Origin of the sequence: Dolichospermum compactum NIES-806 (genome assembly GCF_002368115.1) — a bacterium.
In the GTDB taxonomy this organism is placed as follows: Bacteria; Cyanobacteriota; Cyanobacteriia; order Cyanobacteriales; family Nostocaceae; genus Dolichospermum; species Dolichospermum compactum.
In genome coordinates this window covers 2,011,365-2,069,035 of record NZ_AP018316.1, presented here as the reverse complement: position 1 = coordinate 2,069,035, position 57,671 = coordinate 2,011,365, and the positions used below count along the sequence as shown (strand labels likewise).

Here is a 57,671-nt window from a genome sequence, read left to right as displayed (position 1 = left end):
CCATGCTAGAAATAGAAACTGGTTTTCAAGAATGGCAACAACCTATTTTAGTCCAATGGGGCATGATTGATCCTTGGTTATCTGTAGATATGGCAGAAAGTTTTGTCAAATCTGTACCTAATCGGGAAATAATCAAACTTAATAATGTGGGACATTATCCCCAAGAACATTATCATGAAGTGATTTTACAAGATTTACTCCCATTTGTCCGGCGTTCCCAATCGAATTAAATATCAACCAGTATTTCTTGTTCTCTGCTATCCTTCTTTTGTTTAAGTATTTTTAAGAAGAAGGATAGTAAAGTCAATACATTAGAGGATGTTTTAAAAGTGGTATCCCGTAATTTTCATCACATTTTACCCCCCTTAATCCCCCCAATGCTTTGGGGGGAAACAAGAAAATCCAGTTCCCTCCCCTTGTGAAGGGGAGGGTTAGGGAGGGGTAAAACATTTGATACAGCAATCATGAGTTTTCAAACAACCTCTTATTGTCTGAGTTTTTAATCTGCAAAATCAAAATTTTGCTTACTTATTTAAAATGATGATTGAACAACATAAAAATCAACAACATACCATTTTTCACGGTGATGCGGTCAACATTTTATTAAATCATATTCCTGCCGAATCAGTAGATTTAATTTTTATTGATCCTCCTTATAATATAGGTAAGAAATTTGGTAACTTCCATGATAAATGGGAATCAGAAACAGAATATATAAATTGGTCATATCAATGGCTTGATGAGTCTATTCGCATTCTTAAACCAAATGGTACAATTTATGTAATGACAAGTACCCAAGCAATGCCTTATTTTGATATTTATTTGAGACAAAAATTAACTATTCTCAGTCGGATAATGTGGCATTATGATAGTTCTGGAGTTCAAGCTACAAAATACTTCGGTTCAATGTATGAACCTATTCTTCATTGTGTCAAAGATAAAAACAATTATATTTTTAATGCAGATGATATTAAAGTTGAAGCAAAAACAGGCGCACAACGGAAATTAATTGATTACAGAAAATCAGTTCCTACCCCCTATAATACAGAAAAAGTACCTGGTAATGCTTGGTATTTTCCCCGTGTGAGATATCGCATGGAAGAATACGAAAATCATCCTTCACAAAAACCAGAGTCATTACTAGAAAGAATCATTTTAGCAAGTAGTCATAAAGGAAGTTTAATCCTTGATCCCTTTGCTGGGACTTTTACAACTGCTGCTGTAGCTAAACGTTTAGGTAGGAAATCTATTAGTATTGAACTGCAAGAAGAATATCTAAAAGTTGGATTGAGAAGGGTTTTAGAAATGGAAGAATATCAAGGAGAAAAACTCTTACCACCACAGAAAAACCATAATATCAAAAATAAAAATGGAAAAAAAGTAGATTTAGATTTTATCCAAGGGAGTATCTTTGATGAAAATACTACAGCATGATTTTACGCAAACAATAATTAATATTCTTAATAAATACTTTCCTAGATATGGAGATATTATTTTAAGGAATAGTCAATTATTACAGTATATTAATATTAAAACTAAAGCTGCAAATCGTGGTTCAAAATCAAGATCCAGCTTTGCTAATCATTATGCTATATATGTTTTGATTGAAGATTATTTACAAAAGGAATTTCATTTTAAGAATGGCTATGAAGATTATGAAGGCGCACAATATATAAATTTATTAATGCGACAAAGAGAGTTACCTTTTGGAAATAAACTTCAAAATCATGCTCTGAATCATCGTTTAAATGAAGAATTTAAAAAATATTTTCACACCTCAGATTATTTACCAATAATAAGAGATTCAACAACAAATAGATATTGGATTAATGAAAATCTTTTAAAAATTGAAATTGGTGAGCAAGTAATTAATATTTCTGAATCCATCAAAGATATTATTGATGCTTATATTCAAGCAAGAATGAATTCATTCAATGAATTTATGATTTATTGTCAAAAAATGATAGAAATTCAAAATCATTCATCTGAAGCAGCAATTGAATTCATTAGAAGTTTATTAAAACCAAATATAGATGCTAGAGTATTTGAGATTGTTAGTTATGCGATTTTAAAACATTATTATGCAGAACAAAAAATATATTGGGGTTGGTCGCAAGATGAATTAAATATTGATCATTTAATTTTGTATAAAACTGGACGCACAAATGCAAATGATGGTGGGATAGATTTTGTCATGAAGCCTCTGGGAAGGTTTTTTCAAGTTACAGAAACCTTAGATACTGGAAAATATTTTTTAGATATTGATAAGGTACAAAAATATCCAGTTACTTTTGTAATCAAAACTGAGGAAGAAGTCGAATATTTACTCAATAAGATTGAGGAACAAGCAAAGACAAGATATCAAATCAAAGCTATTATTAAAAAGTATATGGAATGTATAGAGGAAGTGATAAATATTCCAGAACTAATACTTCGTTTTAATAAAGTTTTAGAATTTCAAAGGGGTATTCAAGTAATTGAAGAAATAGTTTTACAAAGTCGAGTTGAGTTTAATATGGAAGAAGAAGCTGTTGAGGATGAAGTATGATGATGCCAAATATACGGTTCACACTTCTTAACCTATCCACATCCTTGCTGCGAAATCATCTTAACCTGATAATGGGAGTAGATGCAATCATCTGTAAATTAATAAAGGTAGGTTACAATTCATGGCGTATTCTTGGTTTAAAGCATTTCATATTATTGGCTTTGTGGTTTGGTTTGCGGGGTTATTCTACCTAGTGCGGTTGTTTATCTACCATGTTGAAGCTAACCTTGAACCAGAACCAGCAAGAACGATACTGAAGAACCAGTATCAAATCATGGAAAAGCGTCTTTACAATATTATTACTACTCCGGGACTGTTTGTGACAGTAGCAATGGCTATTGGTATTTTATCTACCAACATGGAACTGTTAAAAGAACCCTGGCTACATTACAAGTTAGGATTTGTAGGGATTTTAATTGCCTATCATTATTACTGTGGTAGACTAATGAAGCAGTTAGCAGCAGATGAATGTAGTTGGAGTGGTCAGAAACTACGCGCCTTAAACGAAGCACCGACGCTTTTATTAGTCGTAATTGTGATGTTGGCTATATTCAAGAATAACTTACCCACAGACCTCACCGCTTGGTTAGTTTTTGGTTTGGTGATTTTCATGGCTGTAAGTATTCAACTTTACGCCAAAATCCGTAGACGCAATCAGGAAAAGCTCACAGGACAATTAGAAGAGGAGTCAGGAGTAAAAGCTTTTTAACTATCGGTAGGGGTAAAGCAAAATCTCATTGGTGTCAACTTAACGTAAAACCTGTAGCCCGCCTGGGAATGATAGCGTAGCGTGGCGTTAGCCATATTCCCAGTCTAATAGCAGAAGTCATCTGAAGATGACTAAATAACCCGGAAATTTTTGAGTAAACTTTAGTTTACTTTCGCTATTAGCCCGGAAATTCATTTCTGGGTGGGAAGGGGGGTTTCAAAGCCTCTCTCCGCTTCGGGGAGAGGTTTGGAGAGGGGTTTGTTTATACATTAAAAACTTTTCAAACATCCTCTTAAACTGTAACTGGTTGACGAACTTCTACTGCTTCTCCTGTTAAACTAAAAGCACGAACTTCGGTAATTTTAACCTTGACTATTTGCCCTTTGAGGCGATTAATATCGCCAGTAAAGAATGTGAGACGATTTCCCCCAGTTCTTCCCATAACCTGGTTTGTGTCTTTGGTATTTTGAGCTTCTACTAATACTTCTTCAATCCGACCAAAGTAACGTTGCGATCGCTCTGCTGCTTTGATATTAACTAAATGGTTCAATCTTTGCAAGCGATCGCTTTTAACTTCCTCACTCAGTTGATTATCCCACAAAGCCGCAGGTGTACCAGGACGAGGTGAATAAGCCGCAGTATTCACTAAATCAAACCCAATATCTGCCACCAATTGCAAAGTATTTTCAAACTGTGCTTCTGTCTCACCAGGAAAACCCACAATCGCATCAGCACTAATTGACGCATCCGGCATATACCCTCTAATAGTATCAATAATCCGGCGATATTTTTCCTGAGTATAGCCGCGTGACATAGCTTTTAAAAGCTCATTATCCCCAGATTGAAAAGGAATGTGAAAATGTTCGCAGACTTTGGGCAAATCTGCACAGGCTTTAATTAATCTTTCCGTAAAATAACGCGGATGACTAGTAGCAAATCTTATGCGTTCAATACCCGGTACATCATGGACATAATAAAGTAAATCTGTCAATGTGTGCAGGTGACGACCTTCGGCGGTAGAACCAGGTAAATCCCGTCCGTAAGCATCAATATTTTGACCCAGGAGAGTAATTTCTTTATATCCTTGTTTTGCTAACTGTTCGATTTCCGCCCGAACCGCTTGTGGTGTCCGAGACTGTTCCACACCGCGCACATTAGGGACAACGCAATAAGTACAACGTTCGTTACAACCATAAATAATATTTACCCAAGCAGTTACCTGACTATCCCGACGCGGCTGGGTGATATCTTCAAAAATATGAACTTCTTCAGTAGCAACAACTTGATTACCAGCAAAAACCGACTCTAGCAAATCCTTCAGACGGTTAGCGTGTTGGGGTCCCATCACCAAATCCAATTCTGGCACACGCCGCAGCAAAGCTTCACCTTCCTGTTGGGCAACACAACCAGCAACAATCAAAGTTAAATCAGGTTGTTCCTGCTTCCGTTTGGCTTGTCTACCTAAATAAGAATATACTTTTTGTTCCGCATTATCCCGAATGGTACAGGTATTGTAAAGAATTACATCTGCTTGGTTTGGGTCATCTGACCATTCAAAGCCCATGTCTTCTAAGATACCAGCCATGCGTTCAGAGTCTGCCTTATTCATTTGGCAACCGAAGGTGATAATGTGGTAATGGCGGTTAGTGGTCATGGGAAATTACGCTTAGTTAGTAATGTATATCAAGTCTGTTTTCTATTCTATATAGGAATTTTATCTTATTTGGGTGACATTTTCAGGAGTGTGCGGTTGTTAATCCACTTAGACATCTTCAGAAATTAAATATGCGTTTTCCAGAACTCTTGTAGAGACGTTCCATGGAACGTCTCTACATTCTTTTTCATCAGATGTCTAATGTATGCGGTTTGTAGTGGATAATGGAAATCTGTCGCTCAATACTTGGGGGAAAGACATCGCTAAAAGTGCTGGGTATTTAGTATAGTATATTTTCTAGTTGCGATCGCTCTCTAATTGATCAATGACTCTTTGTAAATACCAATCATCGGACATTCCCGGATAATGATATTCTTGTTGTTGAATCAAGCCTTTGGCGATTTCCCATTGTCCCCCCACTAACCGCAACAATCGCTGACGTAAAACTTCATATTTCTGATTATTAATTACGGGTTGGGATGTTTGAATTTTTTGTAACTTATTTAATACCTGTTGATAATTTTCCCAGTCTTCTTGTTCACAATAAATACTCGCTGCTTTTTGATAATCGGCTACAGCAGTTTGTATTTCTTCTAACAATGTATAGGCAAGACCACGATTATAGTAAGCTGGAGCGTAATCATGATTTATGTGCAGTGCTTGATTATAATCTTGAATTGCATTCAAACAATTACCCATTTCCCGATAAATATTACCTCTAGAAACATAAACTAAAGGATCTTCAGGCTGCATTTTTAAAGCTTGGTTTAAATCCGATAATGCACCCTGATAATCACCAATTTGGCAACGGGCTTTTCCTCGGTTACGATAAACAATGGCATCTTGAAAATCCAGTTTTAGTGCTTGATTAAAGTCAGTAATTGCTTCTCGATAATTACCAAGTTTACACTGAATTACGCCGCGACAGCAATAGGCTTGAGCATCTTGGGGATCAGCTTTTAATACCCAGTTTAAATCAGCAATCGCTTCTCTAGTTTCTCCCTGTTCTGCCTTTGTTAATAATTGCTGAAAATATTGATTAGTGGAGGTAATAGATACAGCTACAGACTTATTTATTTGTTGTTCTGGTTTTTGAGGTGGTTGTAATTGTTTAATTTTTTGCAAACAACTTTGACATTTTTCCTTATCTTTTTGTTCTAGATATAATTCGGCTGCTTTCTTGAAATTAAAAATAGCATCTTGAATATGTCCCTGTTTGCGTCGGACAATCCCCCGTAAATCATAAGCAGCAGCATCATCAGAATCCAGCCGAATTGCCCTTTCTACATCCTCCAAAGCACCAGGAAGATTTTTTAATGCCAATCTAGCTAAAGCTCGAAAATAGAAAGCTTCTCGACTATATTCATCCAGCTTTATAGCTTCAGTATAATCATAAACAGCTTGCAGAATTGCCCCTGAATCATAATATGCTAAACCCCGTTGAATATATGCTTTACTAAACCCAGGATTTTGTTGGATAGCAGCGGTAAATTCTCCTATCGCACCAGCATAATCTTGTTGTTTAGCCTTTTCTAATCCCCGGTTATAAAATTCTTCATTCATATTATTTATAGCAATTCCTAATTATATCAAGTATATCATAGCCCCCTCCTCGCTTGCGGGGAGGGGGTTGGGGGTGGGGTTCTTGTACCTCACTGAATTAAAAAACGCTATATTATTGATTGGTAACAAAATGTCATTTCATCTTTCTTAGTCTGATGAAGTACAAAATTATCTGCGTTTATCTGCGTCCATCTGCGTTTAATTATTTCTTATTATACCTCATTTGAGGGTTATTAGTTGGATGCGATACAATTTAGGGCGCAGACCCTGCGCCCCTACGGGTTTTGTGATTAAAAGTCAGACGTTATACTAGGATAATTGATCACAAATACATCTCTACTTCCCAAACCTGGATTTTGGGGTTTTATCGGCGTAGTAAAATGAAAAAATTGATCTTCATTCACTAAAATTATTTCTCCAGGTTGCAAAATCTTGTTAAAAATTGGCTTTTCTTTTTTAGCAGCATATAAATTGGTTTCTCCACCTTGAACATTGTCTCTTCCTGCGGAAAAAATGCCAATAAAATCACCACCATCTTTGTGAATACCTTCAGGTGCAGGATTTCCTAAATTAGTTGGTGAACAGGTAGTTCTAATTTGATGAACATCAACTTCTGCTGACGAATAAAGTTTACAAGAATCACAAAATGCCAAAACCAGTTTCTTGAAAATATCCAATTCTATCAGGTCATCATCTAATTCTGCAAACTCTCTTTTAATTCCTCCCAACAAAGGATTATATTCTTTAGCTTGTAATAGATATCCGTGAGAGAGTTTCACCAATTTATCTCCAGAAACTTTAAATCTGGATAACCTGCGGGAACGATATTCACCCTTAACGTAAGGGTCAATTGGTAAATTCTCAAAAAATGGTCGAAAACCTGCTGTATTAATCGAGTTTACTTTTCTCAGAGTGAACAGAAAAGCATATTCTAATTCTGTATAGAGTGAGACTTTTTGCATAGGATATTTTTCCTTGCATTGGTAAATGCTACCATATTTAGGGTTTGCTGATAGCGAAGCGTGGCGTAAGCCATAAAAGTTATCTGTGAGGGCTAGGAGTCAGGAGTCAGGAGTCAGGAGGAAGAATTAGAAAAATAGTCTTGAATCTGGTCAAGTGATAGGTTTTTGCTAATTTCAACCCTTATTCCTTGCACCTAATTCACCTTTTCCACATTCAAACTCTTGATATATCTAAGTTGTAGCTTTATCTGGCTTACGCCACGCTACGCTATCAGCAAGCCCTATTTATTTAAATGGTAAGCTGTGATATTTATTATATTTAATTTCCCGAAAAATATCGTAAATTTGACTACAAAAGTTACTAATTTATGATCTAAATTAGACTTTTTCGGCAAGAATTTAGGTAAAGTGATCATAAGATCCCCGACTTCTGAGATCAATTTATGGTTTGTGGACATAATAAACACAAGAAGTCGGGGATCTGTTCATGGTATTTTCATTGAGTTACTATGAATCAATGCTCTACCTATTTATGACTAATGACTGATTGCCTCTATAACTACCCCACACTCTATCCTGGCATTTTACTCAAACGCTATAAGCGGTTTTTTGCTGATGTTCAACTGGACTCTGGAGAGGTAGTAATAGCACATTGTCCGAATACCGGACCAATGACGGGAGTTTCTACCATTGGTAGTGCTGTACAAGTTTCTAAAAGCGATAATCCTCACCGCAAGTTAGGTTATACATTAGAGTTGATTCAAGTTAATGATAATCAAAAAGCTTGGGTGGGTGTAAATACGGCTTTGCCTAATCGAGTGATTAAATTAGCTTTAGAAAAACATTTATTCCCAGAGTTGGGTGAATATGAACAGGTGAAAGGTGAAGTTGTTTATGGAAAAGATCGCAAAAGTCGGATAGATTTTTATTTGACGGGTAGTGCTGAACAACGCCCAATTTATTTGGAAGTAAAAAATACAACTTGGTGTCAGGGAACTTTAGCCTTATTTCCCGATACAGAAACCACCAGAGGACAAAAGCATTTACGGGAATTAATGGAAGTTTTACCCGCAAGTCGGTCGGTAATGCTGTATTTTATTAATCGAGGTGATTGTGTAGAGTTTGCACCTGGAGATACAACAGATCCCGTATATGGTCAGTTGTTGCGGGAAGCGATTAATCTGGGTTTAGAAGTTTTACCATGTCGCTTTGATATATCTCCTGAAGGTATTCGTTATCTAGGTTTAGCAAAACTGAAAATTTAATCCACATTTTGTTAAAAAAAATGACTAAATTTACTAAATCTGAAAGACAAGTCCGGTATGAAGGACTGAGAAGTGCGCTTATCCAATCCGGTTTAGGTAAAAGCCTGTTTCCACTTAATCTTGAAGGAAAAGATATTAAGAGTGTGGATGTGAAGATTAGGGAAATAAAAAACTCTAATCCCGACTTAAAAATAATGCTGGGTGATATTAATTTCTATGCAGAAAAAATATTGCTTTGCACGACAAAAAAATCCTTAGCTGAAACTCATAGAATTTTTGCAACTAATACCAGAAGGTATTGGTGTCAATATTTAGGCATTGAGCCGCGAGTGGAATCAAACCAGGGACAAAATGCTGGCAAGGAAAAAGGCGATGATAATAAATCTTATGGTATAAATTGCCTTCTAAACGTAGAGCAATCCATTCAAATGTTTTGCTATCTTCTTAGATTTAGGATAAGTGTGGGAAATGAAGAGAGGATTCCTCTGGAAAAATTTACAGATTTGGCTACGCTAATTTTTTTAGATTTTTTAGAAAAGGGAAAAAAAGAATGCGTGTGGGCATTGGACGACACGGGGCTGGGAAAGGTTGACATTACCTCTTCCCCGCAAGGGGATGGAAACTAAAAGCGTGATTTTCAATGATTATTCTTTTAATGGGCGTTTCTGGCGCTGGTAAAACTACCATTGGTAAACTTTTAGCAGAAACACTAAACTGGGAACTTAGGGACGCTGACAACTTCCACACAGCAACAAACATCGAAAAAATGCGGCTGGGTATCCCCCTCAATGATGCTGATAGAAAGCTTTGGTTAGAAGATTTACAAGCAGCCATTAAAAATTGGCTACAAGAAAATAAAAATGTAGTTTTGGCTTGTTCAGCACTCAAAACTAGTTATCGTCAAATGCTGATGATTGATAGCTGCATTCAGCTAGTTTACCTGAAAGGGTCTTTTGATGTGATTGAAAACAGGCTAAAAGCCCGACAAAATCACTTTATGACCGAAAAGCTCCTCAAAAGTCAGTTTCATGACCTTGAAGAGCCAGATAATTGTATTTGTGTTGATGTTTCTGAACCACCTGAAGTTATTGTCAAGAAGATTAGAACTGGTTTGGGGGTTGAGGCGAGTTGATGGGATGATTACCATAGTCTCTGTACAGGACAAAAAATAGAGAAAAAGCTTGCAAAGGAAACAGAGAAAGGGTTTCATAGAAAGTTACCACACAATCAAAGAAACCCCTATGAACCAGATTAACCTATTACGAGACACACTAAAACCACATTTGGAATGGCATGGAGCGCGTCTAAGCTTTTTAGCGTTATTTTTAATATCTTTATTAAGAGTAAAGACAGTGAACTTGGTAGAATTAGCAACTGGTTTTCGCAACTGTGCTAAAAACGAATCCAATTACAAACGGTTGCAAAGATTTTTCCGAGATTTTGATATAGATTATGCAGTCATAGCGAAAATGATTGTAAAAATCATGAACATTCCCCAGCCTTGGGTGTTAAGTATTGACCGGACTGAATGGCGTTTTGGTCAAATATGGTTAAATATCCTCATGTTGGGAGTAGTACATAATGGTGTCGCTTACCCCCTAGTTTGGCAGATATTGGAGAAGAAAGGTAACTCCAACACGGATGAACGAATGGATTTACTTGACCGATTTGGACAACTGTTCCCAGATGCACAAGTTGACTATATCAGTGCTGACAGAGAATTCGTGGGGGCAGAATGGTTAAGTTATTTACTGCTTGAACCAAATATTCCATTCCGAATCAGGATTCGTCACACTGATTTAATTAGTGATACAGAAAAGACTCTTCCAGGTAGCGTCATTTTTGCTCATCTGGCTGCGGGTGAATCTCAGGTTTTATCTACTCGTCGTTGGGTCTGGGGTCGTTCAGTTTATGTAGCTGGTTTACGTCTTGATGATGGCAAGTTATTAATCGTGATTTCTGATACTTCTCCCCAAACCATAATTGCTGACTATGGCCGTCGTTGGGGGATTGAAACTTTGTTCGGTATGTTTAAAACTCGTGGTTTTTGCTTGGAATCTACACATTTTATTGATTCTAACCGATTGAGTAAGCTCTTAGCTTTACTGTCATTAGCTATGTGTTGGGCTGTCAAGACTGGAGAATGGTTGCATCAACACCAACCTATCAAAATCAAGAAACATGGACGTTTTGCTAAAAGTGTTTTTCGTTACGGTTTAGATTATCTGCGTTCTCTTGTTACTGATTTAGATTTGAAATATGACGACTTTCTTCTCTCTCTCAATTTTTTGTCCTGTACTTAGTACCATAGTATATGTTTTCCGTTTTGATAAGTCATGTCAGATCCGTTTCCCATCATTGAAGTTCCCCTAGATGCCTCTCAGGATATTGAGGATTTGGGTACAAAAGAAAAATTTTGGTTTCGTCATCCATATTTAGGTTGTTGTCTATTCAAGAAAGCTAGACTAAATACTGGAGAAGATTGGGCTGAGAAAATTGCTGCCCAATTGTGTAAATTACTTGGATTGCCCCATGCTGAACAGGAATTAGCTATATATAAGGGAGAAAAAGGTACTGTTTCACCCTCATTTTTACAAGGACAATGGAAAAACGGTACTCTCATTACTGGTAGGGAAATTCTCACTCAAAGATTACCTGACTATCCACAACATCCAAAAGATCATTCCCAACACACAATTGATAATGTCTTCAGTGCCATTGAGGCTACTTTGCTTAATTTGCCCATAGAATGGATACCACCAGAAGGCATTCATACAGCCATTGATACTTTTATTGGATACTTGCTTTTAGATACATGGATAGGTAATAGTGATCGACACCATGACAACTGGGCATTTATAAGTGTTAAACATCAAATTTACTTATCACCAACTTATGATCATGGTTCTAGCCTTGGCAGAAATGAGTCTGACTTCAAACGAAAACAAAGATTAACCACAAAAGATCAGGGTTTTAGTGTTGAAGCCTATGCCAAAAAATGCTATTCTGTATTTTATTCTCCAGTTGATAATACACAACGCCTCAGAAACTTTGATGTTTTTTGTGAAGTGAAAAGTCGTTATCCAAATACTACAAAAATTTGGCTTGATAGATTGGCAAAGATTAGCAGTAATGATATTTTAAAAATTATGATGTGTATTCCAGATAATCGAATATCACCGACAGCCATCGAATTTGTACAAAAAATCCTGGAATTAAATCAAAATGAATTGCTAAATTTACAGTGAATTTGTTATCTATGAAAACTCTTTTTTTGGCTTGGCAAGATCCAACAAGTCGCAGTTGGTCTCCTGTAGGAAGATTAACATTTGATGGAAAAATGTATACTTTTGGATATACCCAAGGAGCTAAAGAAGCTCAAGATAAATATGATTTTAATTTAGTATATTCGTTTCCAGATTTGAACAAAGTTTACACATCAACTGAGTTATTTCCATTGTTTTATAACCGAGTGATGCAAAGTTCTCGACCAGATTACAAAGATTATATTAAATGGCTCAACATTCCTGAAAATGAAGATGATCCAATTGCTATTCTTTCTCGTTCTGGAGGACGTAAGGTAACAGATCATTATGAAGTTTTTCCCTGTCCAGAACCAGATGAAAATGGTTTATACTATATCCATTTTTTTGCTCATGGTTTGCGACATCTTCCCCCATCTGCCACCGAAAGAATTAATCAATTACAAAATCAAGAAATTTTGTATTTAGCAAATGAATTTCAAAATCCCTATGATGATCGTGCATTACTTTTATGTACAGAAGATCATTATATTGTTGGTTATTGTCCTCGGTATATTGTAGATGATGTTTTTAAACTAAATAATCATAAAAAACCGATAAAAGTACGAGTTGAGCGTGTTAACCCAGTTTCAGCACCACGTCAGTTACGATTACTGTGCAATATAACAGCGGAATGGGATGATGATTTTCATCCATTTTCTAGTCAGGAATATCAGCTAATTATCACTGATATTCCCGTTAAAGTTGCTATTGCTTAAAGTTGATGGGAAGCGAGAAAAGCATCAACTTCAGCCGCAGTGGGTTGGGAAGCGATCGCACCTGGTTTAATAGTAGTTAATGCTCCCACAGCACTGGCATAGGTGATAATCCTTTTGGCTGTATCTGCATCTTTGAGGCTGTGAATCCCCAATTGTTGCAATTGATGGATAAACCCAGCCAAGAAACTATCTCCAGCACCGGTTGTATCTACCACAGACATGGAAAACGCCGGCATTTTACCTTCATTTTCCCCTAAACAATAGGCACAACCATGTTCACCGTCTGTCACCAAAACCCCTTCCAAAGAATTGAGCCTATAAGTAATTGCTCCGGGATCTGTAGTGTCAAATAACCATTGCGCTTCTTCTTTGGTTAATTTGAGAAAGTCGCATCGCTTTACCAATGAGAGGATTTTGGTCTTAGCTGTTTTTTCATCTTGCCAAAATACTGGTCGCCAATTGACATCAAGAATGATTTTCAGGTCATATTGTTCTGCTAACTCCAAAGCTCGCAAAACAGCTTTTTCACTTTCAGGATAGGCTAGTTCTAAAGTTCCCACCACCAAAAAGTCAGCTTCATTAAAGAGCGCAGTTGGTAACTTTGCAGCTTCGAGGCGGGTATCAGCAAATTCTGAGGTATCATATTTACCAAAACCAGCAAAAGTGCGATCGCCTGCCAAATCCCTAACCACATATACTTGTCTCGTTGGCGCTGTAGAATGACCTTGGACACCAGTTGTATCTACACCAAGGTCTTCCAATAATTTTATCAGTGCATTCCCTGGTTCATCCTCACCCACAGCCCCTATAAAACCGGCTGAAGTTCCCAATTTTACCAAAGCACAAGCCACATTCGCCGGCGCACCTCCGGGATAGGGAGTCCATGATTGCACTTCTTCTAGCTTAAGTCCCAATTGATCAGCTAAACAGTCAAATAAGACTTCACCAAGACATAAAATAGAGGGATTACTCATTTCATTTTTGATTTTCGATGGGGCATAATCTAAATCTAGTTTGACACTATCGCAGTATGCACTTGAATAAAGCTTTTTTATTCATCCTAGTTAAAATCAATACCTATTATCTGTAACAAGTCGGACTACAAACCTAAAATCAAAAGAAAATCTTGATATTAGTATTATTAGCAACATTTAAAACTATCTACCTCGGAAAGAATCTTCTAGAATGAGGAATAAGACTTGAGTACATATACCAAGGGAGGAATAATAAGTCATGGCTACTAGTGAGTCTGGGACCCGTGTTAGTCTGTCAGACAGAGAACTGCAAATTATAGACTTAGTGGCTACCGGCTTAACTAACCAAGAAATTGCAGTCAAACTGGAAATTAGTAAACGTACAGTTGATAACCACATTAGCAACATTCTCACCAAGACGAAAACTGATAACCGTGTGGCTTTGGTACGTTGGGCTTTACAGTGGGGTAAAGTTTGTTTGAATGATGTTAATTGCTGTCCTCTTTCTCCCCGGAATGATGAAAGTATCTCTTAGTCAAGAAGCTGATTAATCTAGCTTTTTTGCTATTTTATAGATTGCTGATTGAGAGTGGAGGTAGTTGATTTACGCTGTTGTGTACTACTTTGCATATTAAAAAAGTAAGGTCAAAGCACAGGTATCTAGAGGCGTAAATCAATTATCCCGCGAATATACTTTTAATTATCGTTTCAGGTAATATCACATTATGTACAAACAATTGATCAAACCAATTATCTTTGTCATTACCAGCATGGTGACAATATTGCCACAGGTCAGTATTGCTGCACCAAAGGGTTTTCAATCCCCTAGTGGTAATATGTTTTGTGAGCTAATGCCAGGAGAAATAAACAGTTTAAGATGTGAAATCAATTCTTCACTGAAACCCAAACCGCCTCAACCTTATTCTGGATATTGCGGGTTTGATTGGGGAAGGGGTTTTTTGTTACCTGCTGATGCTAGACCAGAAATTTTGTGTATTAGTGATACTGTCGCTGATAAGAATAAAACTGTTTTAGCTTATGGACAGACTTGGAACAATGGCGGTTTTAAGTGTGTTTCCCAAAAAACTGGTTTAACTTGTACTAATCAAAATGGCATTGGCTTTTTTCTCAGTCGGGAAAAATGGCGTGTTTTCGGACTTTCTCAACCTTAGTTAAGTTTTGTATGGCTGACTATTTTTTACCTAGACAGAAAAAAGCAATTATTATATGATGAACACATTAGCCCGATTTTTGGCAAACCTAAAGCGGGGTCAAAAACCCTGGGGGTCCGCCAAATCGCAAGAACCTTGATAATTAAATACTTTCAGCACTTCATCAGTTTGATTTGGCTGTTGACCCGAAGCCTGAAATGAGGTTTTAAATGAGGTCCGCCAAAATCCCGTCTATAGTCTGTTCTCAGACTATGTTTCAGAGGGCGGGGTTTCAACTTACATAATCCCCGCAAGGGGACTGAAACACGCTATTAGACTGTTGTAGCTGTTTTCAGAAAGAAGTGTTTCAACTTACATAATCCCCGCAAGGGGACTGAAACATATCCATTTGAATATTTACCTTGATTTCATAGTTCATGTTTCAACTTACATAATCCCCGCAAGGGGACTGAAACCGATCGCAAATCGCTCTTGTTCTTCTGCGGGCATATTGTTTCAACTTACATAATCCCCGCAAGGGGACTGAAACATCACCAATTTCTCCCTAAGAGCGATCGCCAAAGTTTCAACTTACATAATCCCCGCAAGGGGACTGAAACTCCTACGTTTTTTGCACTCTATTTTTATCATTACAATGTTTCAACTTACATAATCCCCGCAAGGGGACTGAAACTCATTCTCAGATTTAACTAATCTCTGATTTTGAAGTTTCAACTTACATAATCCCCGCAAGGGGACTGAAACAATATCATTGATATCTACGTAAATATCATTGATATCGTTTCAACTTACATAATCCCCGCAAGGGGACTGAAACAGGCAATCAGTCAAGTATCGCTCACGGATAACTATGTTTCAACTTACATAATCCCCGCAAGGGGACTGAAACACCAACTACTTCCCTAACTTCATGAATCAGTTCATGTTTCAACTTACATAATCCCCGCAAGGGGACTGAAACAGCATATCTGCTAACAAGTTAGGATATCTGCTCTTAGTTTCAACTTACATAATCCCCGCAAGGGGACTGAAACCCTTCCAGATAATTCCTTAATTTTATCTGGGTTATGTTTCAACTTACATAATCCCCGCAAGGGGACTGAAACCTTTTGCAATTTGTCCGTTTACAAGACAATGCTTTAGGTTTCAACTTACATAATCCCCGCAAGGGGACTGAAACGTCAAAAGATTAGCAATAAGAAGCGCAGTAAGTTGTGTTTCAACTTACATAATCCCCGCAAGGGGACTGAAACCTAACGAAACTATAGCTTTATAATCTAAGAAAAAAGTTTCAACTTACATAATCCCCGCAAGGGGACTGAAACTCCGACGTTTCCGACATTCAACTTTCAAAAATGCAATGTTTCAACTTACATAATCCCCGCAAGGGGACTGAAACATTCCCAAAATCCTTATGTATATTAGATAAGCTTTGGGTTTCAACTTACATAATCCCCGCAAGGGAACTGAAACGTATTTTTGGCTTTTAAATACTAAATGATTTACTACAAGGTTTCAACTTACATAATCCCCGCAAGGGGACTGAAACTGTCCTTTGCCGATGTTCGCAAAGGTCAAATCGAGTTTCAACTTACATAATCCCCGCAAGGGGACTGAAACAAAATATCTCTTCCCATAGGTTAATAAATCAGGGTTTCAACTTACATAATCCCCGCAAGGGGACTGAAACCTATAATTGCTAATTTTGGGGATGCTCTTAGTCTGCGTTTCAACTTACATAATCCCCGCAAGGGGACTGAAACAAAATCACAAGACATATTCTGTTTGTGGGGGATATCAGCGTTTCAACTTACATAATCCCCGCAAGGGGACTGAAACTCTCGATCCGCCTCTTCTAGCGATGACAGCCAAGCGATGTTTCAACTTACATAATCCCCGCAAGGGGACTGAAACAAGCCAAAGGATAGCGCAATTAAAACAGTTAGCAAGAGTTTCAACTTACATAATCCCCGCAAGGGGACTGAAACAGTTTTCCGTCAAGCGCTCGCCAAGTTAACTAAGTTTCAACTTACATAATCCCCGCAAGGGGACTGAAACACCTCGATCACTTTATCGCTTGGCTAGGGTCACTAGAAGGTTTCAACTTACATAATCCCCGCAAGGGGACTGAAACAATATTTTGGTAACTATTCCCACTACTTCCTATAGAGTTTCAACTTACATAATCCCCGCAAGGGGACTGAAACCGGCGATGACGAATCGGATTTGATAATTTTCGATTCGTTTCAACTTACATAATCCCCGCAAGGGGACTGAAACAAATAATACCCTTCTGATGGTTCTGATTTATTAGGTTTCAACTTACATAATCCCCGCAAGGGGACTGAAACTATATAGTGGTTAAGTAAATTTTTAATAGCTATGGTTTCAACTTACATAATCCCCGCAAGGGGACTGAAACCGGTTAGGAACTGAAATTCTGCCACTATCAATAGTGCGTTTCAATCTACATAATCCCCGCAAGGGGACTAAAACTTGAAACAGCGATTAAAACCCGTCAGCCAGGGAATAAATTCCCTGTCTAAAAGCTAAAGTCGGTTAAAACCGACTATTTCAGCATACAAAGGATAATTTTTTATCTCGAATTAACTAGAGTGCGTTTTAACGCACTTTAGCTTTGAGACCGGAACTTAAGTTCCGGGCAGATTTGTTCAGCCAAACCAATGAAATATCGCCTACAATCACCTTTTATATAGGACTGACTACTTATTCAAATCCCATCGCCGCCGCCACAGCCTTAATATCAGCATCAATGCCCTGTTTGAATTGAGCATGACTGTGTTTAATAGCCGTATCTGGATCTTTCAAACCATTACCAGTTAAGACACAAACAACCGTTGCACCAGTGGGAACTTCGTCCTTTACCTGTAACAAACCAGCCACAGAAGCCGCACTAGCCGGTTCACAGAAAATCCCTTCTGATGATGCTAAAAGTCGGTAAGCATCGAGAATTTCCTCATCAGTCACAGACCGGAATCTTCCCTGACTGGCTGTTTGCGCCGCAATGGCTTTATCCCAACTAGCGGGATTCCCAATTCTAATGGCTGTAGCTATGGTTTCAGGATGTGCTACCGGTTGACCATTCACCAAAGGTGCAGCGCCAGCGGCTTGAAAACCCATCATTTTCGGTAAGCGATCGCATTTACCATCTTGATGATATTGACAAAAACCCATCCAATATGCTGTGATATTACCCGCATTCCCCACCGGAATACATAACCAATCGGGAGCATCACCCAAAGCATCAACAACCTCAAAAGCTCCGGTTTTTTGTCCTTCTAAGCGGTAGGGGTTGACAGAATTTACCAAAGTAATAGGATAACTATCTGCCACTTCCCGGACAATTTCCAGAGCGCGGTCAAAATTGCCTTTAATAGCTAACACCTCTGCGCCATAAAGTAGCGCCTGTGCCAACTTACCTAAGGCCACATAGCCATCGGGAATCAGCACAAAGGGTTTCATTCCTCCCCGTCTAGCATAGGCAGCGGCAGCGGCAGAAGTATTACCAGTGCTGGCACAAATCACAGCCTTAGCACCTGCTTCTGCTGCTTTAGAAATTGCCATTGTCATCCCCCGGTCTTTGAAGCTACCAGTAGGGTTAAGTCCATCATATTTAACATACACCTTCACCTGTCTGCCAATACGTTCGGCGATCGCTGGCACGGGAATCAAAGGTGTGTTACCCTCGAGCAAAGTCACCACAGGGGTTTTTTCACTAACAGGCAAGTATTGACGATAGGCTTCTATCAGCCCTGGCCACGGTTGGCAATGAGATTTAGCAGCAGACAGGCTCAAAGTCACAGGATTAAAAATTTCTTAATTAAGGATTTACAATTGGGAATGCTTTTGAATAAGTATCCCACTTTTCAAGTCTATATGTTAGTTGCGGAACACCGTAATAATGAAAAAATATTCAAGGCGGTTTTAACCGCCCGTGTCGCTTCCCTCTCAGGGCTAAAGCCACGCTTGTTTCCCACTTACCCGATATCCCTATGATAAAAACTATATAATGTCTTAACAAAGATTAAGATAAGTATATTATACTATCTCTAAATGGTGTGAGTTAAATTTCTAATGCCAACAACTATGTCTACTATGTCATCCAGTGTTTCCGAATGTGAATCCCACGCTAACTTAGTTAAGAAGTTAACGAAGGCGTACTATCGAGACGATCAGCAGGTCAAATTTATGAACTTGCAAGCGGAGGTAGATTCCCTTTTAGAGCAATTGCAAAATCTCAAAAGCGAACAAGTGGAAGCTCCTAGCGACGAAGAATAAATTACCAGTTGTGGTAACTATTCAAATCGCTGATTAGTTTGTGACCAACGTTCCAAACTATATCCCTGCCTATTTTCTACCAGTAACGCTAGAGATTGATCATCAGTAAGTTGAGCGATCGCAATTAGCGTTTGCTGGTTTGCACGGGCAAAATCACTATAAATGATATTACTATCCGCCGAAAAGATCAGAGTCCGGGGACGTTTTTGATTATCTGCTAATTTGGAATTGTTACCATACTGATTTAAAGATGCTATAGCAGAATCAGAAATAGTCACGACAATCTCCTGCTGTTGATCATTCGTCAAATCAGCTAATTGAACAGGCCAATCAGCCATTTTTTCCCACATTTCCTGAAAATCAGGAATCACACCAGAAGTTAGATCACCCGACTGTTGTAATTTTTTCCATAAAACTGGCAGCATGGACTCTACCAACTGAGGTTTTTGTTGATATAAATCCTTCACAGTTACCGGAGACGTTTCTACCCATGTTAACGCATCCACAGTCAGAGCTAAAGGTCGGGGTTGAAAAGAATTAACCTGACTTTCGGGCAACGCAGAACCCAACATTAACAACCGTAAACCCTGCCCCCTCACTTGTACAGCCTTAATATTAGTTCTAGTAACCTCCTGTTCTCCATTAGGTTTCCAGACAATAACCTGCATACTGGGGTCAGAACTAATCCCCAGAAATTTGCGCCAAAATTTTCGAGGTTGATTTTGCAATTGGTCAAAATTAGCAAACGGATAACTTAACCAACTTGTACCATCATGAAAGGCACTAACTTCCACCTGATACCAAACTTGATTATTAGTAATTTGTAAATCAGTTTGCAGAGATATTGGCAACCAATCCTCCTCATTAATGCGACTAACTTGTGTCACAGTGCCGATAATTCGACTTTTATGGGAATTGATTTTATCATCATCAAGTTGAGTTAAAATATCTTGAATATAGTTAAGTGTTTCCGCATTAATATTCGGTTGTGCTTGCAACCAAGCATTAGCTCGTTCTTCCCCCCGTTGCACCTTGAAAATTAACGCTACCCAAGCCAAAACAGCGCGACGATTAGGATTAAGTCGCAACGCTACCGCAGACCGATTCCAAATCCTCCCCTTATCAGTTTGTAATAAATTAGTAATTTCTTGACCATTATCAGATGATTTTTCCAATACCTGTAAAGCCTTTTCCCAACGACCATCAATAATATCTGCTGTCACTTGTTGATGAGGACTCGCCCAATTTTTTTCAGCCTGCGTTCTTGTAAATTCCGAATGTAACCGGATGACATCTATTTGCGCCCGTGCTGCCTCTGAAAAAGGCTGTTTACGCTGTTTTTCTAAAGATTTCAACCATGTAAAAGCAGGAGTCCAAAGTCCATTTCTGGCTAATAACAGAGACTGTTGAAAAGCAAATTCATTAACGGCAGGTTTTTGGAAATTAATTGCTTCCAAATAAATAGAATTAGCCACTAACTGACTCGGTTTAACTTGATAAACTTGCAAATTTGGTTCTACATTTACCGTTTGATCAATAATTAAACACTAGCGCTGCTTAACAACAGACTCAGCGCCAACGTAGACCATAACCAACTACGCCGTTGAGAACGTTTGGGTGATTTTTTAACATTCTTCTTCGTTACACCTGGAGGAGGCTGATTCAGCCTAGTAGCTTTTGGTATGCGTTTGCGGGGTTTATTGATCATCTGACGATTACTAGCACTGGTAATTTGATGTTGTTCAAAATTAGGACTTACGCAAGTGTCACACTAAACATCTGTTGTAGAGTGCGTCAGATATCAACAATTTGTTTGTAGCATTTATGCAGTTTGACGCACCCTACCAATGTGCCAGTTGCGTAAGTCCTGAAAATCATCCATGATAAATTCTGACAAACTTAGTGCAATTTTGCCAGTATACTAGTACAGGTCGGCGGAAATAAATAGACCATTCCAAACTACTGGAAAGTTCATTGTATATTCGTTTTGACTTTTGACTTTTGACGAACGCCTTGCGGTACTAGGGTAAAACTTAAAACTTCGCTAAAATCCCCTACTTCTTGGAGAAGTAGGGGATCTTGTTTATTGTTGATTAATATAATTGAGAATGGGTATATTTTTTATTACATATTCGACTGGGAGAAAAGGGGCAATAAAAAAGGTTTGGTTGACAACCAAACCTTGACTTAAATCCAGTGCATAACAACATCCCGAATTAATTTAACCTATATGATCTATTTTCAGCATCTTCCTATAGTATGTATGCAAATTTCATAAAACCTGATAGGAAATCATTTATCATGCCAAAATGCCAAAATGGCGAAGGGTCATTGATGATTGGTCATTGGTCATTGGTCATTGGTTGTTGGTAAAAGGAAAATTATTATTACTCCTATTCCCTATTCTCCATTCCCTATTTCTGAGATAGATCTAATAAATTTGCTATCTTGTAAACTGTTCGCGCACCGACATTACCATCCCATTCAGCATCACCAACTTCACAAACATCAAAACCAATAATTTTTCTACCACTATTTACCAGTTCGCGGAATAGACAATAAACTTGTTCTAATTCCAGTCCTCCAGGGACAGGAGTACCTGTGTTGGGGCAAAGTTTAGGGTCTAAACCATCAATGTCGTAGCTAATATAAACTTTTTCTGGTAAATGACTGATTATTTCTCGACATAAATCCAACCAAGTCTTACCAGCATATAGTTGTTGTTTAATTGCTGAATCATAATAACCAATAATGCGATTATTTGATTGATTAATTATTTGTACTTCATCATGACAAATATCTCGTACACCTACTTGGACTAATTTAGAAATTTGCGGTATTTTTATGGCATTAAACATAATAGACGCATGAGAAAATTCAAATCCCTCATAGGCATTACGTAGGTCTGCATGGGCATCAATATGTAAAATTCCCCAGTCATCATATTGATTAGCTAAAGCTTGAAAGTAGCCTAATGGTGAACTGTGATCACCACCAATGACAGCAACTCGTTTACCTTGATTTAGTGCTGCTTGTGATTGGGTAAACAACCAATGATTTACCTGTTCCCCAGCTTGGTTAATTGCTTCTAGAACAGGAGTTAAATCTGGTGAGTCTGTGAGGGATTTACCTTCGGCTTGACGTTCAATAATTCTGGCTGCTTGTTGACGATAATAGTTATTTTTTTCGATCATTTCCTGGGGAATTTCTACCATAAATATTCCCTGTTTCCAACCGTCAGGATGATCAAAATCAAATAAATCTATTTGCAGTGAGGCATCTAAAATCCGCTGTGGTCCGTTCGCCGTTCCTGCACGATAAGAAACTGTGACTTCCCAAGGTATGGGGAAGATAATTAAATTGGCTGAATCGTAATTAAATGGTAATCCCATGAAGTTGCCATTTTTTTCGGCTACGCTGTTGGGATTGTAGTTTTCAATGAAGTCGTTCATATTGAAAATTAGTGCTGGTTAGGGATTGATATTTAGAGGATGTTTGAAAAGTTTTTAATGTATAAATAAACCCCTCTCCAAACCTCTCCCCGCATCGGGGAGAGGCTTTGAAACCCCCATTCCCAGCCTTCGGCACGCTGCGCTAACCTAGGGAAGGGGGGAAGGGGGGTTAGGTTTCTGGAGATTATCGGTTTCATCTAATACTGTTCAAACGCCCTCTTAGATTTTATCAATATTTGTTAATCTCAGCTGATTTTAATTACCATTACTTTTGGTGATATCCAATAGGAGAAAATCCATAAATTATAATTAAGAACGACGGACATTTAAACAACACCATTCTTTTCTTTTCCAGAGGGTAGCTACAATCCAACCATTTTGTTCTAAAGCATCAGCAACGGCTTTAGATTGTTCTAGTAAAATACCACTGAATATACCCCAAGTGCTAGGTTTGGTAATGGCGGTCATTTCTGGGAGTAATTCGATGATTACATCTGCTAAAATATTGCAAACAATCCCGTCTACAGGTTGATCAATTATTTTTCGGACTATGTCTACACTACCCTCAAGAGGGATTAAAGAATCTGGACGGATCTGATTAAGAGTGCGATTACTAAAAGTAGATTTTACGGCTAAAGGATCGTTATCAACGGCATAGACTTTACCAGCACCTAATAATATTGCCCCAACGCCTAGAATACCTGAACCACAACCAATATCGGCGATAATTAAAGGTTTTCTTGGTTCTTCAGTGTCTAGGAAGGATTGGGGAATTTCACCGAAGCGCATTTCTAGGGATTCTAAACATAGTTGAGTGGTGGCGTGATTACCTGTACCAAAGGCTACGCCTGGATCAAGGCGAATTACTAATCGGTCTAGGGATTCGGGTAGAGGTAGCCAAGCGGGGTTAATGAGAAAGCGATCGCCTATTTCTTCCGGTTGCCAATGTTGTTTCCAGCTACTAGACCAGTCTTCTTCGTCAATTAAGCCCCAATGCAGCACGGGTGCTGTGAGTCCTACACACAGGGCATCTTGACGCAGCCATAGCGATAAAGCAGCCAAATCTAGCAGTTGTACTTTAAAGGTGGGTAAATAAGCCTTAACAAATGAGACATTGCCCTTAATTTCTACTGCTGTACCACGACAGCCAAAGTTTTCTAACCGCCAAAATATAGTTTCTTCTAAATCTGGTTCAGATAAAATATTTAATTCCCACCAGGTATTTGCCATAGAATTTTAGATTTTAGATTGGTAATGGAGAAAAATAAACTATGATTTTGAAGATTTTGATGATGGGGATGATTTGGATAAATATCAAATTAAACTATCATTGTTATTTATGATGATCAAAGACAATCCAATGATTGAATCATCTTTATCAAATCAATCACAAAAATCACAGTTCAGACATCATCCCCATCAAATCAATCACAAAAACCCTAGTCCAGAATTAAAGTGTGACTGTATAAGCGTCCCGAATACCTTCCACTTTTTTAATTTCCGCTAAAATGCCATCAGGTAAAGGATCATCAATACTGAGAGCCATAACAGCATCACCACGAACGATTTTCCGACCTACCTGCATACTGGCAATATTGACATTAAAGCTACCCAGTAGAGAACCCAGTTTACCAATAATACCGGGCATATCACGGTGTCGAGTAAACAGCATATATTTGCTGGGGGGAACGTTAATGGGGAAACCGTCAACATCTGTTAAGTGAATTTCCTTATCACCTAATAAAGCCCCTGTAACAGAATGTGTGCCTAGAGTCCCTGTGGCTTGGAGATGCAACGAACCAGCATAATTCCGTGCTGAAGCGTCCCTTGTTTCAATGACTCGAATCCCCCGTTCTTTGGCTTCTATGGTAGCGTTGACATAATTTACCCGCTCCCGCAGGGCTTGGTAAAGTAGTCCTTTGAGGGCAGCTATTACCAAAGGTTGACTTTTATTAGTTGCCAGTTCTCCTTGTAGTGTAACATTAAGTGTTTCAACTCTGCCGCCGGTGAGTTGACCAACTAAGTTACCCAGGGTTTCCGCTAATTCCATGTAAGGCTTGAGTTCTTCCAGAATATCGGGTCCTAGTCCCGGAATATTCACAGCGGAACGGGCGGGTAGTCCTAATAACACATCCCGAATTTGTTCAGCCACATCTATGGCGACATTAACTTGGGCTTCAGCCGTAGAAGCACCGAGGTGAGGAGTAAGGACAACTTCTTTACCCAAGCCTAGTAAGTCAGATGCACCTAATGGTTCGGAATCGAACACATCTAATGCAGCCCCAGCAATTACACCATCTCTGATTGCCACTGCTAAAGCCGCTTCATCAATAATGCCACCACGAGCGCAGTTAATAATCCGGGTAGTGGGTTTCATTAACGCCAAAGTTTTCGCGTTGATTAAGTTGGCAGTTTCTGTGGTTTTGGGAATGTGTAAGGTGATATAGTCGGCTTGCTGGAATAGTAAATTTAAGTCTACCAGTTGACAACCCAGTTGTTCGGCTCGTTCTGTGGAGATAAATGGATCATAGGCGAGGAGTTTCATCCCCATAGCCTTAGCGACATTAGCAACATGAGAACCAATTTTTCCTAACCCGACAACGCCGAGGGTTTTTTTGTATACTTCCGAACCAACATAACTTTTCCTGTCCCATTCACCACGTTTGACTGAGGCATTAGCATCAGGAATATGACGAGATAAGGACAAAATCATGGCTAAAGCGTGTTCAGCTGCGGCAATGGTATTACCTTCTGGCGAATTGACGACGACAATCCCTTTGCGAGTAGCTGCGGGAACATCAACGTTATCCACTCCCACACCGGCACGGCCAATAATTTTTAATTTTGTACCGGCTTCTATAATTTCTTGAGTAACGCGAGTTCCTGAACGGATCATCAGCGCGTCATACTCGCCAATAATGGCTTTGAGTTCATCTGGTTTGAGGCTGGTTTTGACATCAACTGTAGCTACTTGGGAAAGAATATCAATACCAACTTGATCAATGGGGTCGGAAACAAGAACCTTGGACATAATTACTTGATTTTGGTTGACAGGTTTTACTGTACAAGACTTTTTAGTTTAATCTTTATCTGTGGCACTTGGGGAAAAATTATGGAAAACAGGCAAGAGGCAAGAGGCAAGGGGAGTAATAATAATTTCTCTTTACCAATTACCAATTACCAAATTTTGTTAAATTTTCTTTTCTCCACATCACATCTCTTTTCCTATTTGTTTTGACTTCTAAAACTCTAATTCCTGTCTTTGGTAAATACTTTAATCTATTTGCTAATTCTTCCCAAGAATTAATTAATTTATGTTGTACATTGTAAGTCGCGCATAACTTAGAGAAATCAATATTTTGGGGTGTGGCAAAAAACTCTTCAAAAGGTGGATTAAATTTAGCAATGGGTAACATTTCAAATATTCCTCCACCGTTGTTATTAATTAGGATAATTGTTAAATGTCCAATAAATTTATTGCTAATCAAAAAACCGTTGGTATCATGTAATAAAGATAAATCTCCTGTTAACATCACGCTACTTTGCTGATGATGTGCTATTCCTAAAGCAGTGGAAAGTGTACCATCAATCCCATTCGCGCCTCGGTTAAAATAGGGTTTAATTCTTAAATTATTGGGTTTCCAGAAAAATTCTACATCTCGCACTGGCATACTATTCGCAATAAATAGGGGTGTTTGTGGTGGCAAAATTTGGGAAATTAACCAAGCAACTTTACTCTCGATTAATTCATCTACATTTTCTAAATCATCATCAATATTTTTTCTCACTTGCTTTTCTGCTGTAGACCATTTTTGTAAATATTCATTTTCTGCTAAGTTTCCAATTTCCAACTTACCAATTTCTGTGACTGAAATTCTTAAATGGGTGGTTTTTCCATGTAAAGGATCTAAATTTTGATCACAATTATCAATGACAAAACGTTGTGGGTTAGCATTGGTTAACCAATTACGTAATTCTTTGCTTGTGGGCATTTCGCCAATTTGGATAACTACTTCTGGGGTTAATTCTTGGGCAAGGTTTTGATTCCTGAGAATAATATCGTAGGTGGAAATTATATAAGGATTTAAGTCTGCGTAATTTCTAACGGGGGAAACTCCTTCCGCTAAAACAGGCCATTGGAGAGTTTGACTTAGATGTGCGATCGCTCTACAATAGTCTTCCGGGGCTTGTGGTTGGGCTACACCAGCGATAATAATCCCTTTTTGGTAATTAGTAATTGGTAATTGGTAACTGGTAATTGGTAATGGGGTGGAAACTATTCCCGCAAAGAAATCTTCCACATCTAAGGTAAACTCTGTACCGTCGGGAATGGGCGCGAGAGGGTCACGGAAAGGTATATTTAAATGGACTGCGCCAGAATTGGGAAATTGACAACGTTCCCAAGCATAAATTACCGTTTGTCGGAGATAATCTAACATTCCTACATCTAGAGAAGGTGTAGCTAATTCCCCTTGCCAATTGGGATAATTACCGTATAATTTCACTTGGTCAATAGTTTGTCCAGAATGACAATTTCGTAATTCTGCTGGTCTATCGGTGGTTAATATTAACAAAGGGACGCGACTTTCCCTAGCTTCAATTACCGCTGGATAAAAATTTGCTCCCGCAGTTCCCGATGTACAAACTAATACTACAGGTTTTCCCGTTACTTTGGCTTGTCCCAGGGCAAAAAAAGCCGCTGAACGTTCATCTAAAATGGGAATAGCTTCAATATCTGGTATTTGTTGGACAAAAGCGATCGTTAATGGTGTAGAACGAGAACCAGGACAGATAACAGCGCAATTTAAACCCAAGCGTTTGAGGGTTTCTGTTAATACATAAGACCAAAGAAGATTAAGATTATTAAAAGTAAGTTGCATTGATTAGAGATTATGGACTGTATTCATTTAACAGGAATTCGTGGCTATGGTTATACCGGATTTTTACCAGAAGAACAAGCATTAGGACAATGGTTTGAGGTAGATGTTAAATTATGGTTGGATCTTTCTAAACCTGCCAAAACAGATAATATTGAAGATACTATAGATTATCGGCACATAATTAGCTTAGTGCAAAATTTGCTAAAAACCTCAAAGTTTGCATTGGTGGAAAGACTAGCTGGTGCGATCGCTGATGGTATTTTAGAGGACAGGGATAGCATTAATCAAGTACAAGTTATTCTCAGTAAACCCGCTGCACCTATTCCTGATTTTAGCGGCAAAATTAGTATTGAATTGACTAGAAGTAAACTCCAGTAGCCGGAGTCACGCAGAAAGATTTGGTTTATTACAACTGTATCAATTATGGAGTGTTTGACGTTAATGCAGGATGAGTTGAAGTGTCGTCATGGTAAATTAGTGAGCGTGCGTAAGTCCTATTATCTTTTCTTGAATTTCGCAAATCTATAGTCGAACAACTGACAACTAACTAATTTGCATCTTACTTAAAATCACGCAAATATTTTTTGGTTCGTTGGTGGGTTATATGATGGTACAGGAAATGCTGTATGGGAAGGAAATGATGCCTTTATCACAAGAGCGGATTTTAGATAGTTTGATGAATTTGATACTTACTCACACCAAATAGTAAACTACATGAAGGTTTAAATGATTCATTTATCACAAACTGTAATATTTGTGTAACTTATCATATTCATTTTAAATCTAATAATCCTGTTTCTTTTAATTTTGGATTAAAGCGGATTTGAGTATTGACTCCCCGGGCTTTGAGAACTTCTAAAATTTCTTGTTCAACCCGCCGCGCCACATTTTTTAAAACCTTGCTTTTTCCGAATTCATCAATAGCGATATTTTGATAATTATTTTGTTCTTCTGGTGTCATTAATTCTTTCACATCTATAGGATTATTCCATTTTTGTTTATTTTCGATGTTCGCAATATCAGGATTAGCATTTTCCGTAATCCAAGCATTTTCAATAGCTGCCAAAATTGTTCGATTAGGACGTTCTATAGTTTGTACCTTTACCCAATAACAATTTTCAGGTTGACGGACTAAATGCTGTTTTAAACTTAGATAAATATCACGAGAATAGCCAACAAATTGCAGAATTTTATCCTGATTAAAAATCGCGTAAACTCCAATTTTTTCTTGAAAGGTGACTATGACTTCACCATCATTATCAATGTAGGCATTATATTCCAAACTAGCTAAGGTTGGTAAGTTTATTTCTGTTGTCATAAATGAATTAAAAATTTGAAAAAGAGTGATGATTAATGAGCCGTCAAGCTGGGTGATTTTTAATAATGGATAATGGATAATTATTCATTACCAATTATCCATTATTTAACTAGTACAGGTCGGCGGAAATAAATAGACCATTCCAAACTACTGGAAAGCTGATTGTATATTCGTTTTGACTTTTGACTTTTGACGAACGCCCTGCGGTACTAGAGTTTATTCATCATCAAAATCATCATCATCCTCTTCTTCCTCGAAATCATCGTCCTCTTCTATAACCAGGTCGTTAATTTCATCAGCAATTAAATCATCCTCATCGAGGAGTAGCCGTTCTCCTATCTTGCTGCCAAAGCCGCCATCTCCCATACCCGGTGCATCCAGGTTGTAGAGTTTCGCTGTGCGGTCATCTAGCACCATGTCCAATGGATCATCCACTTCGTCTAAGATGCCACTGCCCATGTCTACTACGTAATCGTCAATTACCCCCGCTTCTTCGTAGGTATTGTAGCCAGTTCCCGCCGGAATCAAGCGCCCAATGATCACGTTTTCCTTCAGTCCCCGCAGCCAGTCGGATTTGCCCTCTATGGCGGCTTCTGTTAAGACTCTGGTAGTTTCTTGGAAGGAAGCAGCAGAAATGAAACTGTCGGTGTTCAACGATGCCTTGGTAATCCCCAACAGCATGGGAGTGTATTCTGCCCTAGCCCCACCAGTAATGGCCATGGCTTCGTTCACCTGTTCCACCTGCCGTAGTTCCACCAGTTCCCCTGGTAGCATGGTGGTGTCCCCACCGTCATCAATCCGCACTTTGTTGGTCATTTGCCGGACAATTACCTCAATGTGTTTGTCAGAAATGTCAATCCCTTGAGATTGGTACACCATCTGCACTTCGTTCACCAAAAAGGTTTGTACCTTCTGCAAAGCGTGGGAAGCACAGGCATAGACCCCATCCTCCGACCCCAAACTGAAGAATATTTCCAGAATCTCGTGGGGGTTGGAGGGTCCATCGGTCATTGGTTGTCCGGCTACTATGTGCGCCCCGTCGGGAACAATCAGGTTTTGTCCAGGTCCGAGGGGATAGTCTGTCACTGTGCCATTGGCTTCGACAATCTTAATGGCGTAGGCTTCTCTGGTGATGGATGTCACCTCATCCCCATCGCCATAGACAATCTTCACTTCCCCTGGACGACGGGCTAAAATACAAGCTTCCTTGGGTTTACGGGCTTCTAGCAGTTCCTCAATCCGGGGCAAACCTTGAATAATGTCCCCAGTTTTGGCGCGTTCAAATACCAACAACACCAAGTTGTCACCCCGTTGCACCAAATCCCCATCTTCTACCTGTAACACCGCCCCCGGGCTGACTCGGTAAGGACGACCAACGCGGAGAGTAATGGTGTAAGCAGCAGCCGACAACGCAGTGCCTTCTCCCTTGCTCCCTGCCCCCTGCCCCTCTGCCTTGACTTCCACCACCTGTCCCGACTCAGCAGCCACGACACCAGGAGCGATCGCACTTCCTTCTACTACCAAATCACCTTTACCGACAGTTGGCAACACATTTGTATTCACCGTCACCAAATCATTGGCACGCAATACCAAACAACGGCGCACTGTTTCCGCCCCCTGTTGCACACCCCGGACTATGCCCCCTTCCTTACACAAGATCTTCGTCCGGGCTACTACAGACCCAGGCTCAATAGTGTCACCATCCACCACTTCCAAATTAGTTTGGGTACTGCCTTGGGTGGCATCTGCAGTAATGTCGCGCCGTACTACCAAAGACTCTAAAATCACCAACTGTAATCTTTGAATCTCTGGATCTTCTGGGTCTGTAATTAGTTCAATGTCCGCCGCCAAAGGTGAACTGCCATGTTCTCCCTCCGTGTCCTGCTCAATTTCTAAGACAATCTGTGTCCGTAGCAGTTCCACACCTTCCACCGACTTCACCCGTTCGGAATCCTTGTAGGGAATCCGTTGTACTGCCCGGAGTTGAATCGAGCGCCCGGTGTGTTGACTAACGGAAGTTGTCGCTGGCACATCAGGGTTGGTGGGGACAGCAAATTCCACCACTGGACGACTCAGCAGCCCTGGACCTTCGGGAGTTTCGACATACTGGACATAGCGCAATTCTGTGGCTACAGTCCCTTGCAGTTCTTCACCGGGTTGCAAGAAAGTATTGTCATGGGCGATCGCTGCTTCTGGATCATCCACCATCAACAGTTCACCGGGCTTAATCACGACCTCTCGCAAAATGTCGTTCTTTTGGGTAACTTCCACTACCCCACCGGTTTGACAGAAGATGTCCTGGACTACTTCTGTCCCCGCTTCCACATACTGTCCATCTTCCACCCGTAACAAGGAAATATCCTTATTTACTTCATGGGTTTCTTCCGGTATCCACAGCAGCGTTCCCCCCTGGACTACCTCATAGCCCAATTTGGCTTTACCTTTTTTCTGTACCTCCACTTCGGCAAACTTCAGTAAGCCCCCGGTGGTTGTCCGGTACTGGTCATCAATCAATTCTGCTACTACCTGACCATTTTGCACCTTCGCCCCTGGAGTCGCCCGCAAATTAAACTCCGATATCGCGCCATTACTGGGATTAGTAGTGGTAATCAGGTAATTATTACGTCCTTGGGAACTCTGGATTGTCACTGCTGCCTGATCCAACACTACGGAAGCGGTAATAATCTCAATTTCTCTGGTGGCTTTCCCCGGAATCGCTTCTGGCAACCGCACCACACCCCCATGAACTGTGGTTAATTTGGTTTCCGCTAAGACTCCATTGGTAGCGATCGCATCACCATTTTTTACCACCAATTCTGCCCCAGGCAGTAAATTATATACATCCCCCGACAGAATCCAAATCAACCCCCCTCTGGAGGCTGTGACAGTGGTGTTGCCCTGGCGGTCGGTTTTTTGTTCGGCCACCACATCGGCAAACTTCACCTCACCTGCCAAGTCAGAAGCCACATCCTTAACTGCTTTTTCTGTATTGGTTCTGGTAGTTCTGCCCCCCAGTGCCACCTCAGCTACCAAGTGATCCGCTAGTACCTGTTGACCATTGTGGATATACAGAGTTGAACCTTGGGTGACGGCAATTTCTTGGCTTTCCCCCGTTCCCGATTTTTTATCCCCCTCAATCGTCAAAGTCCCATTGGCTTCCACATACAAAGCATCTTCACCATGCCGAGTCCGATAGGGACGGGTTTGTAACTTGCGGGGAATTTTTACTGTTCCTGACACCTGCGATCTCACCTGTTGGGCTACTTCCCCTGTGAATACACCTCCAGTGTGGAATGTCCGCATGGTTAACTGTGTCCCCGGTTCGCCAATACTTTGGGCGGCAATAATCCCCACAGCTTCCCCGAGATCCACCATCTTGGCATGAGCCAAACTCCAGCCATAGCAGTGCTGACACACGGACCGCGCCGCCTCACAGGTCAAAGGACTGCGGACAGTCACCTTTTTGACTCCGGCTTTTTGGATTGCGATCGCCAAGTCATCATCAATGGGGGTATTCCGAGGGGCAATTATTTCCCCCGTTTCTGGATGCACCACATCCTCACCCACCACTCGACCCATTAGCCGTGTCGCCAGTTTAATCAGGGTTTTGTTACCCTCCACCATTGCCCCAATCGTCAAACCGCGATTAGTCCCACAGTCAAACTCCCGCACAATCACATCCTGGGACACATCTACCAACCGCCGGGTTAAGTACCCTGAGTCAGCAGTCCGCAGCGCCGTATCCACCAGCCCCTTCCGCGCCCCATAACTAGAAATAATATATTCAGTAACCGTCAACCCCTCACGGAAATTGGTCTTAATTGGTAAATCTATAATTTCCCCCTGGGGATCTGCCATCAAACCCCGCATCCCCACCAACTGCCGCACCTGGGAAATATTCCCCCGCGCCCCGGAAAAAGCCATCATATACACAGAATTGAGGGGATTGGTTTTTTTGAAATGCACCACCACCTCATCCTTGAGCGCTTCTGAGGTACTATTCCAAGTATCAATTACCTTTTGGAAACGTTCAACTTCGGTAATTTCCCCCCGTTGATAGCGTTCCTCCGTCGCCAAAATTTCCGTCTCCGCCGCCTCCAGCAGTTCCTTCTTAGAAGGAGGAATCATCAAATCATCCACACTAATAGACACACCAGCTTTCGTCGCGTAGCGAAAACCCAACTCCTTGAGTTTATCCGCCATCACCGCCGTCCGCGCCGTTCCATAATGGGTAAAAGACCAGGAAATCAAGTCTCTTAATTTACCCTTGTTCACCACCAGATTGCGAAAAACTGCTTTAGTCATACGATTTTAGATTTTAGATTTTGGATTTAACAAATTTAGATTTTGGATTTTAGATTTAACAAATTTAGATTTTGGATTTAACAAATTTAGATTTAACAACTTTAGATTTTAGATTGCAAAATTCAAACAACCCAAAATCCCAAAATCAAATAATCCAAACAATCCAAAATCGAAAATTGTTAAGCGTCTATCGCTTCCTGAATCGCCTTGTTATAAATCGCCCTGCCAGGAGTCGTATAAATGTACTGAGAAATCAAATTTCCTTGACCATCTTCCCGCACCCGGCGGAACTTATAAATCAGGGTTCGACTGTTGAGTTTGCCCTTAGCATCCTTGTCCTCAATGATTTCCAAAGGTTCATTATCCGGTTCACCCGAATCAATTTCCCCATCAAACCGCACGTAAATATAGGCATGAAGCTCCACCTGCTGCGCCTCATAAGCCATAATTACATCATCCAAAGACGAGAAATACTTACCAGCCCCCTTCGTCGCATTGGGGTTTTCCGCCGTCAGATAATACGCCCCCAAGACCATATCTTGGCTAGGAGTGACAATCGGTTTACCTGTTGCCGGTGACAAAATATTATTAGAAGCCAACATCAACAACCGCGCCTCAGCTTGACTTTCCAACGACAACGGCACATGAACCGCCATTTGGTCACCGTCAAAGTCAGCATTAAAGGCCGGACATACCAAAGGATGCAATTGAATCGCTCTCCCCTCCACCAAAATCGGTTCAAAAGCCTGAATCCCCAAACGGTGCAGCGTCGGCGCTCGGTTTAACATCACCGGATGTCCCTCAATCACCTCTTCCAACACATCCCACACACTGGGATCATTACGAGAAATCAGCTTCTTCGCCGCCTTGATATTATTCACCATCCCCGACCGAATCAAACGATTGATCACAAAGGGCTGGAACAACTCAATCGCCATTTCTCGCGGCAGTCCACACTGGTGAATCTTCAGCTTAGGACCGACCACAATTACTGATCGCCCTGAATAGTCCACCCGTTTCCCCAACAGGTTTTGTCGGAACCGTCCTTGTTTGCCCTCAATAATGTCCGACAACGACTTCAGCGGGCGGTTATTAGCCCCCACCACCGTCCGTCCCCGGCGACCATTATCAATCAAAGCGTCCACAGCCTCTTGCAGCATCCGTTTCTCGTTACGGACAATAATCTCCGGGGCGAGAATTTCCTGAAGCCTAGCCAAACGGTTGTTGCGATTAATTACCCGGCGATACAAATCATTCAAATCGCTTGTCGCAAACCGCCCCCCATCCAACTGCACCATCGGGCGCAAATCTGGGGGAATCACGGGGATAATTTCCATTACCATCCATTCTGGGTGAGAACCGGTGGCGATGAAATTATCAATTACCCGCAGCCGTTTAATTAACTTCGCCCGTTTCTGTCCCTTGGCTTTCTCAATTTCTTCCCGCAGGGTTTCCGCCTCCTGCTCCAAATTAATATCCGCCAACAGCCGCAACAGAGCCTCAGCCCCAATGCCCACTTCCACACCCTCTAACTGGGAATCTTCACTGTAGATAGCATCCTCAATTTCTAGCCACTGGTCTTCACTTAACAGTTGCTTGTAACTGAGAGTATCCGCGTTACCAGGTGCTAAAACACAGTAAGAGTTGAAATAAACAATCTGCTCCACATCCCGCAGCGGCATATCCAGGAGAATCGCAATATAGCTAGGAATCCCCTTGAGATACCAAACATGAGCCACCGGGGCAGCCAACTTAATAAAACCCATCCTGTGACGACGGACGCGGGATTCTGTCACTTCTACACCACAGCGCTCGCACACAATCCCTCTATGGCGCACCCGCTTGTACTTACCGCAATGGCACTCCCAATCCTTAGCCGGTCCAAAAATTCTTTCACAAAACAAACCATCCATCTCTGGTTTGAGAGTGCGGTAATTGATGGTTTCTGGCTTGGTAACTTCACCTACGAGTTGTCCATTAGGCAAGGTACGCTCACCCCACTGGCGGATGCGCTCTGGCGATGCTATACCAATTTTTACGTAGTCAAATTGATTATTTTGGGGGGATCTCATATTAAAAAAGTCAAAAGTCAAAAGTCAAAAGTCAAAAGTCAAAAGTCAGGAGAAGGAAGAAGAAAGAAAGAAATAAAGAAGGAAGAAGAAAGAAGGAAGAAGTAAATTAATTTATACCCCTGCCCCCTGCTCCCTGCTCCCTGCTCCCTGCTCCCTGCCCCTGCTCCCTGTTCCCTGCTCCCTGTTCCCTGTTCCCTGTTCCCTGTCACCTGTCACCTGTCACCTGCCTCCCTAATCGTCCCCTTCCAAAGACTCACGGGAAAGCGACTCATAGGTGGGTCTAGGTGGTGTCCGTCGAGCGGCTTGGTCGGCCATCAGGTCTACCTCCACATCCAAAGAACTACCATCGGCTTGGGTTTCTACCTTATGTACCGCAATATCCAAGCCCAAAGACTGTAACTCGCGCATCAATACCTTGAAAGATTCAGGAGTACCCGGACGGGGAATAGCCTTACCTTTAACGATCGCATTCAGTGCCTCATTCCGTCCCTGCATATCATCGGACTTGACTGTTAACAACTCCTGCAAGGTATAAGCAGCGCCGAAAGCCTCCAATGCCCATACTTCCATTTCTCCAAATCTTTGCCCACCCTGTTGAGCCTTACCACCCAACGGTTGCTGAGTCACCAAAGAGTAGGGACCTGTGGAACGAGCGTGAATCTTGTCATCAACTAAATGCACGAGTTTGAGCATATAGGCAACACCGACAGTAATCGCCCGGTCAAAGGGTTCGCCGGTGCGACCATCATAGACCATGATTTTCCCCGCATTATCGGGGTTATAGACCCAATCCTTCGCAGTTTCGTCTCTGGCTTCTTGGAGTTTGCCATGAACTAAGCGCCGGGAAGTTTCTTCCCCATACATTTCGTCAAAAGGAGTAATTTTGAACCTAACTCCCAAATTATGACCAGCCCAACCCAGCAAACATTCAAACACCTGTCCGACGTTCATCCGGCTAGGTACACCCAAGGGATTGAGAACAATATCTACTGGTGAACCATCGGCTAAATAGGGCATATCTTCAGCAGGCAAAATCCGGGAAATAATCCCTTTGTTACCATGTCTCCCTGCCATTTTGTCGCCAACTTGGATTTTGCGCTTTTGAGCCACATAAACCCGGACTACCATATTTGCCCCAGGTGGCAGTTCATCACCTTGTTCACGGGTGAATAACCGGACATCAACTACCCGACCTTTTTCACCATTGGGAACTCGCAGAGAGTTGTCGCGGACATCGCGGGCTTTTTCACCAAAGATGGCGCGGAGTAGTTTTTCTTCTGGGGGTTGGTCTGATTCACCTTTGGGGGTGACTTTACCCACGAGAATATCTCCAGCATCTACCCATGCCCCAATGCGAATAATCCCTTGTTCATCTAATTGTCTGAGGGCATCTTCTCCGACGTTGGGAATTTCTCTGGTGATTTCCTCCGGCCCGAGTTTGGTTTGTCGTGCCTCGATTTCGTATTTTTCAATGTGAATAGAGGTATAGATATCTTCTTGCACCAAGCGCTCGGAAATGAGAATGGCATCCTCGTAGTTGTAACCTTCCCAAGGCATATAGGCGACAACGATATTTTGTCCTAATGCCAGTTCTCCCCCTTCTGTGGAAGAACCATCTGCCAATACCTGACCAGCAACGACTTTTTCACCAATTCTCACCAATGGTTTTTGGTTTAAACAGGTATCTTGGTTAGAACGTTGGTATTTAGAAAGTTTGTATTTAAGTTCTTGGCCTTTTTCAATAACTTGGCTACCACTAGCTGCGGATAGTTGACCGCTGGCACGGACACGAATTTCTGTGGCATCAACATACACCACATCGCCATCTGTGCGGGACACTATGACCATCCCGGAGTCTCTCGCGGCTTGGGCTTCTAAACCTGTTCCCACTAAGGGGCGTTCTGGTTTTAACAGGGGTACAGCTTGGCGTTGCATATTAGAACCCATCAGTGCCCGGTTAGCGTCATCATGTTCCAAGAAGGGAATCATGCTAGTAGCTACTGAGACTATCTGCACTGGGGAAACTGCTACGTAATCCACTTGTTCAGGTCCGGTGGTTGTCCAGTCTTGGCGATAGCGAACTGGGACTTGGGGTCCTTTGATGTAACCGTTTTCATCTAGGGGAACGTCACCGGTGGCTGTGCGGAGGTCGTCTTCTTCGTCTGCTGTCATGTAGACGGGCGGAACGTCAAATAAGACTTTGCCGTTTTCTACTGGTCTAAAGGGTGTTTCTAGAAAACCGTAGAGGTTAACACGGGCATGGGTGGCTAATGAACCAATGAGTCCGGCGTTTGGTCCTTCTGGTGTTTCGATGGGACAAATCCGTCCGTAGTGGCTGGGGTGAATATCTCGAACTGCAAACCCGGCTCTTTCTCTGGTGAGACCACCTGGACCCAAGGCACTGAGGCGGCGTTTATGGGTCAATTCCGCTAGGGGGTTGGTTTGATCCATGAACTGACTTAGTTGGCTCGAACCAAAGAATTCTTTGATAGCTGCGACTAAGGGTTTGGGGTTAACTAGGGATGCGGGGGTGAGAACTTCGGCATCGGATACTGTCATCCGTTCTCGAATAATTCTTTCTAAGCGGTTTAACCCTACTCTGACTTGGTTTTGCAGTAATTCACCAACGCTTCTGACTCGGCGATTTCCGAGATGATCAATGTCATCAATACTACCGATGTCGTATTCTAGGTTAATCAGGTAGTCAATGGCGGCGAGAATGTCCCCAGGGGTGAGGACGCGCATGGTGTCGGGGGCAGAAAGACGCAGTTTTTTGTTAAGTTTATAACGACCGACTTTTCCCAGGTCATAGCGTTTAGGATCAAAGAAGCGGGAGTCTAAAAGCTGTTGTCCACCTAAAACTGTAGGTGGTTCACCGGGACGAAGTTTTCGATATAATTCCATTAGGGCTTCTTCTTCGGAAAATTGCCCTTCTTTTTCGATGGTTTTTTGGAAGTATTCTGGATGGCGCAGGGCATCAAAAATTTCGTTGTCGGATAATCCCAGTGCTTTCAGAAGTACTTGGGCTGATAGTTTCCGGGTTTTATCTATCCGTACCCAAACTAAGTCATTACGATCTGTTTCAAATTTGAGCCATGCGCCCCGGTTAGGAATTAAGCTGGCGGAATAGGTACGTCTTCCGTTTTTATCAATTTCTGATTTATAGTAAACTCCAGGCGATCGCACAATCTGATTCACAATGACGCGCTCGGCTCCATTAATGATAAATGTGCCTCTATCTGTCATCAAGGGCAGATCACCAATAAATACTTCTTGTTCTTTAATGTCTCCTGTTTCTTTGTTCAGTAGACGGGTAGGAACATACATTTGCACTGCATAGGTGCTGTCTCTCCGCTTGGATTCTTCAACGCTGTATTTAGGTTCTTTGAGTTTATAGTTATTACCTAAAAAGTGCAGTTCTAATTTGCCAGTGTAGTCTGTGATTGGACTAAAAGAATTCAGTTCTTCTATTAGCCCTTCTTCTAGAAACCAACGAAAGCTAGAACGCTGAATTTCGATCAAGTCTGGTAACAGAAAGGCGGATTCCATGTATTTGTCGTCGTTAGTCATGCCTTTACCTTTATCAACCTGGTTAAACTTTAAAGGAAGCCGATAGCTTGCGTGGCGCAGCCATAGCTGAGAGTCTGCCATGAAGGCTTTGTGCTAAAATATGAATTCAAAGGTATGAAGTCCATAAGCTTGAGAATAATCTGCTGCTATATTTTTGACTGATAGCTCCTCTTGGTCGCGTCAGCCCTAACATTTCTTTCTACTTCACACTTGTTCATCTTTTACACCTCACACTTGATCCTGGCTGTGAATTCCCAAAACTGGGGACTGACACCGGAGTAGGATTCGATAGCACAACGTTGTGTTTAAGGCTGCACTATGGATTTGATATTGCTATGATTGTCTGGAGTGGACAATTACTTTTAACGATTTTCTTTATTGTTTGATATACCAAAGGATTGCCGTTTCCACCTTTTCAAGTTTTTTGAGAGTGAAACATTGGTTGCCATTGTTTGTGATTTATTGAGAGCATCCGTTTGTAGAGATTTAAGTGGATGGGCAGACAATGTTGGATTTTAGATTTGGGTCGCTTCGATTGATCAAGCGGGCTAAAACCACAAATTCTCAAACTGGCTAATATCGGGTTGATAACAGCACAAATTGAGTTTTAGGAATTATTATCCTTCCTTTACCATTATGGCTTGACCTAAATGTTTTGGAGGGATTAATTTTAGCACATTTTTATCCTCCATTTGCATCTTATAAGCCGGCATGAATAAACCAACCATTCTAAATCGTTAAGAAGCCTATACTGTCTTCCTTTTGACTTTTGAATTTCGACTTCCGCCTTGCGGTGCTAATGCTAAAGATTTGATGATCATTTATAATGATAGACCGAATAATCTACAGGCATTTTGGGTGGTTTTCTGGGCAATTTCTTCTATTGTTTCGGCTCGTAGTTTTGCTAGTGCTTCCGCTACATAGCGAACATAGGCTGGCTCATTGCGTTTTTCACCTCGTTTAGGAACGGGTGACAGAAATGGACAATCTGTTTCTATCAGCAAGCGATCGCTATCCACCATCGCTGCACTCGCTTGAATAGTTTGAGCATTCTTGAAGGTAACAGTGCCGCTGAAGCTAATATAGAAACCTAAATCCAGAAACCACTGAGTTTCTTCTGGTGTCCCTCCCCAGCAGTGCATGACACCCCGTACCATGACTCCATGCAAGTCCCGCCATTTTTGCAGTACGTCTCTGACAGCAGGTGCAGCATCACGACAATGGATGATTACTGGTAAATTGAGTTCACAAGCGATCGCTAATTGTGATGCAAATACTTGATGTTGATGCTCATAATTATCTGCTTTGTAAAAATCCAATCCCATTTCCCCAATGGCTACTACCTGGGAATGAGAACTGGCTAAAGACTTGATCTGGGCAGCTGTTTGCTCATCCCATTTATGAGCATCTAGAGGATGCAGCCCTACAGCAAAGCTAAGTTCAGGAAACTGCTCTGCTATAGCTTGAATGCTCACAAATTCCTGGGGATGAACACAGGAGTGGACTAATCGCACTACTCCTGCTTCTTGCCACCGAGAACGTACGGCTGCTAAATCTGGCTGAAAAGTGTCAAAGTTAATGTGTACGTGGGTATCTATAAGTTGCATGGCTTGTTGGTGAAAAATTTTAGATTTTGGATTTTAGATTTTGGATTGAGAATTTTTGGTACAAGATCCGCCATGAGAGAGCGGAATTAATCCAAAATCAGCAATCTAAAATCATCAGTCTCCACACTTGAGGGTAGAAGTAAATCCAAAATCGTAAGTCCAAAATCCAAAATCTCTTGACCACTGAACTACTGACTAAGCGGTAAGGGTTTTGTGTTTATGAGCCAATCTGGACTTTTTTCTGGCTCCATTGTTGGGATGCAGCACGCCAGTTTTTACAGCTTTATCAATTTTGCTGTAAGCTTCGGACATTCTTGCTTCCACTTCCTGCTTGAGTTCTGTTGTCGGGTTAGCAGCACAAGCTTCCACAGAACTGAAGTATTTTTTCATCAGCGTTCTCACGGCTGATTTATATGCTTTATTACGCAGTCGGTTACGTTCTGCGATTTGTGCGCGTTTAAGAGCAGACTTTGTATTCGCCACAGTAATTCCAAAAAAGACTATTAATTATGTACACACACTACTAGGTTTAATAAATATAGCATTATTTTCGCTAATGTGATAGTTTCTGAAAAAATATTTTATTTGGGCGGAAAAGCTGATGCCTGCGGCTCAAAAAATAGATTACAATGATTCACTGACAAGGAAACCAGATCAGTTCCCCAAATTCGGACTTCTGGAATATTAAATTTCTCAGGCTGTCTGAATTTTATAAAGTAGTATCAAAAAAAATCCAGGTTAAGCTAGAGAAGAGAATTACACTCAGCTTTATACCCTCACACCACAAAGCGCAAGTCGAAAGTCAAGAGTCAAAAGTCAAAAAGCTTGATATTTTAGGCTTTTTAGCTATTTTGAACGGTTGTTCTACTAACGCGATATTGTCGTAATCGGTCTAAAGCTCAGATGGTTCTTGTTGTGTGAATATTGTAAAATTTGGTATTGTCATTACTCCATGCTGCGAATTATTACTCAGCAGGCAGACGTTAGATCAGAACTTCAACGAATCTGCGATCGCACCCAGGATGAACAGGTACTTCATAAAGAAGCAACAGTCCGCGAAGTGTTGCAAGCGGTGAAGCGCCAAGGCGACAAAGCTGTACTACATTATACAGCAGAATTTGATCACCAAATTCTCAAAGCAGAAGAACTCAAGGTAACAGGATCGGAACTGGATGCAGCCTACCAACAGGTATCCAAGGATTTGCTCCAGGCGATTCGTCTAGCTTGCCAAAAAATAGAGGCTTTTCACAGTCAGCGTGTCCCGAAAAGCTGGGTACAGTTTGGCGATGATGAAGTAGTTTTAGGCAAACGCTACACCCCCGTAGATCGAGCCGGTTTATATATACCAGGTGGTCGGGCCTGTTATCCCAGTACAGTGTTAATGAATGCCATTCCCGCAAAAGTGGCAGGTGTCCCTCGTGTAGTGATGGTGACACCAGTTAGAGGCGGTAAAATGGTGAATCCTGCGGTTTTGGTAGCGGCCCAAGAAGCAGGAATTCAGGAAATTTACCGTGTGGGGGGTGCTCAAGCCATCGCAGCTTTAGCCTATGGCACGGAAACTATCCCCAAAGTCAATGTGATTACCGGACCTGGTAATATTTATGTCACCTTGGCTAAAAAGTTAGTTTACGGAACTGTGGGCATTGATTCTTTAGCTGGTCCTAGCGAAGTGCTGGTAATTGCTGATGAAACAGCTAATCCTGCTTATGTGGCGGCGGACTTATTAGCCCAAGCAGAACATGATCCTATGGCGGCCGCAATTTTGCTGACAACGGATGCGGGGTTGGCGAAAAAAGTGCAAATGGCGGTGGAAAGACAATTGGTAGATCATCCACGCCGGATAGATACGGAAAAGGCGATCGCCCATTATGGTTTAATTGTGGTGGTAGAATCCCTAGCCGCAGCAGCCGAACTTTCCAACGAATTTGCACCAGAACACCTAGAATTAGAAGTTGCCGATCCTTGGGCTTTAATGAACCAAATTCGCCATGCTGGGGCAATATTCCTGGGTAGTTCCACACCTGAAGCGGTAGGAGATTATTTGGCAGGTCCTAACCATACCTTACCTACTTCTGGCGCTGCCCGTTATGCTTCCGCTTTAGGGGTAGAAACATTTTTAAAACACTCAAGTATTATTCAATACTCACAAACTGCCTTGGAAAAAGTGGCATCTGCCATTGACATCTTAGCAACTACAGAAGGTCTACCTTCCCATGCTGATTCCGTTAAACTCAGAGTAGAGGATTGAGCGGGAATTTTAGATTTTAGATTTTAGATTTTAGAGTAGAAAAATTTGGTACAATCCCCGTCCTGAAGGATGGAGAAATACTCGCTGCGCCGCGTACGCTTCGCTAACGTCAGTCCCAAATCCAAAATTTTCGGGCTTCTACACTTGAGGGTAGAGTCAATCCAAAATCCAAAATCGTAAATCCAAAATCGAGTGATAGTCCTTGAGATTAAAAATGCGAACAATTGCCGAAATTAATGAAAAAATCAGCCGAAAACGGGCGATAGTCTGGACGGTTGAAGAGTTAAAAGCGCGAGTTGCCGAAATTGGTGTGACTAAAACCGCCAAGGAAGTAGATGTAATTACTACTGGCACATTTGAGCCAATGGAATCAAGTGGTGCAATTATTAACTTAGGACATACTGACCCACCGATTAAAATTCGGCGTTGCTGGTTGGACGGAGTTCCAGTTTATGCTGGTTTTGGGGCGGTGGATTTATACTTGGGTGCTAGTTGTCCAGTTGATTCCCTGGACGGGGAAGAAGTACGAGAACGTGGTGGTGGTCATGTAATTGAGGATTTAATTGCCGGTAAATCTATCCAAGTTCGCGCTGTAGGACAAGTTACCGATTGTTACCCTAGAGCCACATTTGAAACCACTGTTACCCGTGACACTATCAATCAGTTTTATTTATTTAATCCGCGCAATCTTTATCAAAATTTTATTGTTGGGGTGAATGGAGGCGATCGCCCACTGCATACCTACTTAGGACCATTGCAACCCCGTGTGGGGAATGCAGTCTATTCTAACCCAGGTTCACTGTCACCCCTCCTCAATGATCCCGATTTACAACTTGTGGGGATTGGGACGAGGATTTTTCTCGCTGGGGGTATTGGTTATGTAGCTTGGGAAGGGACACAACATTTTCCCTTGCAAAAGCGGTTAGAAAATCGGACACCTATTGGACCATCGGCAACTTTAGCGTTAATTGGTGATGCTAAACAAATGGACGCGCGATGGATACGAGGTTGTTATTTTAAAAGCTATGGACCATCTTTAATGATGGGTGTAGGTGTACCACTGCCAGTTTTAAATACTGGTGTGGTAGAACGCTGTGCTGTCCAAGACAAAGACTTAGTAGCACCAATTGTAGATTTTTCGATTCCCCGTCGTGTCCGTCCTACTTTCGGTTTAGTGAGTTACGCTCAACTTAAATCTGGGCGTGTCACTATTGAAGGTAGGACGGTACGAGTAGCTTCTTTAGCCAGTTTGTTTCTTTCCCGACAAGTAGCCCAAGAGTTAAAACAATGGATTACGGAAGGGAAATTTACTCTCGCTGAACCAGTAGCCCCAATTCCTATGGAGCGTTCTTTTTTACCCCAAGACCGTTGGACGGAATTTTAAAAGGAGTCAGCACTTCGGCTTCGCTCAGTGACCAGTCAGGAGTCAGGAGAAAGAGGGAATAAGAAAGAATAGAATTCTTTCTTATTCCCTCAAAATTAATGCCTAAGTAGGTGGGCGTTAAAAAATATAATATAAACCTAACCCCCTTCCCAGGGAAGAGGGAGTCAAAGCCTCTCCCCTGGTGGGGGAGAGGCTTGGAGAGAGGTTTTATATTTAATTGTGCCAAGCTACTTATTTAGTTTAGGCTTCTTGGCAATTAACAACTGACAACTGACCACTGACAACTGACTTATTCCCCAGCGGGTTTAGGCTTTTTAACTGGCTTAGGAGTGGGGGTTTTTGGCACAGGTTTAGTGATAACTGTGGAATCACCTGCTGTCTTTTTAATGGGACGTGGGGCTTCTCCATTGCGTCTAGGAGGGAATGGCTTTCTACCAGCACCACCACCGGCACCACGAGGCGCTCCTTTGAGGGGTGGTCGGCGTTTTTTGGGTAAATCGGCGATCGCTTCGGCATTAACTATAACTAATGCGTCAGCTTCCCGTTTAACATTGAAGTCCCAGAACTTACCTACAGCTTTGGTAGTTAATACGCCCTTGAGTTTCAACTTAAAATATTTAGCTTTATCAGTAGGTTTACGGGGAGCTTGTTTGATTTTCACAACCAAACTCTTTTCGTCAAAGGACTGGTAAACTACCTCACCACGCACAGAAAAGCCTCCATCAGGAACTGCTGACGAGGGTTTTGGATGAATGGTTGACGCTACGCTACCGTTATCGGACACTACTGTGAAGTTATGTAACTTTCGCGCAGTGGGATCTGGGACATTTTCATCTAGTTCAGATTTCGCTAGATTTTCTGGTTCCCAAACACCAACAATTTGCAGGTGCAATGCGTCATTTTCTTGTCTAGTGCGGGGATAAACTACCCATAGATGTTCTTTCTCTAGGTCTAAGTGATTTTTGACTAAACTCATAATCCGACCTAAGAGGACGGCATTAAGTTCAACCCCATCTTTTGTGATTAATGTTCCTTGGGTAAACTGTTCATCACTAGCATGGTAACACCCGCGAATTAACCCAATAGCTCGGTATTGAGTCGGTTCGCTAGGAGGTGGAATTGGTTGTTCTCGATTGGCCAAATGTCCATTAGAGTCAGGTTTGCTAGAGTCAGTGAGAGAATTTTCTAGTTTAGAGGATTGATTTGCTAATGTATTAGCATTAACAGGGGATTCAATCTCTTTTACGCCTTGGTTAGAGGCTGTGAAATTTGCGGATTCAGAAGACGGCATCAGGTCGGAATTCATAAAAACTCCTTGCGGCACAAGACATACCCCATTGTGGGATTTAATAAAGCGATTGAAAAGAGCCAATGTGTAGCTGATTAAAGTATATTTCTTTTTAATCTGGCTACTCGCTTAATGCTCTGTAGGAAAATCAAGACGCAAAATCCCACATCTATACACTAAATGTGCAATTTAGCGTCTTTAACAAGCTATCAGCATTGAGCATTCAAAATATGCCTAAAGGCAGGCTACGCCAACAGCTAGTAAGCTAATCCTGGGTTTAAATTCCCTTTTCAACAACCTGCTGACGGCTCTTTTAATTACGCCAAGCTACGCTATCGGAAGCATAGCATAGCGATAATTCTGACGGGTCTTCCTAAAGTCATCACTTACTTTAGCAGGATAGATATTTATTTGTTATAAAATTCACAGACAAATGACCGTATTCCGCAAAGTTTTGGAAATTTTTAACTTTGCCATTAATTTCATTACCATTGAGGAGCAGAATAATATTGTGTCTGAATCGCCTAATCGCTGGATAGTCCGAGTAGTGTTAGCTTTCGCTGTTGTTGCTTTTATAGGGGTCTCTATTATACCTATAATCACAGCGATTAATAAACCTGAATCATCACCACAGAATCAGCCCACTGCTGACTCTAAAATATCTTCATCGGAGCAAAAGTCAAAACTGGAAGATCAAGTCCGGGGTTATGAATTAGTTTTACAAAAAGATACAGAAAATCAAACTGCACTCAAGGGACTTTTGCAAGCACGTCTAGAGTTATTGAGTCAAAAAGGGCAAGGGGAAGTTAAACCAGCGGATATTCAAGCTGTGATTGAACCTTTGGAAAAACTCGCTAAACTCAATCCCCAACAGTCTGAGTATGGGGTTTTATTGGCACAAGCTAAACAACAAATTGGCGATAAAGAGGGGGCTGCTCAAACTTATCGGACTATTTTAACTACAAAACCGGGAGATTTGAAGGCTTTGCAGGGGATGGTAAATTTACAATTAAGTGAAAAGCGTCCAGAAGCAGCTATTGGCTTATTACAAGAAAGTTTGGCTGCTGCTACCCAGGCTAATACTGTTAAACCAGGAAGTGTAGATGTGGTTGCCGTGCAAGTGCTTTTGGGTAGTGTATACGCTTTTCAGAAAAATGACACTTTAGCTATTGCTGCTTATGATCAAGCGATTAAGAAGGATGCTCAAGATTTTCGTCCTGTTTTAGCAAAGGCTATGCTGTTTAAAGAACAAGGTAAGCTTGATGAAGCAAAACCTTTGTTTGATAGTGCCACAGCTTTAGCACCGGCTCAGTATAAGGACGAAATTAATAAAGCCGCAGCAGCCCCTACAGCAACTCCTACATCTTCTCCTACGCCATCATCTACACCTTCACCTACTCCGTAAGAGGTTGTTTGAAAAGTCTAATTTATTACTAGCCCTGGCGACTAGAAGTCGCGGCTAGACAAACAAAACCTGCCTTCGCAGGTTAAAAACCCTTGATTTTGTATTAGTCCACGCAGGTGGACTTTGTTTGTGTAGTAGCGATTTATAATCGCCGGAAACTTTGAAAACATCCTCTAAGACCTTTTTAATTTTACCTGTACATTACGGAATAATTTGTGATAAAGTGCAAGTAATTATCAGTTGTTACCTACACTTTATCACGTTTGAGTTGAGAATAATGAATTTTCATAAAATGCAACCTAGAGAATCATTAAATAAGGCTTTTCTCAAAGTTAAAGCTAATAGAAATGATATTGAGAATTTCAAAAAGAATCTGCATAGTTTAATTGAAAAAATTAATGAATCGGAATCAGAAGAATTTCATAAAAATCTGATTGGGGATTTTTTAAAGAATACATATTATGGTGCAAATCATTTTATTAATACTAAGGGTAGAAATGATTTTGTTATTCATAATGGTAAAGATGCTAAAAGTAAAGTTGGTGTGATTTTAGAAGCTAAAAAGCCCACCAATAAAAGCGAAATGCTTAAAGCTGATAATTTGAATACCAAAGCTTTGCAAGAATTAGTTTTATATTTTCTGCGAGAACGTCTAACAGAGAAAAATTTAGAAATTAAATATTTAATAGCTACTAATATTTATGAATGGTTTATTTTTGACGCTAATAGTTTTGAGAAAGCATTTGTAGAAAATAAAACCCTAGTTCAGCAATTCACTGATTTTGAAGCTGGAAGATTAAGCAATAAAAAAACTGATTTCTTTTATAAGGAAATTGCTAAACCTGCTATTGATGGAATTGCTGATAAAATCACTTTTACACATTTTGATATTCGAGAATATCAACAATATTTACAACCTGGGGAAAATCTTAATGATCATCAACTAATTCCTCTGTTTAAGTTATTTTCACCTGAACATTTATTAAAGTTACCTTTTGCAAATGATAGTAATACTCTCGATAAAGGATTTTATAGCGAGTTATTACATATTATCGGTTTAACGGAAACTAAGGAAGGTGGTAAAAAACTGATTCAACGGAAAAAAGAAAATGAGAGAAATATCGGTTCATTGATAGAAAATGCGATTAATCAACTTGATAGTTTAGATAAAGTTTCTCGTTTACAAAAACCTGAACAATTTGGAGAAACTTATCAAGAACAACTTTTTAACCTGGGTTTAGAATTAGCAATTACTTGGGTAAATAGAATCCTGTTTCTGAAATTATTAGAAGCGCAATTAATTAAATATCACAAAAATGATCTAACTCAAGGATTTTTGAATTTACAGCAAGTCCAAAATTATGATGATTTGAATAGTCTTTTCTTCAGCGTATTAGCTCGCAAACAAACCGAAAGAAATCAAACTGTACAAAAGATATTTACTCATGTTCCTTATTTGAATAGTTCTTTATTTGAACCGACGGATAATGAACAAGTAACTATTTGTATTAATAATCTTAGAAATGAGAATCTGCAAATTTTCTCTGCTACTATCTTAAAAGATAGCAACGGAAAAAAACGTATTGGTCAAATTAATGCTTTAGAATATCTGTTTGAATTTCTCAATGCTTATGATTTTAGTAGTGAAACTGGGGAAGAAATTCAGGAAGAGAATAAAAGATTAATTAATGCTGCTGTACTGGGTTTAATCTTTGAGAAAATCAATGGTTATAAAGATGGTTCTTTCTTTACTCCTGGTTTCATTACTATGTATATGTGTCGGGAAACCATTAGAAGAGCGGTTGTACAGAAATTTAATGAAGTTAAAGGTTGGAATTGTGAAAGTATTAATAATTTATATGATCAAATAGAAGATAGAAAAGAAGCTAATACTATTATCAATAGTTTAAAAATATGTGATCCTGCTGTGGGTTCAGGACATTTTTTAGTTTCGGCCTTGAATGAAATTATTACGATAAAAAGCGAATTAAAGATTTTACTTGATAGGGAAGGTAAAAGATTAAAAGAATATGATATTGAAGTTGTCAATGATGAGTTAATTATTCTTGATGAAGATGGTTTATTGTTTGAATATAATCCCAAAAGTAAGGAAAGTCAACGAGTACAAGAAACTCTCTTTCATGAAAAACAAACGATTATTGAAGGTTGTTTATTTGGTGTGGATATTAACCCCAATTCTGTCAAAATATGTCGGTTGCGTTTATGGATTGAACTTTTAAAAAATGCTTATTATAAAACCTCACCCCTAACCCCTCTCCTGGGAGGAGAGGGGAATGTAGGAGAATTGGAGACTTTACCTAATATTGATATTAATATTAAATGTGGTAATTCTTTAATTAGTCGTTTTTCGTTAGATACTGATTTGCGAGTTGCTTTAAATAGAAGTAAATGCACTATAGAAAGTTATAGAAATGCTGTACAAACTTACCGCAATGCTGAAAATAAGGAGCAAAAGCGGGAAATGGAAAGATTCATTAATGATATTAAAGGGAATTTTAAAACAACTTTAGGATTAAGTGACCCCAATAAAACTAAGTTAAGACAGTTAGAGGGTGAGGTTGAGAATTTGGAAACTCAAACTTCTTTGTTTGAGGAAACTAAAGCTGAGAAGAAAGCGCGGGAGAAAAAGATTGCTAAGTTAAACAATGAGATTGATAAGTTACGGGTTGAGATTGAAGATATAATAAGTGGTAAGATTTATGAAAATGCTTTTGAGTGGAGGTTTGAGTTTCCTGAAGTGTTGAATAATGATGGTGTTTTTGTTGGTTTTGATGTGGTTATTGGTAATCCTCCTTATGTTTTCGCAAGAGAAAATTTTAACGACTATCTTAAGAAATATTTTACAGATAATTACAAAACATCTCAATATCAAGTTAATTTATTCATTTTGTTTATAGAAAAAACAATATCTATTTTGAAAAATAAAGCAGAATTTACTCTTATTATTCCTAATTCAATGTTAATGGTAAGTTCAGCAAAAAGTCTTAGAAAATATTTACTAAGTGAAACATCATTAAATGAAATAATTAATTTAATTGGTTATTCCTTTGAAGGAGTCAATGTTGAAACAATAATTATTTCAAGCAAAAAAGAAAAAGCAAATGAGATAAATGATATCAAGATTTTATTAAATAACAATTATAATTTTAAGCTAATACACTGTAAAAAGCAATTTAGTTTCATGGAAAATAAAGGTTTTGAATTGAATGTGTTTTCTAATGAAGAAAGTGATAGTTTAATCCAAAAACTTATTTGTAATTCTGAAATATTGGATGAATTGGTTTTAATAAAAGCAGGTTTAATGGCTTATGAAATAGGGAAAGGTAATCCTAAACAAAGTCCTGAAGATGTAAAAAACCGCATTTATGATTACAACTATGAGTTTGATAGTAATACTCATAAATATCTTGAAGGAAAGGATGTCAATCGTTACTTAATTAATTGGTCAGATACATATTTGAAATACGGTGAAAATTTAGCTGCACCAAGAAGTTTTAATTTATTTAATGGTAAAAAGATTATTATTCGTGAAATTACTGGTAAACATCCTTATTCAATCATCGCAACTTACACTGAAGATATTTATCTCTTTAATAGAAGCAATATTGCTATTCTTGAAAAACAAAATCTGAATATTTCATTAAAATATATTTTAGCTGTGATTAACAGCAAATTAATGTCGTACTTTTTCGTAAAAAATACAGCAAAATCTGTAAGAAAAATGTTCCCAAAACTAATATTAGAAGACTTAAGAAAATTCCCAATTAAAAAAATTGCGATGAAAAAACAGCAAGAGTTAATTTCAATTGTTGATAAAATCCTCACCGCTAAAAAATCAGATCCAAATGCAGATACAACCGCATTAGAAACAGAAATTGATCAACTTGTTTATCAACTTTATGAACTAACAGCAGAAGAGATTAAAATTATAGAAGGATAAACACCACAAAACCCACAAAACCCAGATTCCCGACTTCTTTAAGAAGTCGGGAATCTAATATCAATTTTACCTGCTATTAATCTACCACCGATGACGGCGATCGCTGCACAAATTGCGTGTAGATGCGGAAATTACAGGAAGTCATACTTTGGCTGAAACTGCTAGTACAACACTGCATAAATAAACCAACCATTCTAAATCGTTAAAAAGCCTATACTGTCTTCGTTTTGACTTTTGACTTTTGACTTTTGACTTCCGCCCTGCGGTACTAGTGGTCTGTCAAATTTGTATTTATGAATGAGGTTTAAGGTCAAGTGTATATGTTTTAATATCTGCTACTCCAAAACTAAATGTAACTTAATAGCATCATTGACCAAATCTATCAACTCTTGACTTAAACACCCTACCACATCTCCGGGACTGAGATTTGCAAGGTATATTTCACCACGTTTCATCTGTTAGCCCATCTCCTACAGTTAAATCCCATTCTGGGTTAAATTCTGCCGCAGCTTCCCGATAAGCTTGCTCTAGCTCCTGATAACGCAGTAATTCTATCGCTAACTCAATTACTTGAGAACGAGATTTACAGCCTTTAGTCAATTTATAATTTTCAATAAACTGCACCAAAGAAGATGGTAAAGAAATGGAAAGTTTTTCAGCTTGCATAGTATTACCAAAAGGTAATTATATTTTTCCTACTTTATAGGAACATAAATAGTGGGGTGTAATATACTTAACATTCAGCGACCGAGAAAACACACACATCTCTAGTAGTCTGTTAATCCAAAAATGACGGGTAAAGGCAAGTAGGGGGAGAAGAGGGGTAGGGGGAGTAGGGGAGGGAAAACAGAAGTTTTTCCTATTATTACCCGTCAAAATAAATTTGACGAACTACTAGAGCCATAATTATAGAAAGATAAACACCACAAAACCCACAAAACCCAGATTCCCGACTTCTTTAAGAAGTCGGGAATCTAATATCTAACATCTGTTTTCAATGTTAATTATTTTCCTTCTATGGCGGCGACTATGCCGAAGATGATAAAGAGGAAGCCACCCAAAAAGGTAATTTGCCTTTCGGATATCCTACCTGCTATTAATTTACCACCGATAACGGCGATCGCTGCACAAATTACGTGTCCTAATATTGCACCAGCGGTGACACCAATGGGGTTATTCCCAGCAGCTAGGGCTATCGTGGCTATTTGTGTGCGATCGCCCCATTCTGCTATAAATGTTAACATAAAAGATTCCAGTAAAATTGACCAAACGCTTTTTTGCTGGGAGTTATTTAAATCTGCTTTTTCTACCGCCTCTTGTGCCTCTTCTGCCACTTCTTCGGTAGCAGATGCAGCCATTTTATTGGCATCATAAATTAACTTCAAACCAAAGGCAATAAATAAAACTATTTCGGCGTAATGAATAATTTGTTTTGGTAAAAAAGATACTACCTGTCCAAATGCAACTGATAAGATAGTCATTGCCGCTAAAGCAGCCACCACACCAGCAAATACCAAGCGCCGGGGGTGGTGCATGGACAAAATCACAGCAATAAAAAATGTTTTATCACCTAGTTCGGAAATGGTAATTAGTAATAAACCTGCGGTAAAAGCTGTTAGCACTCTCTCAAACTCCTATAGGATTTTTTACCTGTGTGGAGTATCAATGAGAGCAATCATACCTCACTGAACTCCACATAGTTAAATGTGTAGTCAGTGAAGGTCTCGCTTTCAAATACTTTATTTATTCGCTATCTAAACCAGGCTCATCACCAGTATGTTGACTTAGATATACTGAACAGAAATTTTAATTTACTGTCAGCAGCTACTCCCCTTCTATTACTTATGTATAATACTCTTTTTGAGAATGAAAGTCAAGCCATAAACCCTAATTTGAGATTATGACCTATTTAGAAACCGCAGCCCAATTTTACAGCCAAGTTGCCCAAACACCAGAAATAGGTCTTTGCTGTGTCCAAAGTACACCTTTACAACTACCAGGACTGAAAATTCCTCTAGCTATGCAGGAAATGAACTATGGTTGTGGAACTACAGTACATCACAATGAACTTAATAATGAACCCACCGTTTTATATGTTGGTGTCGGTGGTGGCTTAGAAGCTTTACAATTTGCTTATTTTTCTCGTCGTCCCGGTGCGATTATTGCTGTCGAACCTGTGAAAGCTATGCGAGAAGCTGCAACCCGTAATTTAGAACTTGCTGCAAAGGAAAATTCTTGGTTTGATCCTAGCTTTGTCGAAATTCGTCCGGGAGATGCTTTTAATTTACCTGTTGGTGATGCTTCTGTAGATGTAGTAGCGCAAAATTGCCTGTTTAATATTTTTGAACCAGCAGATTTAACTCTCGCTTTAAAGGAAGCATATCGAGTATTAAAATCAGGTGGACGCTTACAGATGAGTGATCCAATTGCTACAAGTCCAATTCCTGCTCATTTACAAAAAAATGACCATTTACGCGCTTTGTGTTTATCCGGCGCTCTTACATATCCAGAATATACTAACTTAATTATTAATGCTGGTTTTGGACAAATTGAAATTCGCGCTCGTCGTCCTTATCGCTTATTAGATAAACAAACTTATCAACTACAGGAAAATCTGCTTTTAGAAAGTCTGGATTCTGTGGCTTTTAAAGTAGAAATCCCCGCAGATGGTGCTTGTATTTTCACTGGTAAAACAGCTATTTATGCAGGTAAGGAAGCATTTTTCGATGATAAGAATGGACATATTTTACAAAGAGGAATTCCTGCGGCGGTTTGTGATAAAACAGCGGGAAATTTAGCATTTGTCAATCCTGAAGAAATCATTATTACTGATTCTACTTGGTACTATGATGGTGGGGGATGTTGTTAACTTTATGTATGTTTATATTGTTATAGCTTGCGTGACGATGCAAGAGTCATACGCCACGCTATCAGCAAGTTCTAATTAAAACTATGATTCTTGAATTTCTTTTTGTAAAGCCTGAATTTGCTGAAGAGATAATTCCGTAATTTCGGCAATTTGTTCTAAACTCATGCCAGTTCGTAACAATTTTAAAGCAAACTTTCTGGTTGCTTCTGCTTCACCTTCAGCTTTACCTTCTTCTAAAGCTTCTTGATAAACTCTAGTTTGTTTCAACTCACTTAAACCTAACATCGCTTCAATCTCCTTTCTGCTTTTTTTGGGTAATTTGTAGACGATAATTGTCTCAATCAGATTAATTAAATCCCGTTTAATTTTGATATCAGTTAGTTGTTGGTTTGCTTGTGCAATTAAGCGTCTTGCTAATGCTGGTGCAGATTCCTCTGTTTCTATTACCAGTTTAACCACTCCCACCCCTAAAGAACTCTCTCCCAACTCATCTAAATAAATGCGTGTAACTCTTTCAAGTAGTAAGATTTCGCCAAATTGTAAATTCTGTTCTCTTTCTATATTACGACTAGGATAGATGATTACAGCTTGCCAAGGATGAGGAGTTTTGTATTGTCGTAGGTAGAGAAAAAGCTCTGCAAAGAGACGATAATATAAATCATCATCGGGTTGAAATTGAACCTCGACAATGTAAAATGGTTTTTTAGTATCTTTGGTAGTTGGTAAAAATAAAGTAATCTTGATGGTTTAGAACTTGAAATCGGCGATGTTAAGAATTTAGAATCTACGCTAAAAGTAATACAAGATTTTCTGGAAAATGCGAAATAAAACTTAAACCCCGGCGGTTTCTAACCGCCCGGTTAACGTTAAATTGACACCAATGATGCGCTGCTAAACCCCTACTATAAAATATTTTGCCCAAGACTTGGGAAATGGCGTAATCTTGGAAATGGTAGCTATTCCCGGAGGGACTTTTATCATGGGTTCTCCAGAAAATGAGGAACACCGAAGTTCGTATGAAAGTCCACAAAATCAAGTTACTGTTCCCTCATTTTTCATGGGTAAATATCCAGTTACGCAAAAACAATGGCGGGCTGTAGCTGCACTAGCAAAGGTTAACATTGATTTAGAATCCGATCCATCTTGTTTTACAGGTGATAATCTGCCTGTTGAGTGTGTATCATGGAATGATGCTCAAGAATTTTGTTCCAGACTTTCCCGAATAGCAAATAAAACCTATCGTTTACCTACTGAGGCAGAATGGGAATATGCTTGTCGTGGAGGAACTACTACCCCGTTTTATTGTGGGGAAACAATTTCTACAGATTTAGCTAATTATGATGGTAACTACACTTACGGGCAGGGACAAAAAGGACAATATCGAGAGAAAACCACAGAGGTAGGAATTTTTCCGGCCAACCCTTTTGGTTTATATGATATGTGTGGGAATGTGTGGGAATGGTGTGAAGATAAGTGGCATGAAAACTATATAAATGCGCCTACCGATGGCAGTGCTTGGACAAGTCTAAGCAGTGTAAACAGGCTGCTGCGCGGTGGTTCTTGGTTCGTCATATGGAACGAAGTGAAATGAAGCAATTCCAAGGGTTGTGATTGCTTCCCTTCGCTCGCAATGACTGTAAATATTTTTGTCGAATTACTTATAAGGTACATCCTAGCCCCCTCCCCGCAAGCGATGAGGGGGTTGGGGGTGGGGTTCTTGTTCCAGGTTTGATGACAATTTGCTGTAGGTTGAATGACTTTTAAAACATCCTCTTATAGAAATTCGTGCTAGAGATACTTCTATGATTACACCTTTTTTCCAACAGCTAAATTCACCTTTGACAAAAAAGCAAATCAACGTTTTACAAATTAATTTAGGAAAACGTTGTAATTTAGCTTGTAACCATTGCCATGTAGAAGCTAGTCCCAAAAGAAGTGAAGAACTAACACCGGAAATCTGTCAACAGTTAATTGATTTAATTGAGAAATTTCCCGAAATCAAAATTGTTGATTTAACTGGTGGCGCACCGGAAATGAATTATGGTTTTAAGCCATTGGTAGAAGCTGCTAGAAAGGCAGGTAAACAGGTAATTGTGAGATCAAATTTGACAATTTATTTCGTGGAGGGATTTGAGGATTTACCAGATTTTTTTGCTCAAAATCAAGTGAGGATTGTGGCTTCTCTCCCCTGTTATTTAGCAGACAATGTGGATAAAATGCGGGGAAATGGTGTTTTTGAACAATCAATTAAAGCTTTGCAATGGTTGAATAAAATTGGTTATGGTCAAAACCCAAATTTAGTTTTAGATTTGGTGTACAATCCTCCATTACCAAATAGTGAAGATTTTTCTCTAACTCCCGAACAAGTAAATTTAGAAAAGGCTTATAAAACCTTTCTGTCTGAAAAGTTTGATGTTCGATTTAATCATCTTTTCACGATTACTAACATACCTGTGGGGAGAACAAAGTTTCATTTAGAAAGAAAACAGCTTTATTCTAGCTATTTGCAGTTTTTAGAGTCTCACTTTAACCCCAAAACAATTGATGGTTTAATGTGTCGTGAACAACTTTCTATTGATTATTTAGGGAATATTTATGATTGTGACTTTAACCAAATGATGAATTTACCTGCAAAAACTCAGAATGGTGAAAAGTTGACAGTGCGTAAATTGTTAGAAATTGGTAGTTTGGATATATTTAATGAAGTCCAAACTGCTGAATATTGCTATGGTTGTACTGCGGGTTGTGGTTCTAGTTGTGGTGGCGCTATAGTATAAAGTGACAAAGATTAAGAATATATATATGTCATCAAATAACTATCTTGTAAAGAAATTTGCAGTAGTTGAACTTCTAATTTTTAGATGCAGTAAGATGAAGTTGAGTTAAGTCTCCTCACACCACATTTTTTCGTAAAGCCGTGAATTTATTTTTTCACGGTTTTTATTTTTTGTGGCTAAGTAAGATCAAAAATCTCAAAAATGGTATGATTTGGGTTAATAATTATCAGTAACAGTATATGGCTTTCTGGTTATTTCAAGGCAATCCCCAGTATTATCGCGTTTTAGATGCTATTAAAGAGTTAGAACAAATACCTTGGTTGGTAACTCTAGATGTAATGCTAATGTCCATGCAAAATATATATCGTACTCGTCATATTCAGGATAGTCAAAAAGCTATATATGTCAGAAATACCTATACAAAAACCCAATAGTCCCCAGATTCCCACATTTACCTCCATTCCCGAAGAAAGATTGCACCGTCAACAGCGACTGGCGGCTGCATTAAGGCTATTTTCCCGATTTGGATTTGATGAAGGTGTTGCTGGACACATTACAGCCCGTGACCCAGAAAACCCCGAACATTTTTGGGTGAATCCTTTTGGAATGCACTTTGGTTTAATTCGAGTTAGTGACCTAATCTTAGTTAATCAGCAAGGTGATGTAATTTACGGTAATCGCCCAGTAAATCGCGCTGCTTTTGCTATTCATTCTCAAGTTCATGCAGCCCGTCCTGACGTGGTAGCGGCGGCACACGCTCATTCTATCCATGGAAAAAGTTGGTCTAGTCTTGGTCGTCTGCTTGACCCCCTGACTCAAGATGCTTGTTCTTTTTACGAAGACCACAGTATATTTATGGATTATACGGGAGTTGTTCTCGACTCGGCAGAAGGTAAGCGCATTGCTGACACTTTAGGAAAAAATAAGGCCGTCATTCTCAAGAATCACGGTTTGCTGACGGTAGGTAAAACTATTGATGAGGCTGCTTGGTGGTTTATCACGATGGAGCGTTCTTGTCAAGCTCAATTATTGGCGGAAGCTGCTGGAATACCTAGCCCGATTAAGCCAGAGTATGCGAAGATAGCTTATAGCCAAGTGGGTTCTCCTGAGATGGGTTGGTTTAGTTTTCAGTCTTTGTATGAGATAATTGTGCGGCGAGAACCCGATTTGTTGGAGTAATTTCTGTTGCGCTTATGAAGGTTATGGGTGGGATTTAATGTAGGGGTAGCGCCCCCGTGCCTACCCCGGTATTTGGGGCAACCACAGGGGGTTGGCATCTACAAAATTAAGCGCAAGACCTAAAGTAAAGACAGAAAGACAGGGCGCAAGCCCTGCGCCCCTAGGATTGTTCGATGATTCCGCCACCCA

45 protein-coding genes and 1 CRISPR repeat array (2 of these 46 cut by a window edge) are annotated in these 57,671 nt (G+C 40.0%); of the genes, 23 read left to right on the top strand and 22 right to left on the bottom strand.

From position 1 onward, the window contains the following. From CA730_RS09910 to hemJ, 4 genes are all read left to right on the top strand, one after another. Positions 1-230, top strand: the end of a protein-coding gene (locus CA730_RS09910; RefSeq protein WP_096666874.1) for an alpha/beta fold hydrolase. 622 nt of this gene lie to the left of the window's left edge; 230 of the gene's 852 nt are visible here — the last part of the coding sequence; its start codon lies beyond the left edge, outside the window; it ends in the stop codon at positions 228-230. A gap of 307 nt (positions 231-537) precedes the next feature. Further along, on the top strand, positions 538-1,434 hold the full coding sequence (yhdJ, locus tag CA730_RS09905; RefSeq protein ID WP_231940067.1) for an adenine-specific DNA-methyltransferase: 897 nt from the start codon (positions 538-540) through the stop codon (positions 1,432-1,434). After that, positions 1,415-2,548 (top strand): restriction endonuclease, encoded by a 1,134-nt coding sequence (locus tag CA730_RS09900; protein WP_096666870.1) that lies wholly within the window; start codon positions 1,415-1,417, stop codon positions 2,546-2,548. Before yhdJ ends, CA730_RS09900 begins: the two co-directional genes overlap by 20 nt. A 121-nt stretch (positions 2,549-2,669) precedes the next feature. After that, a complete protein-coding gene (gene hemJ / locus CA730_RS09895) occupies positions 2,670-3,257 on the top strand; it encodes a protoporphyrinogen oxidase HemJ (RefSeq protein WP_096666868.1) in 588 nt (195 codons plus the stop codon). A 292-nt stretch (positions 3,258-3,549) separates the two neighbouring features. Here hemJ and miaB read toward each other — a convergent pair whose 3' ends face one another. The 3 genes from miaB to CA730_RS09880 all read right to left on the bottom strand — a co-directional run bounded on the left by miaB (position 3,550) and on the right by CA730_RS09880 (position 7,436). Further along, positions 3,550-4,911: a tRNA (N6-isopentenyl adenosine(37)-C2)-methylthiotransferase MiaB gene (gene miaB, locus CA730_RS09890; RefSeq protein WP_096666866.1), complete on the bottom strand. Its 1,362-nt coding sequence runs from the start codon at positions 4,909-4,911 to the stop codon at positions 3,550-3,552. Positions 4,912-5,208: 297 nt separating this feature from the next. Continuing rightward, entirely contained in the window at positions 5,209-6,474 is a 1,266-nt protein-coding gene (locus CA730_RS09885; protein ID WP_096666864.1) for a tetratricopeptide repeat protein, read from the bottom strand. 290 nt (positions 6,475-6,764) lie between these two features. Continuing rightward, positions 6,765-7,436 (bottom strand): 2OG-Fe dioxygenase family protein, encoded by a 672-nt coding sequence (locus tag CA730_RS09880; protein ID WP_096666862.1) that lies wholly within the window; start codon positions 7,434-7,436, stop codon positions 6,765-6,767. Between the two features lie 539 nt (positions 7,437-7,975). On the opposite strand from CA730_RS09880, the gene sfsA reads away from it, so the two are divergent. From sfsA to CA730_RS09850, 6 genes are all read left to right on the top strand, one after another. Further along, positions 7,976-8,701 (top strand): DNA/RNA nuclease SfsA, encoded by a 726-nt coding sequence (sfsA, locus tag CA730_RS09875; RefSeq protein WP_096666860.1) that lies wholly within the window; start codon positions 7,976-7,978, stop codon positions 8,699-8,701. Positions 8,702-8,721: 20 nt separating this feature from the next. Next, positions 8,722-9,327 (top strand): hypothetical protein, encoded by a 606-nt coding sequence (locus CA730_RS09870; RefSeq protein WP_096666857.1) that lies wholly within the window; start codon positions 8,722-8,724, stop codon positions 9,325-9,327. Positions 9,328-9,341: 14 nt separating this feature from the next. Beyond that, complete coding sequence (locus CA730_RS09865; RefSeq protein WP_096666855.1) at positions 9,342-9,833, top strand: gluconokinase; 492 nt, start codon at positions 9,342-9,344, stop codon at positions 9,831-9,833. A gap of 109 nt (positions 9,834-9,942) precedes the next feature. Next, positions 9,943-11,004, top strand: a complete 1,062-nt coding sequence (locus CA730_RS09860; protein WP_096663248.1) for an IS4 family transposase — start codon at positions 9,943-9,945, stop codon at positions 11,002-11,004. 33 nt (positions 11,005-11,037) lie between these two features. Beyond that, the gene (locus tag CA730_RS09855; RefSeq protein ID WP_096666853.1) at positions 11,038-11,949 is read left to right on the top strand and encodes a HipA domain-containing protein; all 912 of its coding nucleotides are present in this window, start codon (positions 11,038-11,040) and stop codon (positions 11,947-11,949) included. A gap of 11 nt (positions 11,950-11,960) precedes the next feature. Continuing rightward, positions 11,961-12,722, top strand: a complete 762-nt coding sequence (locus CA730_RS09850) for an HIRAN domain-containing protein (protein WP_172891169.1) — start codon at positions 11,961-11,963, stop codon at positions 12,720-12,722. Here the strand turns inward: CA730_RS09850 and CA730_RS09845 are convergent. Next, on the bottom strand, positions 12,719-13,696 hold the full coding sequence (locus CA730_RS09845; protein WP_096666851.1) for a carbohydrate kinase family protein: 978 nt from the start codon (positions 13,694-13,696) through the stop codon (positions 12,719-12,721). The two genes, CA730_RS09850 and CA730_RS09845, sit on opposite strands and share 4 nt — an antisense overlap. Positions 13,697-13,955: 259 nt before the next feature. On the opposite strand from CA730_RS09845, the gene pedR reads away from it, so the two are divergent. Continuing rightward, on the top strand, positions 13,956-14,231 hold the full coding sequence (pedR, locus tag CA730_RS09840) for a photosynthetic electron transport-dependent transcriptional regulator PedR (protein ID WP_039200413.1): 276 nt from the start codon (positions 13,956-13,958) through the stop codon (positions 14,229-14,231). A 190-nt stretch (positions 14,232-14,421) separates the two neighbouring features. Continuing rightward, a complete protein-coding gene (locus tag CA730_RS09835) occupies positions 14,422-14,868 on the top strand; it encodes a DUF6636 domain-containing protein (protein WP_096666848.1) in 447 nt (148 codons plus the stop codon). A 268-nt stretch (positions 14,869-15,136) separates the two neighbouring features. Continuing rightward, positions 15,137-17,364: direct repeats of the CRISPR family, unit length 37 nt; unit sequence GTTTCAACTTACATAATCCCCGCAAGGGGACTGAAAC. A 231-nt stretch (positions 17,365-17,595) separates the two neighbouring features. Here CA730_RS09835 and thrC read toward each other — a convergent pair. After that, positions 17,596-18,690: a threonine synthase gene (thrC, locus tag CA730_RS09830; protein WP_096666846.1), complete on the bottom strand. Its 1,095-nt coding sequence runs from the start codon at positions 18,688-18,690 to the stop codon at positions 17,596-17,598. 273 nt (positions 18,691-18,963) lie between these two features. Here thrC and CA730_RS09825 point away from each other — a divergent pair, with 273 nt between their 5' ends. Then, on the top strand, positions 18,964-19,167 hold the full coding sequence (locus CA730_RS09825; protein ID WP_407919782.1) for a hypothetical protein: 204 nt from the start codon (positions 18,964-18,966) through the stop codon (positions 19,165-19,167). A 17-nt stretch (positions 19,168-19,184) separates the two neighbouring features. On the opposite strand, the gene CA730_RS09820 is transcribed toward CA730_RS09825, so the two are convergent. The 6 genes from CA730_RS09820 to menD all read right to left on the bottom strand — a co-directional run bounded on the left by CA730_RS09820 (position 19,185) and on the right by menD (position 27,499). Beyond that, positions 19,185-20,675 carry a hypothetical protein gene (locus CA730_RS09820; protein WP_096666842.1) on the bottom strand — a complete coding sequence of 497 codons (1,491 nt, stop codon included), beginning with the start codon at positions 20,673-20,675 and terminating at the stop codon, positions 19,185-19,187. A 32-nt stretch (positions 20,676-20,707) separates the two neighbouring features. Then, complete coding sequence (locus tag CA730_RS24280; protein WP_157749948.1) at positions 20,708-20,875, bottom strand: hypothetical protein; 168 nt, start codon at positions 20,873-20,875, stop codon at positions 20,708-20,710. A 706-nt stretch (positions 20,876-21,581) separates the two neighbouring features. Further along, positions 21,582-22,619 carry an agmatinase family protein gene (locus tag CA730_RS09815; protein WP_096666840.1) on the bottom strand — a complete coding sequence of 346 codons (1,038 nt, stop codon included), beginning with the start codon at positions 22,617-22,619 and terminating at the stop codon, positions 21,582-21,584. A gap of 309 nt (positions 22,620-22,928) precedes the next feature. Beyond that, positions 22,929-23,849 carry a 50S ribosomal protein L11 methyltransferase gene (gene prmA / locus CA730_RS09810; RefSeq protein WP_096666838.1) on the bottom strand — a complete coding sequence of 307 codons (921 nt, stop codon included), beginning with the start codon at positions 23,847-23,849 and terminating at the stop codon, positions 22,929-22,931. Positions 23,850-24,069: 220 nt separating this feature from the next. Continuing rightward, positions 24,070-25,650: a phosphoglycerate dehydrogenase gene (serA, locus tag CA730_RS09805; protein WP_096666836.1), complete on the bottom strand. Its 1,581-nt coding sequence runs from the start codon at positions 25,648-25,650 to the stop codon at positions 24,070-24,072. A 139-nt stretch (positions 25,651-25,789) separates the two neighbouring features. Beyond that, positions 25,790-27,499 (bottom strand): 2-succinyl-5-enolpyruvyl-6-hydroxy-3-cyclohexene-1-carboxylic-acid synthase, encoded by a 1,710-nt coding sequence (gene menD / locus CA730_RS09800; protein WP_096666834.1) that lies wholly within the window; start codon positions 27,497-27,499, stop codon positions 25,790-25,792. Positions 27,500-27,511: 12 nt separating this feature from the next. Between menD and folB the strand changes: the two genes are divergently transcribed. Next, entirely contained in the window at positions 27,512-27,877 is a 366-nt protein-coding gene (folB, locus tag CA730_RS09795) for a dihydroneopterin aldolase (protein ID WP_096666832.1), read from the top strand. A gap of 394 nt (positions 27,878-28,271) precedes the next feature. Here folB and CA730_RS09785 read toward each other — a convergent pair whose 3' ends face one another. From CA730_RS09785 to rpsT, 6 genes are all read right to left on the bottom strand, one after another. Then, positions 28,272-28,817 carry a GIY-YIG nuclease family protein gene (locus tag CA730_RS09785; protein WP_096666830.1) on the bottom strand — a complete coding sequence of 182 codons (546 nt, stop codon included), beginning with the start codon at positions 28,815-28,817 and terminating at the stop codon, positions 28,272-28,274. Between the two features lie 216 nt (positions 28,818-29,033). Then, positions 29,034-33,122 (bottom strand): DNA-directed RNA polymerase subunit beta'', encoded by a 4,089-nt coding sequence (locus CA730_RS09780; RefSeq protein ID WP_096666828.1) that lies wholly within the window; start codon positions 33,120-33,122, stop codon positions 29,034-29,036. A 179-nt stretch (positions 33,123-33,301) separates the two neighbouring features. Continuing rightward, positions 33,302-35,194 carry a DNA-directed RNA polymerase subunit gamma gene (locus CA730_RS09775; protein ID WP_096666826.1) on the bottom strand — a complete coding sequence of 631 codons (1,893 nt, stop codon included), beginning with the start codon at positions 35,192-35,194 and terminating at the stop codon, positions 33,302-33,304. A 231-nt stretch (positions 35,195-35,425) separates the two neighbouring features. Continuing rightward, on the bottom strand, positions 35,426-38,764 hold the full coding sequence (rpoB, locus tag CA730_RS09770) for a DNA-directed RNA polymerase subunit beta (protein ID WP_096671420.1): 3,339 nt from the start codon (positions 38,762-38,764) through the stop codon (positions 35,426-35,428). Between the two features lie 821 nt (positions 38,765-39,585). Then, positions 39,586-40,371 (bottom strand): TatD family hydrolase, encoded by a 786-nt coding sequence (locus CA730_RS09765; protein ID WP_096666824.1) that lies wholly within the window; start codon positions 40,369-40,371, stop codon positions 39,586-39,588. A 195-nt stretch (positions 40,372-40,566) separates the two neighbouring features. Continuing rightward, on the bottom strand, positions 40,567-40,854 hold the full coding sequence (rpsT, locus tag CA730_RS09760; RefSeq protein ID WP_039202355.1) for a 30S ribosomal protein S20: 288 nt from the start codon (positions 40,852-40,854) through the stop codon (positions 40,567-40,569). 469 nt (positions 40,855-41,323) lie between these two features. Here rpsT and hisD point away from each other — a divergent pair, with 469 nt between their 5' ends. Together hisD and CA730_RS09750 are read left to right on the top strand one after the other, a co-directional pair. After that, a complete protein-coding gene (hisD, locus tag CA730_RS09755; protein ID WP_096666822.1) occupies positions 41,324-42,619 on the top strand; it encodes a histidinol dehydrogenase in 1,296 nt (431 codons plus the stop codon). Positions 42,620-42,833: 214 nt separating this feature from the next. Next, entirely contained in the window at positions 42,834-44,003 is a 1,170-nt protein-coding gene (locus tag CA730_RS09750) for a homocysteine biosynthesis protein (protein ID WP_096666820.1), read from the top strand. Between the two features lie 289 nt (positions 44,004-44,292). Here the strand turns inward: CA730_RS09750 and CA730_RS09745 are convergent, their stop codons facing one another. Continuing rightward, positions 44,293-45,309, bottom strand: a complete 1,017-nt coding sequence (locus CA730_RS09745) for a hypothetical protein (protein WP_096666818.1) — start codon at positions 45,307-45,309, stop codon at positions 44,293-44,295. Between the two features lie 493 nt (positions 45,310-45,802). Here CA730_RS09745 and CA730_RS09740 point away from each other — a divergent pair, with 493 nt between their 5' ends. Next, complete coding sequence (locus CA730_RS09740) at positions 45,803-46,696, top strand: tetratricopeptide repeat protein (RefSeq protein WP_096671418.1); 894 nt, start codon at positions 45,803-45,805, stop codon at positions 46,694-46,696. A 292-nt stretch (positions 46,697-46,988) separates the two neighbouring features. After that, positions 46,989-50,657, top strand: a complete 3,669-nt coding sequence (locus tag CA730_RS09735; RefSeq protein ID WP_231940065.1) for a DUF7149 domain-containing protein — start codon at positions 46,989-46,991, stop codon at positions 50,655-50,657. A 441-nt stretch (positions 50,658-51,098) separates the two neighbouring features. Here CA730_RS09735 and CA730_RS09730 read toward each other — a convergent pair whose 3' ends face one another. Beyond that, entirely contained in the window at positions 51,099-51,323 is a 225-nt protein-coding gene (locus tag CA730_RS09730; protein ID WP_096666814.1) for a ribbon-helix-helix domain-containing protein, read from the bottom strand. 338 nt (positions 51,324-51,661) lie between these two features. Beyond that, the gene (locus CA730_RS09725) at positions 51,662-52,279 is read right to left on the bottom strand and encodes a TMEM165/GDT1 family protein (protein WP_096666812.1); all 618 of its coding nucleotides are present in this window, start codon (positions 52,277-52,279) and stop codon (positions 51,662-51,664) included. Positions 52,280-52,557: 278 nt separating this feature from the next. On the opposite strand from CA730_RS09725, the gene arsM reads away from it, so the two are divergent. Next, entirely contained in the window at positions 52,558-53,526 is a 969-nt protein-coding gene (gene arsM, locus CA730_RS09720; RefSeq protein WP_096666810.1) for an arsenosugar biosynthesis arsenite methyltransferase ArsM, read from the top strand. A gap of 81 nt (positions 53,527-53,607) precedes the next feature. Here arsM and CA730_RS09715 read toward each other — a convergent pair whose 3' ends face one another. After that, positions 53,608-54,264: an Rpn family recombination-promoting nuclease/putative transposase gene (locus CA730_RS09715; RefSeq protein ID WP_269076520.1), complete on the bottom strand. Its 657-nt coding sequence runs from the start codon at positions 54,262-54,264 to the stop codon at positions 53,608-53,610. Between the two features lie 211 nt (positions 54,265-54,475). Here CA730_RS09715 and CA730_RS09710 point away from each other — a divergent pair, with 211 nt between their 5' ends. The 4 genes from CA730_RS09710 to CA730_RS09695 all read left to right on the top strand — a co-directional run bounded on the left by CA730_RS09710 (position 54,476) and on the right by CA730_RS09695 (position 57,482). After that, positions 54,476-55,117, top strand: a complete 642-nt coding sequence (locus tag CA730_RS09710) for a formylglycine-generating enzyme family protein (protein ID WP_096666809.1) — start codon at positions 54,476-54,478, stop codon at positions 55,115-55,117. A 211-nt stretch (positions 55,118-55,328) separates the two neighbouring features. Then, on the top strand, positions 55,329-56,303 hold the full coding sequence (arsS, locus tag CA730_RS09705; protein ID WP_096666808.1) for an arsenosugar biosynthesis radical SAM (seleno)protein ArsS: 975 nt from the start codon (positions 55,329-55,331) through the stop codon (positions 56,301-56,303). Between the two features lie 239 nt (positions 56,304-56,542). After that, entirely contained in the window at positions 56,543-56,737 is a 195-nt protein-coding gene (locus tag CA730_RS25150) for a hypothetical protein (RefSeq protein ID WP_197705516.1), read from the top strand. Then, positions 56,706-57,482, top strand: a complete 777-nt coding sequence (locus CA730_RS09695) for a class II aldolase/adducin family protein (RefSeq protein ID WP_096666806.1) — start codon at positions 56,706-56,708, stop codon at positions 57,480-57,482. Before CA730_RS25150 ends, CA730_RS09695 begins: the two co-directional genes overlap by 32 nt. 160 nt (positions 57,483-57,642) lie before the next feature. On the opposite strand, the gene mnmA is transcribed toward CA730_RS09695, so the two are convergent. After that, positions 57,643-57,671, bottom strand: the final stretch of a protein-coding gene (mnmA, locus tag CA730_RS09690) for a tRNA 2-thiouridine(34) synthase MnmA (RefSeq protein WP_096666804.1). 1,024 nt of this gene lie beyond the right edge of the window; the window shows 29 of its 1,053 coding nt (coding positions 1,025-1,053); its start codon lies beyond the right edge, outside the window — the gene reads right to left on this strand; it ends in the stop codon at positions 57,643-57,645.

Excerpts from the sequence above, each read along its gene's own strand:
- yhdJ (WP_231940067.1), top strand. The coding sequence starts at position 538 with ATGATGATTGAACAACATAAAAATCAACAACATACCATTTTTCACGGT.
- CA730_RS09900 (WP_096666870.1), top strand. The coding sequence starts at position 1,415 with ATGAAAATACTACAGCATGATTTTACGCAAACAATAATTAATATTCTT.
- hemJ (WP_096666868.1), top strand. The coding sequence starts at position 2,670 with ATGGCGTATTCTTGGTTTAAAGCATTTCATATTATTGGCTTTGTGGTT.
- miaB (WP_096666866.1), bottom strand. The coding sequence starts at position 4,911 with ATGACCACTAACCGCCATTACCACATTATCACCTTCGGTTGCCAAATG.
- CA730_RS09885 (WP_096666864.1), bottom strand. The coding sequence starts at position 6,474 with ATGAATGAAGAATTTTATAACCGGGGATTAGAAAAGGCTAAACAACAA.
- CA730_RS09880 (WP_096666862.1), bottom strand. The coding sequence starts at position 7,436 with ATGCAAAAAGTCTCACTCTATACAGAATTAGAATATGCTTTTCTGTTC.
- sfsA (WP_096666860.1), top strand. The coding sequence starts at position 7,976 with ATGACTGATTGCCTCTATAACTACCCCACACTCTATCCTGGCATTTTA.
- CA730_RS09870 (WP_096666857.1), top strand. The coding sequence starts at position 8,722 with ATGACTAAATTTACTAAATCTGAAAGACAAGTCCGGTATGAAGGACTG.
- CA730_RS09865 (WP_096666855.1), top strand. The coding sequence starts at position 9,342 with ATGATTATTCTTTTAATGGGCGTTTCTGGCGCTGGTAAAACTACCATT.
- CA730_RS09860 (WP_096663248.1), top strand. The coding sequence starts at position 9,943 with ATGAACCAGATTAACCTATTACGAGACACACTAAAACCACATTTGGAA.
- CA730_RS09855 (WP_096666853.1), top strand. The coding sequence starts at position 11,038 with ATGTCAGATCCGTTTCCCATCATTGAAGTTCCCCTAGATGCCTCTCAG.
- CA730_RS09850 (WP_172891169.1), top strand. The coding sequence starts at position 11,961 with ATGAAAACTCTTTTTTTGGCTTGGCAAGATCCAACAAGTCGCAGTTGG.
- CA730_RS09845 (WP_096666851.1), bottom strand. The coding sequence starts at position 13,696 with ATGAGTAATCCCTCTATTTTATGTCTTGGTGAAGTCTTATTTGACTGT.
- pedR (WP_039200413.1), top strand. The coding sequence starts at position 13,956 with ATGGCTACTAGTGAGTCTGGGACCCGTGTTAGTCTGTCAGACAGAGAA.
- CA730_RS09835 (WP_096666848.1), top strand. The coding sequence starts at position 14,422 with ATGTACAAACAATTGATCAAACCAATTATCTTTGTCATTACCAGCATG.
- CA730_RS09825 (WP_407919782.1), top strand. The coding sequence starts at position 18,964 with ATGCCAACAACTATGTCTACTATGTCATCCAGTGTTTCCGAATGTGAA.
- CA730_RS24280 (WP_157749948.1), bottom strand. The coding sequence starts at position 20,875 with ATGATCAATAAACCCCGCAAACGCATACCAAAAGCTACTAGGCTGAAT.
- CA730_RS09815 (WP_096666840.1), bottom strand. The coding sequence starts at position 22,619 with ATGAACGACTTCATTGAAAACTACAATCCCAACAGCGTAGCCGAAAAA.
- prmA (WP_096666838.1), bottom strand. The coding sequence starts at position 23,849 with ATGGCAAATACCTGGTGGGAATTAAATATTTTATCTGAACCAGATTTA.
- serA (WP_096666836.1), bottom strand. The coding sequence starts at position 25,650 with ATGTCCAAGGTTCTTGTTTCCGACCCCATTGATCAAGTTGGTATTGAT.
- menD (WP_096666834.1), bottom strand. The coding sequence starts at position 27,499 with ATGCAACTTACTTTTAATAATCTTAATCTTCTTTGGTCTTATGTATTA.
- folB (WP_096666832.1), top strand. The coding sequence starts at position 27,512 with ATGGACTGTATTCATTTAACAGGAATTCGTGGCTATGGTTATACCGGA.
- CA730_RS09785 (WP_096666830.1), bottom strand. The coding sequence starts at position 28,817 with ATGACAACAGAAATAAACTTACCAACCTTAGCTAGTTTGGAATATAAT.
- CA730_RS09780 (WP_096666828.1), bottom strand. The coding sequence starts at position 33,122 with ATGACTAAAGCAGTTTTTCGCAATCTGGTGGTGAACAAGGGTAAATTA.
- CA730_RS09775 (WP_096666826.1), bottom strand. The coding sequence starts at position 35,194 with ATGAGATCCCCCCAAAATAATCAATTTGACTACGTAAAAATTGGTATA.
- rpoB (WP_096671420.1), bottom strand. The coding sequence starts at position 38,764 with ATGACTAACGACGACAAATACATGGAATCCGCCTTTCTGTTACCAGAC.
- CA730_RS09765 (WP_096666824.1), bottom strand. The coding sequence starts at position 40,371 with ATGCAACTTATAGATACCCACGTACACATTAACTTTGACACTTTTCAG.
- hisD (WP_096666822.1), top strand. The coding sequence starts at position 41,324 with ATGCTGCGAATTATTACTCAGCAGGCAGACGTTAGATCAGAACTTCAA.
- CA730_RS09750 (WP_096666820.1), top strand. The coding sequence starts at position 42,834 with ATGCGAACAATTGCCGAAATTAATGAAAAAATCAGCCGAAAACGGGCG.
- CA730_RS09745 (WP_096666818.1), bottom strand. The coding sequence starts at position 45,309 with ATGAATTCCGACCTGATGCCGTCTTCTGAATCCGCAAATTTCACAGCC.
- CA730_RS09735 (WP_231940065.1), top strand. The coding sequence starts at position 46,989 with ATGCAACCTAGAGAATCATTAAATAAGGCTTTTCTCAAAGTTAAAGCT.
- CA730_RS09730 (WP_096666814.1), bottom strand. The coding sequence starts at position 51,323 with ATGCAAGCTGAAAAACTTTCCATTTCTTTACCATCTTCTTTGGTGCAG.
- arsM (WP_096666810.1), top strand. The coding sequence starts at position 52,558 with ATGACCTATTTAGAAACCGCAGCCCAATTTTACAGCCAAGTTGCCCAA.
- CA730_RS09710 (WP_096666809.1), top strand. The coding sequence starts at position 54,476 with ATGGTAGCTATTCCCGGAGGGACTTTTATCATGGGTTCTCCAGAAAAT.
- arsS (WP_096666808.1), top strand. The coding sequence starts at position 55,329 with ATGATTACACCTTTTTTCCAACAGCTAAATTCACCTTTGACAAAAAAG.
- CA730_RS25150 (WP_197705516.1), top strand. The coding sequence starts at position 56,543 with ATGGCTTTCTGGTTATTTCAAGGCAATCCCCAGTATTATCGCGTTTTA.
- CA730_RS09695 (WP_096666806.1), top strand. The coding sequence starts at position 56,706 with ATGTCAGAAATACCTATACAAAAACCCAATAGTCCCCAGATTCCCACA.